Here is a 53,615-nt window from a genome sequence, read left to right on the forward strand (position 1 = left end):
ACGCTGTCTGCTTCGGCAGGCATCAACGCCTCGGCCATGGACTTCACCATGGATCGCAACAGATCCGGATCCCCGGCCTCGATCTGCCTCGCCAGCCACGCGCCAGGGTCCACACTGTCGTTCACGGCCATCGCTTTCTTCTCCTTCGATCTTGATGTCGCAATCACGAAGGATCACGCGATGGCCGTCCTCATTTCACGACGCCACGCCTCTACCAGCGGAAACTCTCACACCACACCCGTGGACGCAACCTTGATCGTGGTCCCCAAGACGCCGAAAGGGCCGACCCGATCAATCGGATCAGCCCTCTGAGCTGCGTCGGGACGACAGGATTTGAACCTGCGACCACTTGACCCCCAGGACGTGGGGTAGGCGTTCTTGCAGCTCAACGGCGTTCAGGTAGCTATGAATGACGTTTGGTGACGTGCGGGTTGTTCGGCTGCGCGCATAGCGTGTGGTCCCCATGTGGTCCCCAGGGCCAGGCCCCAGGAAATGCGGACCATGAGGGAGCCGCAGCCCGGCTTGACGGCCCGCGGCTAGCGCAGATGCCGGGCGAAGAACCCGGCCGCGTCCTCCCCTGCGAACTGCGGGACGCCGGTGTGCCCGCCCATGTTGGCGTGCAGCGTTTTCTCTTTGGAGCCGAAGGCGTCGAACAGGTCCAGGGCCGCCTGTCGGTCGTTCCCTTCGTCATCCCACTGCAGCAGGACATGCAGCGGAATGGTGACCTGTCGGGCCTCCTCGAACATGGTGCGAGGCACGAAACTCCCGGCGAAGAAGCCGGCGGCCACGATGCGCGGCTCGACCGCCGCAAGCCGGATGCCGATGGAGATCACTCCCCCCGAATACCCGACCGGGCCGCCGATCTCGGGCAGCGACAGGAGGGCGTCCAGGGCGGCCTGCGATTCCGGGACCGCCTTGTCGACGAGCGGGAGGATGAGGGCGTCGATGATCTCGTCGCTGACCGGCTCGCCGGCCTCCATAGTCCGGCGCAGGTCGGCGCGGGCCTGCTCGGCGGCGGCCCAACGGGGCCGGTCACCGCTCCCGGGTAGCTCGATGGTGGCCGCAGCGAAGCCCTCCGCCGCAGAGTGCCGGGCCCGCGCCACTAGCCGGGGGTACATCTTGTGCAGTCCGAGCGGGGGGTGGCCGAGCAGGATCAGCGGGACCGGTGCGGATGCGGATACGGGCGTCCACAGGATGCCGGGGATCTCGCCGAGGGTGAATTGGCGTTCGAGGACGCCGTCATCGAGGCGCTGTTCAGAAGTGAATCGCATGGTCGTGCCTTTCGGGAGTGCTCTTGAACGGCGCTCCCGGACGACCTATCGCCCGACCGCGACCCCAGAGGGGAGCACCCATGTCGATACTGCGTTCACGGGTACCACCTCCTCGTTCTCTCGCACGGCCACCGGAAAGTTAGCAGCGGTCGCCATGGTCCGCCAACAGGTTTTTTGAGCGGGCATGGTTCCGCAGCTAAGCGCGGTGAGCAGACGGGGGAGCTCATCACGGGGCGTCCCAAGTCGGATGCGTGCGCTCGGGTGGTCGCGCTTCCGGAGGTGATCATCGGTGATCTCGCCTGGCACCTTCAACGATTCAGCGAGCAGGCACCTGATGGTCTGGTGTTCGTGGGGGGGGAAGGGTGCCCAACTTCGGCGCAGCAACTTCACGAAAGTCTGGGCGAAGGCACCGGCCAAGACAGGACTCCCGAAGATCCATATCCATGACCTTCGACACACAGGTAACACGCTCGCGGCGGCGACTGGCGCGACCCTTAAGGAGCTGATGACCCGCATGGGTCACTCCAGCACGAAAGCGGCCACCGTCTATCTGCACGCCGCCAAGGACAGAGATCGTGCCATCGCTGACGCCATGGATGAGATCGTCAAGCAGGGACTCGGCGCGAAGGACGACGACGATGATCCGCCACTCGTTGGAACAAAGATCAACTGATCTGGCACGAATCTGGCACGCGAGTGAGAAACAACCCCAACAAAGATCAAAGCCCGGGTCGGGAATCATCCTCTGACCTGGGCCTTTGTGTGTGGAGCGGGTGACGGGAATCGAACCCGCGCTGTCAGCTTGGGAAGCTGATGTTCTGCCATTGAACTACACCCGCGTGAGGCCGACCGTGAACGGTGACCGCGTCCCTACTGTAGCGGAAACTCGGCGTGTTCCTGCAGTCCCGGAGCCAATGATCCGCGGGTGCCCGTGCGCGGATCCACTCCGGAGGCCGGTCGGGGGTGCGTGGCGGAACACGTCGTGGCGTGTGCGTCGGGGCCCACTAGCCTTGCACCGTGCTGCTTTCCGATCGTGACATCCGTACAGAGATCGAATCGGGACGGGTCAAGCTGGACCCCTACGACCCCGAGATGATCCAGCCGTCCAGTGTCGACGTGCGCCTGGACCGCTACTTCCGGGTCTTCGAGAACCACCGCTACCCGCACATCGATCCGGCTACGGAGCAGCCCGACCTCACGCGTGAGGTCGAGCCCCACGACGACGAGCCGTTCATCCTCCACCCCGGCGAGTTCGTCCTGGCGAGCACGTACGAAGTGATCAGCCTGCCCGACGACATCGCGTCACGGCTCGAGGGCAAGTCGAGCCTCGGCCGGCTGGGCCTGCTGACCCACTCGACGGCGGGCTTCATCGATCCCGGCTTCGATGGCCACGTCACGCTCGAGCTGTCCAACGTCGCCACCCTTCCGATCAAACTGTGGCCCGGCATGAAGATCGGTCAGCTCTGCATGTTCCGGCTCAGCTCGCCCGCCGAGTTCCCCTACGGCTCCGACCGGTACGGCTCCCGCTACCAGGGACAGCGTGGCCCGACGCCGAGCCGCTCGTACCTCAACTTCCACCGCACCCGGATTTGAGCACGCCCGCCGGCCGGAGCGTGTCAACGGGGTACGAGGGGGCAACCACAAGGAGACGAGCGGGTTACAAGTAGGTGTGCGATACCTTAAGTTCGCATTTCCACTGGTAGGCCGTACTCTTCTCTGCGGACCATTCCCGCACTTCTGGAGAAACGACGTGCGACTGCGTCTCACGCCCCGTGAGGACAGCTACTACGAGTTGTTCGCAGACTCCGCGAACAACCTCGTCACCGCGTCCCGTCTGCTGGTCGAGATCATCAGCGACGACTCGGACAGGGAGTCCCTGGCCGAGAAGATGCGCGCCTGCGAGCACGCGGGCGACGAGCGCACTCACGCGATCATGAATCGGCTGAATGAGAGTTTCATCACGCCGTTCGACCGTGAGGACATTTATCGCCTCGCATCGAACCTCGACGACGTGATGGACTTCATGGAGGCGGCCGCCGACCTGATCGTGCTTTATCAGATCGACCACCTGCCGAAGGAGGTCGTCCGCCAGGTCGAGGTCCTCGAGAGGGCCGCCGAGCTGACGGCGGACGCCATGCCGAGGCTCCGTTCGATGCAGCACCTCAACGAGTACTGGATCGAGATCAACCGCCTGGAGAACCAGGCCGACCAGATCTATCGCCGGTTGCTCGCGAAGCTGTTCAGCGGGGAGTTCGACACCCTCACCGTCATGAAGATGCGTGAGGTGATCGAGCAGCTGGAGGCTGCCGCCGACGCCTTCGAGCACGTGGCGAACACGATCGAGTCGATCGCGGTCAAGGAAAGCTAAGTGGATCTCGCCATTGTCATCGGCGTCATCGTCATCGCGTTGGCGTTCGACTACACCAACGGCTTCCACGATGCCGCCAACGCGATCGCGACCTCGGTCTCGACGCGGGCGCTGACACCTCGTACGGCGCTGCTCATGGCCGCGGTCATGAACTTCATCGGCGCCCATCTCGGGTTGTCGGTGGCTCAGACGGTCGGCAGCGGGATCATCGACGCGCCTCAGGGGCGGCACGGCCTGGTCGTCGTGGGCGGTGCGCTGGTCGGCGCCATCGTCTGGAACCTGATCACGTGGTACTTCGGGCTGCCCTCCTCCAGCAGCCACGCCCTGATCGGCGGGCTGGTGGGCTCCGCGTTGGCCGCGAGCGTGTCGGTGCACTGGAAGGGCGTGCTCGACAAGGTCGTCATCCCGATGGTCCTGTCCCCGGTGGTCGGCTTCCTCCTCGGCGGGATCATCATGATCGCCATCCTGTGGATCTTCCGCAGGTCGAATCCGCACAAGACCAGCCGCGGGTTCCGGTACGCCCAGACGGTCTCGGCGGCGGCGATGGCCCTCGGGCACGGCCTGCAGGACGCGCAGAAGACCATGGGCGTGATCTTCCTCGCCCTGGTCGTCGGAGGATACGTCTCGCCGACGACCGGCATCCCCGAATGGGTCATCACCGCGTCGGCGGCGGCGATCTCGCTGGGCACCTACGCCGGAGGCTGGCGCATCATGCGCACTCTCGGCCGCCGCATCATCCACCTGGACCCGCCGCGGGGCTTCGCGGCCGAGTCCGCCGCGGCGACCGTCCTCTACACCGCGGCGATCGCGTACGGCGCGCCGATCTCGACCACGCACACGATCACCACGGCGATCATGGGGGTGGGAGCCACCCGGCGCCTGTCGGCGGTGCGGTGGGGCGTCGCCGGAAGCATCGTCACCGCGTGGGTCCTCACGATTCCGGCGGCCGCCCTGGTCGCCGCGATCTCCTACTTCATCCTCAACCTGATCATCGGGTAGTCACCGGCTGTACATCACGTCGGTCTTCCACCTGCCGAACCCCAGCGACTCGTACAGCCTGACCGCCGCGCGGTTCTCCTCGTCCACGTAGAGCATCACCTGGGGCAGGCCCAGCGAGCGCAGATGAGCGAGGCCCGCGAGCGTCAGTGCGCGGCCCAGGCCCGTCCCCTGCTCCGCGGGGTCCACCCCCACCACGTACACCTCGCCGACGGGCTCGCCGTCCTCGCCGTCGCGGTGGACCTTCGTCCAGTGGAAGCCGGCCGGCGTGCCGTCCGGCCGTACGGCGAGGAAGAACCCCGCGGGGTCGAACCAGGGCTCCCGCTCCCTCTGTTCGATGTCGTCGACCGTCCACGCGCCCTGCTCGGGGTGCGTGGCGAAGGCGAGCGCGTTGAGCGCCACCCAGGCGTGCTCGTCCTTGCCCGTCTCGAACGTGCGCAGCCGTACGCCTGACGGCATGACCGGGTCGGGTGTCGGCGTGTCCAGCGGCCGGCGCATCTGCCACAACGACCGGCTGCGGTTCAGACCCGCCGACGCGGCCAAGCGGGCCGCGGCGGGGTGGTCGCCGTGCGCCCACAGCCGGACCCGGCCGCCACTCTCCTCGAGCACCGCGTCGAGCAGACGCCGTCCCAGGCCGCGGCCGCGGAACGCCGGGTGGACGACCAGTTCGCCGCTCGGCCCGTCGTCCGGGTGCTCGGGGTCGGCCGGGTCCAGGTGTGCGAAGCCGGCGAGGTCCGCACCCTCATGGACCAGTACGGCTCTCGCCCCCGGCGCGCCCCCGTTGCGCAGGTGCAACGTCGCCTGCTCGTTGAGCGGGCGGACGCCGTCCGTCTCCGCCGCCGCCTCCGCGAGGGACAGCACGGCCGCAACCGTCTCTTCATCAAGTCGTTCCATGACATCCACGCGCACGCTCATGCCTTGAACGTTAAGTGACCTCTGTGACCTCGGCACGCGCGGGTTCTGGCAAAGTTCGCCATCTCGGGGCCCCATGAATCGTTACCTTCGGGCCATTTGATGCTTAGATCACGCCTTTACTGTCGGGGCCATGACCCCTGCATCTCTCACGCGTCTGGCCCTCGTAGGAGCCGCCTCGGTGAGCCTCATCGGGCTCGCCGTCGGTCCGGCCAGCGCGACCTCATCCCACCACCCGTCGGGCCATCAGTCGCACCAGCAGCCGTCGCACCATCACCCCGAGCCCAAGACGGTTCCCGTGCGGCTGCTGTCCATCAACGACTTCCACGGCAACCTTGAGGCCCCGACGGGGTCGAGCGGACGCATCACCGACGAGACCGGAACCCAGGTCGACGCGGGCGGCGCCGCCTACCTCGCCACGCACCTCAAGCAGATGCGCAACAAGAACAGCGTGGTGGTCGCCGCGGGCGACCTGATCGGCGCCTCGCCGCTGATCTCCGCCGCCTATCACGACGAGCCGACGGTCGCCCTGCTGGACAAGCTCGGCCTCGCGACCTCGGCGGTGGGCAACCACGAGTTCGACGAGGGCATCGACGAGCTCAACCGCATCATGAAGGGCGGCTGCCACCCGGTCGACGGCTGCTCGCCCGCGGGCACGTGGAAGGGCTCCTCCTTCGACTACCTCGCGGCGAACGTCCTCAAGGAGAAGAACGACGACTACGCGCTCGCGCCGTACTACGTCAAGAAGATCAACGGCGTGAAGGTCGGCTTCATCGGGCTCGTCACCCAGACGACCCCGACCATCGTGACGGCGGCCGGCATCAAGGGCCTGAAGTTCACCGAGGAGGTCGCCGCGGCCAACAAGGTGTCGAGGCTTCTCGCCCGTCAGGGCGTGAAGGCCCAGGTCGTCCTCATGCACGAGGGTGACCAGGTCGCTCCCAACCAGAGCCCGGACGCCTGCCCCAACACCCCCGGAGCCGGCACCCGGATCGCCCAGGGACTCGACGCGCAGGTCGACCTGGTCATCAGCGGCCACTCGCACCAGGCCTACATCTGCAAGACCAAGGACCCGGCCGGGCGTGACCGCTACTTCACCCAGGGCTCGTCCTTCGGCCGCGTCATCACCCAGATCGACTTCCAGGTCGACAAGAAGACCGACGACATCGTGCGTTCGTCCGTCGTCGCGGACAACCACGTGGTGACCCGCACGGTCACGCCGGACCCCGAGATCACCGCTTTCGTGCAGACCTGGAAGGACCGGGTCTCGGTCGTCGCCAACAAGCCGATCGGCTCCATCACCGCCGACATCGGCCGCGGCTCGACCAACGGCGGGGAGTCCGCGCTCGGCGACCTCATCGCCGACGCCCAGCTCGAGGCGACGAAGGAAGGCGGCAACGCCGAGATCGCGCTGATGAACCCGGGCGGCGTGCGCGCCGACCTGACCTTCGCCCAGAGCGGGTCCGAGGGCAACGGCGTCGTGACGTACGGCGAGGCCTTCACGGTGCAGCCGTTCAACAACCTCATGCAGGCCGTCACGCTCACCGGCGCCCAGCTGGACGCGCTGCTCGAGCAGCAGTGGACCGCCGCGGCGACCCGGGTGCTGCAGCCGTCGGCCACGCTGACCTACACCGCCGACCTGACGCAGGCGTTCGGCTCCCGCGTCTCCGGCATCAAGGTCAACGGCGTGCCCGTGACCGACACCCAGCAGATCCGGGTGGCGGCGAACAACTTCCTGGTCGGCGGGGGTGACGGCTTCTCGGTCTTCACCCAGGGCACCGACCTGTGGAGCGGCCCGCTGGACATCGACGCGCTGGTCACCTACATGGGCGCCCACTCGCCGATCGCTCCTCCGGTGACCAACCGCCTCACCGTCATCCAGTGACGCCCGCGACGGGCCGGCCCCCGAGATCGGGGGCGGGTCCGTAGCGGACCCGACACATGAAACAGGCCCGCCCCGGACTCCCCGGGGCGGGCCCGCCCGTCTCCGTCCCCCGACGCCGTCAGGGCGCGGTACGGCTACCGCCTGGCGGGCTCGGAGTCCTCGACCTGCTCGCCGCCGCGGTCGGGAACGAACCGGTAGCCGACGTTGCGGACGGTGCCGATGAGGGACTCGTGCTCCGCGCCGAGCTTCGCCCTCAGCCGCCGGACGTGGACGTCGACGGTGCGGGTGCCCCCGAAGTAGTCGTAACCCCAGACCTCCTGGAGCAACTGGGCCCGGGTGAAGACCCGGCCGGGGTGCTGCGCGAGGTACTTCAGCAGCTCGAACTCCTTGAACGTCAGGTCGAGCGCGCGGCCGCGCAGCCGCGCCGTGTAGGTCGCCTCGTCGATCGACAGCTCGCCGCTGCGGATCTCGTCGGGCACCTCCTCGGCCGAGGCGAGCGACCGCCGGCCGACGGCCATGCGGAGCCGGGCCTCGACCTCTGCGGGGCCGGCCGTGTCGAGGAGCACGTCGTCGAGCCCCCACTCGGCCGTCATCGCGGCCAGGCCGCCCTCCGTGACGATCACCATGAGCGGGCAGTCGATCCCGGTGGTCCGCAGCAGCCGGCACAGGCTCTTGGCCTGGACCAGCTCGCGGCGCGCGTCGACCAGGACCGCGTCGGCGGGTGCGGTGTCGATCAGCGCGGACGCCTCCGCGGGCGCCACCCGCACCGAGTGGAGGAGCAGCCCGAGCGCCGGGAGAACCTCCGCGGAGGGCTCCAAAGCATTGGTCAGCAGGAGCAGGTTGCTCACTTTCCGCCTCCTCGCCACCTCGATCGGCTTGTCCGCTGCTTCGGATGAAACCTGCGCCAGCCGTACAAACACGGAAGGACCCGGGGGCCACGCTGCCCAGGTCCATAATCCGTAGGCTAGCTCACAGCACATTGAGGTCCAATGTGGGTCCATTGTGTGAACACCATGTCACGTGGTTTACCACCGTAACCTGGTGCTCACATTCGGTGGTCACCCGCGTGGCGGAAGGGGGCTGGGAAGCCGATGGCGACCGGGACGGTCCGCTACTGGGCGGCGGCCAAGGCGGCGGCCGGAGTCGCGGAGGAGCCGTTCGACGCGGAGACTCTGCAGGATCTGCTCGCCGCGATCGGAGGCAGGCCGGAACTGGAACGGGTGTTGCGGCGCTCGTCCTTCTTGATCGACGGTCATCCGGCCGGCACCCGCGATCCGAGCGTCGTGCTCCTCCCTGAAGGGGCGGTTGTCGAGGTTTTACCGCCTTTTGCCGGGGGATGAGGCGCTAGTCTCGACGGCAGCCGAGCCCTCCGAGGAGCCGAATGCGCAAGCTGGTCGTCACCCTGATCGTGCTTGCCGTCCTACTGGCCATCGCGGACAGGGTCGCGGTCGCCGGGGTGCAGCGTGAGATCGCCAAGCAGGTGGCGGCGAAGTACGACCTCACGACCCCTCCCACGGTGGAGATCAAGGGCATCCCCTTCCTCACTCAGGCGCTCCTCGGGCGGTACGACGAGATCGCCGTCGCGATCGGCCCGATGACCGTCGAGGACGTCAAGCTGTCGAAGATCGACGCCACTCTGACCGGCGTGACCGCTCCCCTGGGCGACCTCATCCAGGACCCCTCGAAGACCGACATCCGGGCCGAGAACGTGACCGGCGCCGTGGTGATCCCCTGGGAGACCATCGCCGACCGGGCACCGAACGGCATCAAGATCGACGGTGCGGGGGACGCGGTGCGGGTGTCCGGCACCATCAAGGCGCTGGGACGATCCGTGCCGGTCACGGCCGACATGAAGATCGCCGTCGTGTCCGGGGCGGTGCGGCTGACCCCGGTCGGCGTGAAGGTCGCGGGCGGCCTGTCCGTCCCGAACCCGGAGAGGTTCATCAGCTTCACCGTCCCTGTCAAGGATCTGCCACTCGGCCTTAAAATCACAGGCGTGAAGACGACCCCCGTGGGGCTCGCGGTCGAGGGCTCCGCCTCCGATGTCCCCCTCCGGTGACCTGGAACACACTCCTGAACCCGACGGCCCGGCCGTACGTGATGAGGGTGTGAGTCCAGCCGGAACCGCCGCCGACGAGCTCATGCGCGCGCTGGTGGAAGATCACGGCGGGCCGCTGTACGGCTACGTGCTGCGCCTGACCGGAGATCCGGGCAGAGCGGAGGACGTCGTGCAGGAGACGCTGCTGCGAGCCTGGCGCCATCCGTCCGTGCTCGGAGCGCGGCCCGTGCGCGCGTGGCTGTTCACCGTCGCCCGCAACCTGGTCGTCGACCAGCACCGGGCCCGCCAGGCCCGGCCGCAGGAGACGGGCGACGAGGCCCTGGCCGTGGTACCCGCGGACGACGAGCTGGACAAGGCCGTCGAGTCGTGGGCGGTGGCGGAGGCGCTGGCCTCGCTCAGACCGGAGCACCGCGAGGTGCTCCTGGAGACGTACTACCGGGGGAGATCGGTGAAGGAGGCGTCAGCGGTCCTCGGCATACCGGCGGGCACGGTCAAGTCGAGGACCTACTATGCGCTCCGCGCGCTGAAGCTCGCCCTGGAGGAACGGGGGCTTGCGCCATGACCTGCGACGACGACGTGCGTATGTCGCTCGGGGTCTACATCCTGGGCGCGTTGGACGACGACGAGGTCGCCGAGGTGGAGGCCCATCTCGACGGATGTCCCGAATGCCGGGCCGAGCTGGCGGAGCTGTCCGGGCTGCCGCCCGTGCTGGCGCTCGTCTCTGAGGACGACATCCGGCACGCCGCCGCGCCGCCGCGGGCCGTGCTCGACCGGCTCGTCGCCACCTCTGTCCGGCGCAGCCGCTGGTCGCGGGCACTGCTGGCCCTGGCCGCCTCCATCGTGGTCGCGGCGCTCGGCGGTACGGCCTGGCTGGCGGTCGACCGCGGCGCCGGGGACACGGTGTCGACGGCGTCCTCGGGCGAGGTCGCCGCGGCGAGACCGAGCACGCCGACCGCCGCCGCGGCGAGCGGCGCCGGCGACGTGGCCGCCCCGAAGATCGCTTCCGACGCTCCGCAGGTGGAGGCCTCCAGGGCGACGGTGAGGCGGGAGGTCACGCAGGGTGACATCCGGCTCGGCGTCCGGCTCACGACCGAGACCGGTGGCACGAAGGTCGTCGCCTGGGTCCGCGGCGTCCCCGGAGGCATCGTGTGCCGGCTGTGGGCGATCGGCAGGGACGGCACCAGGTCGCCTGCCGGGAGCTGGGAGGTGCCCCCCGGGGGCTACCGCCCCGGCCAGTGGTACGACGGCGTGACGGAGCTCCCGATGGGGCAGATCGCTCGCTTCGAGCTGTCCACCTCCGACGGGGGGCTCGTGAAACTCGACGTGTGACCTGTCACCCGCGGAAACCGTTGTGACGGGCGTTCGTTCTCGGGTAGGCATGACGGGAATGAATCCGCGGGGAAGGCGGGTTGCACAGCAGGATGGCCGGAATCGTGGTCCTGGGCGCGACGCTCGTCGTCGGCGCGATCATCGGGTTCCTGATGAGGCGCCGCGACGGGAAGGTGCGTGCCGTGAAGCAGGCGGACTCCGGGGCCCGCCCGGTGGTGACGAGCGACGATCTCGGCTCGCCGCTGGGCGAGCGCGCCACCCTCGTGCAGTTCTCCACCGCCTTCTGCCAGCCCTGCCGGGCGACCAGGCGCGTTCTCCACGATGTCGCGGAGATGGTGCCCGGGGTCCGGCACGTCGAGATCGACGCCGAGTCACGGCTCGATCTCGTCAGGCGGTTCGACGTGATGCGGACGCCGACGGTCCTGGTCGTCGACGACTCGGGCAACGTCGTGAAGCGGGCCTCCGGCCTGCCCAGGAAGGCCGACGTCATCGCGGCCCTCGGCGCTGCGGTCGACGGCGCGTCTCATGACTCGTCTCATCAATCGGACAGTGTGTGACAGATGGCGAGACGACAGGTACTGTCGTGGTCATGACTCCCACGACAGAGCTGCTCACGAAGCGGCGCGCGGTGGACTTCTGCCGCGTGGCCACATCGCTCTGTCGCATGGCCTGAGGGTGATTCCCGCGGCTTTCGCCGCATTCCGTGAATCGTTCAGGAGCATCCCACGATGCAAATCGACCCTCGAGGCCCCCGGTTCGGTGCGGCCGTCACGACCCTGGTACTCGCGATCACCCTGGTGACGCGCAGCCCCTGGCTGCTGGCACTGCAGGCGATCGTGTTCGCGTTCGGCGCCTTCGACGCCTCGCCGTACGGGCTCCTTTACCGGAGGCTGGTGCGGCCGCGGCTGGGACCGCCGGGCGAACTGGAGGACGCCGCGCCGCCGCGCTTCGCGCAGGGCGTCGGACTGGGGTTCGCGATCGTGGGGTTGATCGGGTTCGCGGCAGGAATCACACCGCTGGCTCTGGGTGCGACAGCAGCGGCACTGCTGGCCGCCTTTCTCAACGCAGCCTTCGGCCTCTGCCTGGGCTGCGAGATGTACCTGATCATCCGCCGTCTACAACCTGGGAGAACACAATGAGCCGCTCCGCCGTCCTGGTGGATGCCGACTGGGTCGAGGCCAACCTCGACACGCCCGGTGTCGTGCTCGTCGAGGTCGACGAGGACACCAGCGCCTACGCCAAGGGCCACATCCGCGGTGCCGTGAAGATCGACTGGCGTCAGGACCTGCAGGACCCGGTCCGCCGCGACTTCGTCGACAAGGCGGGCTTCGAGGCGCTGCTCTCGGCCCGTGGCATCGCCAACGACGACACCGTCGTCCTCTACGGTGGCAACAACAACTGGTTCGCCGCCTACGCCTACTGGTACTTCAAGCTCTACGGCCACGAGAACGTCAAGCTGCTCGACGGTGGCCGCAAGAAGTGGGAGCTCGACTCCCGCGAGCTGGTCGAGGACGTGGCTCCCCGTTCCGCCACCACCTACACCGCCTCGGAGCAGGACCTGTCGATCCGCGCCTTCCGTGACGACGTCGTCGCCGCGATCGGCAAGCAGAACCTGGTCGACGTCCGCTCGCCCGACGAGTTCACCGGCAAGCTGCTCGCCCCGGCCCACCTTCCGCAGGAGCAGGCGCAGCGCGCGGGCCACGTGCCCACCGCCCGCAACATCCCGTGGTCGAAGGCGGCCAACGACGACGGCACCTTCCGCTCCGACGACGAGCTGAAGGACCTCTACGCGGGTGAGGGCGTCGACTTCGGCAAGGACACCATCGCCTACTGCCGCATCGGCGAGCGCTCGGCGCACTCGTGGTTCGTGCTGCACGAGATCCTCGACCAGGCGAACGTGAAGAACTACGACGGTTCGTGGACCGAGTACGGCTCGCTCGTGGGCGTGCCGATCGAGTTGGGGGAGGCCCGCTGATGTCCGTACAAGCTCAAGGGTGCGCAGCTCCGGAGCAGACCGTCGCCCTGCCGGCAGGCATCGACCTGTCCACCCAGGCAGTGATCCAGGGCGTCGTCTCCGGCGCCGGCACCGCCTACGCGCGGCTGCTCGACCACTCCGGCGAGTTCACCGGTGAGGTCGTCGTCTCCGACGAGGGCATCTTCCGTTTCTTCGCGGCCCCCGGCCAGTGGACCGTCCGCATCATCGCGGGCGGCGGCGTCACGAAGGACGTCTCGGTCGAGGCCAAGATCGGCGAGGTCTCCCAGCTCGCCGTCGCCGTCTGACCTTCGCGTCACCGCAGGGCCGGCACTCTTCTCGAGTGCCGGCCTTTCGCATTCTCGGCGGCGCCACTCCCGTGACGGTCTTCCGCTGCGGCAGGATGCTCAGCGTCGATCGAACCCGATAGCATGCGGCAGATGTCCGGAACGTCCGCGCCCCCTGTCCCGGCCCAGGCTGCCGTTGCCCCCAAGGCGACCTGGACGATGTCGCCGTACGCGCTCCCGCTGCACACGCTGCGGATCGCCGCGAACTGCGCCCTGCCGCTGATCATCTGGTTCTCCGCGGGGCGGCTCGTGCGGTGGGCGTTGCTGCTGCTGGCGGCGACCCTCTCGCACGGGTCGTGGTACCAGGCCCGCCTGGTCGTCGTCCTGTTCCTCTTCACGATCGTGGTGATGATCTCTCTCGCCACCACGGTGGGCATGTTGTACGTGATCCGGGGCGCGCTGATGGAGACCCGGGCGCGCAGGACGGGTGACGAGGCCAAGGAAGGCCTGTTCGGAGCACTCAACCGGACAGCCCTGGTCTTCTCGGGCATCTACATGACCTGGAGCTTCGTCGACCAGGACATCAGAGACTTCTTGAACATCGACCTGTTCCGCCAGCCCGACGGGATCCTCGTCGACGTCATGGCCGGCCGGGAGAGCACGGTGATGGGAGGCCTGATCAGCCTCGACTTCAAGGTCTCGCTCGCCACCGCCCTGGTGGCCTATCTGGTCAAGACCTTCTTCGGTCGCCGGCACGAGGCGGGCCAGGGCCGGTTCTCGGGGATCATGGCGACCTTCGGCGAGATCGCGTTCGTCTTCTACGGTCTGAACGCCATCTGGACGCTGGGCGGCGCCCGCTCCGACTGGATCGGCGCGCGGGCGGTCGTCGCCGGCGGGGAGAAGCTGGCGGCGGACGCGCAGAACGCGATCCCCGGATGGGAGGCGTTCTGGTCGGACATCTGGCCGAACGTGATCTCCGGGCTCGCTCTTCCCCTGGCGTGGCTGACCGTTGGAATCCTCGTCTACGGGGCGTACGCGGAGGACACCCAGACCACGATCAGGGGCACGCCTCTCGAGACGGCGGCCGCCCGGCTGCAGGACACGCACAGCCTGACCCGGCGAGCCCTCTCCAAGCTGACCGCCGGCTGGACCGAGCGCTGGATCCCGCTGCTCAACTCCCTCCGGCTTACGGTGAGGGGCGGGGCGCCGCTGTTCGGACTGTTCGCGCTCTGCTACGTCGGGCTGCACATCGGGGGCGACTACCTCGCCCGGGCGGGTCAGTACCTCGTGGCCAGCGACAAGCCGTACTTCTGGTTCATCACCGACGTCCCGGTCTTCTTCGTCTCCGAGTTGCTGGTCACCACTTTGACCATGTGCCTCGTCGCCGCGACGTTCGACCTGGCGGCCACCCGGGACCGGCTGCGCCGGTCCCGCGTCACCGGGTGAACCGGAGCACCTGGTCGTCCCTCTCCTCCGTGGTGACCGCCTCCTTCATTGAGGCGTCCCCCGACTCGCCGGGCACGTCGCGGCTGATGCTGGGCCGCAACAGGACCGCGATCTGATCGGCGACCGACGGCGGCACCACGCCCATGAGGTCGATCCGGTACGGCGTGCCGATCTTGTTCTCCGCGGTCTCGAACGGGGTGGCGTCGTTGAGGACCTGTGCCACCCAGGTGCGTCCGGCCTTGTCCGTCAGCTCCACTTCGGGGGCGTAGTGCCGGATGGCCCCTTCGGCGTCGAGGGCCGTCCGCGTGACCGTGATCTTCATCCACTGGCGTGTGGGATCCGGCTTCGCCCCTGGGCTCGGATCGGGGATCCGGGCCGCGCTCACCTGCCACGACACGTGCTGCCAGGTGGCGGCCTTGCCGAGCTGGACGGTGTGGATGTGGTCGGGCGGCCGGCCGTACTGGTAGACGCCGAAGGCGAACCAGGCGGGGAACGCGATCGCGGCGGCCACGGAGAGGAACGCGCCGGAGCCCAGCAGGACGCGTCTCCGGCCGCGTGACATCTGCTTGCGCGCGGGCGGAGGGGGAGAGGCCGGCAGGGAGGGCCGCCGGTAGTGGGCGGGCAGCTCCACACGGGTGCCGGGGACGGCGGGGAAGGGCACCGTCAGGGTGTTCTCCTCCTCCGACGGAGCAGGCCAGACCCGCAGGTCCCCGACCGGCCGGAGCGTTCCCGGGATGGGGATCGACGGAGGCTGCGGGGGCGGGCCCGTGTAGGTGATGTCCATGTCCGCGGGCTGGTCCAGAGGCGGCGCGAACCAGTCCCGGGAGTCGGGAGAGCCGGGGTCGTGCCGGTCTCCGCCCATCGGCGTCTCGCTCACGTCAGAACCTCGCTCAGGGTGCCTGTCGGATGTGTTACCGCTTCGCCGGCTCATGACGACACCAGAGGGTGGAAGGCCTCCGCGCGCGAGACCAGCCGGGCGGCCGCCGCGTCTGTGAGGCCCAGGTCGATCTCCGCCTCGGGGGTGGAGTTGTCCACGACGATCGCGGAGTCGGGCGGGATGAAGACGAAGCGGGCGCCTGGCAGGGCGGTGGGAGGCACCTCGTAGACGAGTGTCCCGGTCGACCAGAATCCCGGCTGGATCTGCTTGGCGAAGAAGGTGAGCGACTCGTCCACCTTGTCGGTGGGCCGGTAGCGGCGTCCGTCCGCGGTGAGCAGGAGGGGAGGGCCGAGCGAGTTCAGCCGCATGGGCTCGCTGCGGCTGGTCGCCCTCAGGTTCACCAGAACGAACAGGGAGTTGGTCTCGACCTTCACGGCGCTCGATCCGGGAGTGACCCGCGTGTCCACCGAGTGCGCGGCCGTCACCGTCGTCACCTTCACGGTGTAGCGGTTCGTCTCCACGAACTGTCCGATCTCACCCTTCGTGGTGAGGTAGGACCCCTTCTGCTCGTAGGACATGGAGTGGGACTGGGCCCACACCGCCGCCGCCGCCAGGGCGAGGCCCGCGACGATCGCCACGACGCGGCCGAAGACGCTCCGCCGTTCCGGCTGCCTGCGGGCCGCGGGCCGGGCGGTCCGCTGTTCCTGTTGCGTCACCGTCATCACCCACGCTCCTGCTTCACGGGCAGGGTGACCTCGGCGGCGACCTCCGGAACGAAGGTCTCGTCGTCCTCGGTGTCGCCGACCAGTTGCCAATAATGCGTCTGGTCCCGCAGCCCGAGAGGCTCGAAGACGAAGCGGCCGACGTCGACGGTGACCGATGTGGGCGCCGTGGCCGTGGGCTCGAGCTCGTACTTCATGAACACCGTCGCCGTCACGTCAGGCTGCAGGAACCGGCTCTTGATCCCGAAGTCCGACGCGTAGACGTCGGGCCCGTACTCCGTCTTGATCTCGGGTCGCACGCGCAGGACGGATCCCGCGAAGCTGAAGGGCATCGACCTGATCTTGCCGGGCTCAGGGAGGAGGCCGACGCCGACGGTTTCGTCGCCCAGGTTGGTCACCCTCGCGGTGATCAGCAGGTAGCGCTTCTGCTCGCCGAAGGTCCCCTTCTCGACGGTGTCGACCGCCCTGACGAACTGTGTGCGGAACTCGCCCTGGTCGACGACCGCGCCTCGAGCGACCTTCGGGGGCGGTTCGTCGGCCGCCTGCGCGAGGCCGCCGAAGGCGGCGGTCACGCCGATGCCCGCCACCACCACCGCTGAGGCGACCGGAACCAGGACCGGACGTCGACGGCGGCTGCCACGGGGGGATGACATCATGGCACCGGATGGTAGTACGCCCACAGTCGAACCATTAGCCGCATTCGTCCCGTCGCTGGCCGGAAATGCGTCCCGAATGCCGAGAAGCCCGTCCTGATAGGGCTTACAGCTCCTACGCTGTGACGCAGGCGGACATGGAGGGCATGTGGGCGACCCGCACCCGGAGCATGCTCAGCTTCAGGCGGACCGTATATACCTGGGCTGGCAGTACGCCCTGCTGCATTCAGACCCGGGACCCCCGCCCAAACGCCCCGCCCGGGAGGACGTCGACGAGGCGGCGGACCGGTCGCCGGTCGACGAGGAGTGGGTCCAGCGGGAGCGACTCCAGGAGGACATGCTCAACCGGCCGGTCCGGATCTTCCGCCGTTTCATGGCCGTGGTGGCGGCGGGCATCTTCGCCCTCGGGGTGACGCAGATGCTCGCGTGGTCGTTCGTGATGCTCGGGCTGGTCGCCGCCGGCGGCGTGGCCGGCATCTGCACCTACGCGATCGCCCAGGGCAACCGTGCCGTCGGCGTCCGGGTCAACGAGCGGCTCGCGCGGGAGCAGCGGGCGCAGGAGCGGCGCGAGCGCGACATCCAGGCGGCCCAGGAGCAGCACGCCGACGAGTACCGAGCCTGGGCCGACAAGAAGAGCGCGTTCGACAAGCAGCTGAGCTGGTACGCCGTGGCGGTGCCCGACGAGATCGACCGCGTCGACGTCGCCGGCGGGACGCTTCCCGGCTGGTCGGCGCTGATCACCTTGATCGGCGCGACCCGGCTCTACAGCGGCGGCCACCTCACCGTGCTCGACCTGTCCGAGGGCGCCATCGCCAAGGACCTCATCGAGCTGGCCAAGCGGGGCGGCGACGACCCCCTGGTGTGGGTCCTTCCCGTGGACCTGCCGCGGCTCGACCTGGGCGCCACGCTCAAGCCGGAGGCCTTCGCCGACGTGCTCGCCCACGTGGTGAGCGTGAGCGAGGAGACCAGCAGGGACATCGGCTTCGACAACGCCATCCTGGAACGGGTCCTCGAGGTGCTCGGGGAGAAGGCCACGATCAGCCAGGTCACCGCGGCGCTCAGGGCTCTCGCACAGGTGGGCGACCCGCGTGACGACATGAAGTACGGCCTGCTCACCGCGAGCCAGCTCGAACGCATCGGCACGCTGTTCGGCCGCGGCGTCGCCGACCGGGTGGTGATCGAGCGCGCCTGGGCGCTCGAGTCGCAGTTGCGCAAGCTGGAGACGCTGGGCACAGAGGCCGTACGGCTGCCGCCGGCACGCCTGCGCGTGGTGAGCATGGACCGCCAGGCAGGGGTGTTCGGCAACCGGGTGCTCGGCACCTACGTGGCCACCGCGCTCACGCACATCCTGCGCCAGTCGCCGGCGAGCGAGCGGCCCTGGTACCACACGATCATCGTGGCCGGGGCGGACAAGTTACGCGGCGACGTGCTCGACCGGCTCATGGACGCCTGCGAGACGTCCCGCACGGGCCTGGTGCTGACCTACCGCAGCCTCACCCCGACGGTCCGGGAACGGCTGGGCAGGGGCCACGCCGCCGTCGCGTTCATGCGCCTGGGCAACGCGGAGGACGCCAGGGTCGCGAGCGAGCACGTCGGCACCGAGCACCGCCTGGAGCTGGCCCACCTCACCGAGACGTTCAGCTCGTCCGTCCACCCCCCGAGCGGCTTCTACACCTCCACGGTCGGCGTGGGCCGTACCGGGCCGGAGGAGAAGGGGGATGGCGACCTCAGGGAGGACATCACCGAGTCGACCGAGTGGGGGCGCACCGCTCCCCAGGTCGCCGAGGGCATGCTGCAGCGCTCACGGGAGTTCCTCGTCGAGCCGCACCAGCTCCAGCAGCTGCCCACCACGTCGGTGATCGTCACGCACGCGACCGCCGAGGGGCGTCAGGTCAGGCTCGCGGACGCCAACCCGGCGATCCTCACGTTCCCCAAGACCACGCTGGGTGAGTTCCAGGAGCTCCGGCGGGTCGCGCTGCGGCAGGAGGAGCCCGAACCCGTCGAGCTCGACGAGGACGCGCCGCCGCCGAACCTCGGTCCTCCGCCGCCCCGGCTCGATTGGCGGAAGCGGCCATGACACCGTCCGGATCCGGTAAGGGCATCGTCAACAGGGATGTGGGCACGTGATCGTTGAAGGAGTCTCTCCCCTGTTCGTCGTCAAGTGAGGGGTCTCATGCATCCGTTCCCCTTGAGCGGGCCGTGGTACCGGATCCAGGCGATCGCCGCGCCGTCGCGGAGTTCGTCCGCGGAGTGGGACTTCGTCACCGTTCTCCCGGCCGTGCTGTCCGCCGCTCAGCGCGACCGCCCATTCGTCATCGGCTGGTTGTCGCGTGGTTCGGGTGCGCCGCTCGAGCTCATCACCAACGCGGGGCCGCTGACGCCGCCCCGGCCGCCCAAGCGCGCGGTCGCCAGCGACGAGGCGCCCGTAACGGGTCCCCAGCCGCTGCTGTTCCCCGGCGGCGCCCGCGGGGTCGAGATCGGGGAGGAGTGGCTCGCCGACCTGGCCGACCTGGTCTGGACGCCGTGCCCCGGCAGGCAGGCGCCCCCGCTGTACGGCAGGCGCGAACCCGAGCCCGACGAGCACAAGCGGCCGACGCTGTTCGAGTCGACGCTGGTCACGTTGATGTCGCGGCCGTTCGGCTGGGTGGTCGTGGCCGAGCCGACCGACCTCCTCGACACCGAGGTGGCGCATCTGCGCACCCAGCTGAACGTCCTGCGCCAGTACGGCGACGCGTCGGAGAGGTCCAGGTTCGACGCCGAGCGCGCGGAACGCAGGATGCAGGAACTCGACGCCTTCCGCGAGGCCGGGCTGTGGAACGTCCGCGTGCTCGCGGGGGCCGCCGGTCCCGACGAACTGCGGCAGCTCGCCCCCGTCCTGGTCGGCTCGGTCGAGATGAGCCACCACCCCTACCGGCTCCGCAGCGCCATGTCGGTACCGGCCCTGTCCGGGGCCGAGCGCGGCATCACCGAGGGCGAGTCCGTGTACGGCTTCGCCGAGGCGCTGGCCGTCAACCTGCAGGACTCCGCGGACGGGGCGGGCGCGCCGTTCGCCGCCACCGCGGGAGCCCTCGCCGCCCTCGCGGGCCTGCCGCGCCGGGAGGTCCCGGGCGTGCGCGTCGTCGACGCCGGCTACTTCGACGTGACGAGTGAGGCGGAGACTGAGGGCTCGTCCGAACTGATCGACCTCGGCGCGATCGTGGACGGCCAGGACCGGGCGGTGGGGGCGTTCCGGGTGCCCCTGGCCACGCTGAACCGCCACGCCTTCATCACCGGCGCCACCGGCTCGGGCAAGTCGCAGACCGTCAGGCACCTGCTGGAGGAGCTCACCAAGGCCGGGATCCCGTGGCTGGCCATCGAGCCGGCCAAGTCGGAGTACGCCGCGATGGCGGGCCGGGTCGAGAACCTGGCGCCGCTGACCGTCATCAACCCGTCCGCGCCGGACAACGTGCCCTTCAGCGTGAACCCGCTGGCTCCCGAGCCCGGGTATCCGGTGCAGGCGCACATCGACATGGTCCGCGCGCTCTTCATGGCGGCCTTCGACGCCGAGGAGCCGTTCCCGCAGATCATGTCCCTGGCCCTCCAGCGGGTGTACGAGGCGAACGGCTGGGACGTCGTCACCGGCGGCGGGATCCCCGGCGCGGCGGTGCAGCCGGCCGTGCCGACGCTCGAGCAGTTGCAGCAGCACGCCCTGGAGGTCATCCAGGAGATCGGTTACGGCAACGAGGTGCAGGCCGACGTCGAGGGGTTCATCAGCCTCCGGCTGCGGAGCCTGCGGGTGGGCAGCGCCGGCCGCTTCTTCGAGGGGGGCCACCCGGCCGACATCGGCGGCCTGCTCCAGCGCAACGTGGTGCTCGCCATCGAGGACGTGGCCAACGACGAGGACAAGGCGTTCCTGATGGGCACGCTGATCATCCGCATCGTCGAGCACCTGCGGATGCGCGCCAGGCAGGACCCGCGGGGCGAGGACGGCCCGCCCGGCCTCCGGCACGTCATCGTGATCGAGGAGGCCCACCGCCTGCTCAGGGACCGCGGCTCGCAGCGGGCCTCCACCCACGCGGTCGAACTGCTGGCCGGCATGCTCGCCGAGATCAGGGCGTACGGCGAGGGCATCATCGTCGCCGAGCAGATCCCCACGAAGCTGGTCTCCGACGTGGTGAAGAACACCGCGCTGAAGGTCGTCCACCGTCTGCCGGCCGAGGACGACCGCCGGCTCGTCGGCGCGGCGATGAACCTGAGCGAGGACCAGTCCCGGCAGGTCGTCTCGCTCCAGCCGGGGTACGCGGCGGTCTTCGCCGACGGGATGGACCGTCCGCTGCGCATCCAGGTGCCGCTGGGGGAGGACCGCGAGCGGGCCATGCTGAGCCCGGTGCCGCCCATCTGCGGCCGCCGATCGGCCGCCTGCGGCCGCGAGTGCCGTACGGGCAAGGCCTGCACGCTGGTGGAGCTGCGCGAGGCCGACCTCCTCGCCGTGGCGCCGGAGTGGGCGTGGCTGCGGATCTGGACCGACACCGTGATCCTCTCCTTCGTGACCAACCGCTCGCTGCCGGGTGTGCCACGCGTGCTCGCCGACATCTGGGGCGAGCTGCCGGTCAAGCGCAGGGAGTGCCTGCTCGCCACCCTCACCGAGCGCGGTGTCGCCCGCAGGTCGTGGTCGTTGCGTACCTGGTTCGACCCCACACTGCTCACCGAGAAGGCCGCCGATGTCGCCGCTGGGCTGCTCGACCCGGAGGAGAGGGAGCAGCCGATGCAGGCCGGGGAGCGGCCGGGGGCGGCCTGGGTCATCCCGCAGGTCCGCTGGCTGCACGAGGTCGACAGGCTGTTCCCCTTCGGCCATCCCGCACCCGACCTGCGCAGCGCCGCTCCGGCGATGGAGTACGCCCTGTTTGGCACCGATCCCGTCGGCCGGCCGTACGCGCATCAGGGGGTGAACGGGTCCGCGCCGGTGGGCGAGGGCGGCGTCGCGGTGGGGGTCAGGACCGAGCTGCTGGGACACCGGGCCAAGGCTCTGCGTCATCACCCCCTGTCGATGGAGGTGGACCGCAACCGCGCCCTCGCGTGGCGGGTCATCCTCGGCGACGACGAGCACGAGGGCATCCAGCGGGACGTGGGGACGGTCGCCATCGGCGTTGAGCCGAAGGACCGGGTCAAACACGTCGCCCAGACGATGGGCGCCGGGTGGCTGGAGACCGTCCTGTCCTGGCCCCGCCGGTTCGTCCTCCCCTTCGACGGAGACACCCCTCCGGAGCTGTCCTTCCTCGGGGCGTGATCATGCACAGGTTCGGGGAAATCCTCATTCACCTGCATCTTCGCAGTCCGTGATCATGCACAGGTTCGCCGATGGCACCTCCCGCCTGCGTCTGCACGGTTCGTGATCATGCAGTCCCGTACGGCCCCGAGCCGCGAGGCGGCCGGTGGTGGAGCGCGGATAGGATCTCGGGCATGAGTCAGCTTCCGTTGCGGGCGCAGCTCGCCAGTGCCTTGGGCCGCACGGCCGCGACGCTGTCCAGAGCCACCGGACGCGGCGACGGGTCCGTCATCGGCGGCAGGGTCGGGCTCATGCTGGAGCCCGACCTGTTGCGCAAGCTCGCGTCGGACCGCAAGCTCGCCCTCGTCAGCGCCACCAACGGCAAGACCACGACGACACGTCTGATCGCCTCGGCGCTCATGGAGCTGGGCGAGGTCGCCACCAACGCCTTCGGCGCGAACATGCCCGCCGGGCACGTGTCGGCGCTGTCAGGGGCGAAGCACGCGCCGTTCGCCGTCCTCGAGGTCGACGAGAAATACCTCCCCGAGGTGCTGGACACGACCAACGCCGGCATCGTCACCCTCATGAACCTCAGCCGCGACCAGATGGACCGCGCGGCCGAGATCTGGCTGCTCGCCCAGAAGTGGCGTCGCGCGTTCGCGGGCAAGCCCGCGCACGTGATCGCCAACTGCGACGACCCCCTGGTCACCTGGGGTGCGTCCACGGCGGCCCGGGTGACCTGGGTGTCGGGCGGGCAGCGCTGGCGTGAGGACTCGTGGTGCTGCCCCGAGTGCGGCGGCCCGCTCGACCGCGGCGGTTCCCGGGAGATGGGGCAGCAGGGGTCGGTCCACTGGGCCTGCCGCGAGTGCACCTTCCACCGGCCCGAGCCCGACTGGATCCTCGACGGCGAGGACGTGATCGACCCGCACGGCCGGCGCTGGCGGCTCGATCTGCAGCTTCCCGGCGAGGCCAACCGGTCCAACGCCGCGATCGCGCTCGCCACGGTGGACGCGTTCGGCCTCGACCCGGCGCGGGCGATCCCGAGACTGCGGACGGTCGCGTCGGTCGCGGGCCGTTACACGACGGTGGAGCGCGACGGGCGTGCGATGCGGCTGCTGCTGGCCAAGAACCCGGCGGGCTGGCTGGAGGCCTTCGAGGTCTCCGACCCGAGGCTTCCGATCATCCTGTCCATCAACGCCCAGGGGCCGGACGGACGGGACACCTCGTGGCTGTGGGACGTCGACTACCGCATCCTCCGGGGGCGGCCCGTCTTCGTGACCGGCGAACGGCGTCTCGACCTGGCCCTGCGTCTCGACGTCGCCGGCATCCCGTTCCAGCTCTGCGACTCGTTCGACCAGGCGGTGGCCACGCTGCCGCTGGGCAGGATCGACGTGATCGCCAACTACACCGCGTTCCAGCAGATCCGGACGGAGTTCGGCCGTGCAGTCTGAATTGACAATCGTCTGGATCTATCCGGACCTGCTCAGCACCTACGGCGACCAGGGCAACGTGCTGGTCCTGGAGCAGCGGGCCCGTGCCCGGGGCGTGCCGGCGCGGATCCACTACGTCCGGTCGTCCGACCCGGTGCCCCAGCAGGGCGACATCTACCTCATCGGCGGTGGCGAGGACCGCCCGCAGATCCTCGGGGCCGAGCGGTTGCGCAAGGACGGCGGGCTCCAGATGGCGGTTGCCCGCGGTGCCGCGCTGCTGGCGGTGTGCGCGGGCTACCAGATCATGGGCTCGGTGTTCGGCGGCGAGGAGGGGCAGCCCGTGCCCGGACTCGAACTGCTCGACATCAGCTCCAGCCGGGGTGAGCGGCGCGCGGTCGGCGAGCTTGCCGCTGAGGTGGATCCGGCGCTGCGGCTGCCCACGCTGACGGGGTTCGAGAACCACATGGGCGTCACCCGGCTTGGTCCGGGGGTGCGGGCCCTGTCGCGGACGATCGTCGGCACGGGCAACGGCGACGGCACCGAGGGATGCGTCGCCGGGAAGATCGTCGGTACGTACCTGCACGGCCCGGCGCTCGCCCGCAATCCCGCGCTGGCCGACCTGCTGCTCTCGTGGGCGATCGGGCCGCTGCCCCCGATGAACGACGACTGGTATCAGCGGCTGCGCGACGAGCGGCTCGCGGCCGTCCTGGGCGAAGACGCCTCCAACCCGCCCGAGGGTTCCCGCCGGTAGGCGCGGCGGGGCCGGCGGGTGATCAGCCCGTACGGCTCCCGCCGGCTAGTACACCAGGGCCTGGACGCCCTCGGCGAGCACCTCTTCGACGAAGGTGGAGGCTCCCGCGATGCGGACACCGTCGATGATGTCGTCGACGGTGATCTCGCGGCGTGCGGCGCACTGGGTGCAGAGGGTCACGCGTCCACCCGCGAGCACGGCGTCGAGCAGGTCCGCCAGCGGGGCGGCCTCCGGGAGGACGAACTCCTTCGCACGACCGGGCAGCGCGAACCACGCGGATTCGCCGGTGAGCCACAGGGATACCGGAACGCCGCTGGCCAGCGCGGCCGCCGCGACGGTGAACGCCTGGTTGCACCGCTCCGGTGCGTCCGCACCGGCCGTCACCTTGATCACCAGTGATCGTGCCATGGTGGCAGCCTAGTCGGCGGCCGATGCTCGCGCGTCGGCGCATACCGGATAAGTCAGCACAAGTCCTGTGAAGGCCGTCGCCCCGGCGATCCGGACCGCGTCCGGGCATCTAAGCTCGTGTTCCATGGACGCACATCCCGACCTCGAACCGATCGCCTTCCTCCTGGGCCGTTGGGAGGGGGCCGGCGTGATCGGCTACCCCACCATGGAGAGCGCCAATTTCGGCCAGGAGGTGGAGTTCGGGCACAACGGCAAGCCGTTCCTGACCTACCGGAGCCGCTCCTGGCTGCTGGACGCCGAGGGCGCCAAGGTCCGCCCGCTCGCCACGGAGACCGGATTCTGGCGGATCCAGCCCGAGCGCCAGCTCGAGGTCTGTCTCGCCCACCCCACGGGCATCGTGGAGATCTATGTGGGGGAGGTCGTCTTCCACAAGATCGAGCTGCGGACCGACGTCGTCGCCCGTGCGGCGAGCGCCAAGGAGTACACGGCGGGCCACCGGCTTTACGGCCTGGTCAACGGCAATCTGATGTACGCCTACGACATGGCGGCCGTGGGTCAGCCGCTGCAGTCGCACGCCTCCGCTGAGCTCAAGAAGGTCGCGGACTTCGAGCCGGAGGACTGAACAGGCGGCCGGTGGAGAATGCCGGCCAGGCAGGTTTTGCTTCTCCAGAAAAGAAAAGAACCCCGGGCGGCCTCCGCCTCATGGTGAGGCGGGCCGGCTGGACCAATGGCCGAGAAGTGCTCCTCGGCCGCCGGCAGCCCGGGGTTCCGGTGTCTGTTGAGGATTTCGCCGGGACGTCAAAGACATCCAGACGGAAGGTCCGAATGGACGACGTCCTAGCGGACAGCCACCTCGCTAGTCCAATAATGATCAACCATTGCTCGGACCACCTCCCTTCTGCGTGCTTGTACGTTATGCGAGCGCCGGAGACGGGGGCAAGCGATTATGCGGGGGGCCGAAATCCCGGCGAGACGCACGTATCGGTGACGCCTCGTAGACTCGGTTCATGGCTGAGACCTGGCATGAGGAGCTGCGTGCACGCGGCTACCGGATCACTCCTCAGCGCCAGCTGGTGCTGGAGGCGATCACCGAGCTCGGGCATGCCACGCCCGAGGACATATGCTCGCGCGTCCAGGAGACCGCCCGTGGAGTGAACATCTCCACCGTCTATCGCACCGTGGAGTTGCTCGAGGAGCTGGGGCTCGTCTCCCACACCCATCTCGGGCATGGGGCGCCCACCTATCACCTCGCCTCGGAGGCGGATCACGTCCATCTGGTCTGCCGCTCCTGCAGCAAGGTGACGGAGGTCGCTCCGGACCTGGTCAACGGCTTGGTGGACGTTCTCGACGACCGGCTGGGCTTCGCCACCGACGTCCGTCACCTCACCGTCTTCGGCCGGTGCGGAGACTGCCGCTGATCCGCGGATCCGCCCGGACCGGGTCCGTACGGGACCGAATAGCCTTGAGGTATGCGGAGCCCATTGCTTGACACACCGGGAGCGGTCGCGGCCGTGGCGCCGGACGAGACGATCGCAGCGCACTACGGGGAGCCCTACGCCGAGCAACGTGCGCTCGCGGCCGGCCAGGCGCTGGTCGACCGGAGCAACAGGGAGATCGTCCGGGTCTCCGGGCCCGACCGGCTGACCTGGCTGAACGACCTGAGCTCCCAGCGGCTCGACACCCTTGCGCCGGGCACGCCCACCGAGACGCTGTTCCTCGATCTGCAGGGCCGCGTCCAGCACCACCTCACGCTCGTGGACGACGGCGACGCGGTGTGGGCGCACGTGGAGCCGGGCACCTCGGCCGAACTGGTCGGGTTCCTGGAGAAGATGCGGTTCATGTTGCGGGTCGAGGTGGCCGACATGACCTCCGACTACGCCGTGGTCACCGTCGCCGCACCCGGGGCAGTTCCCGCGGTCGCCCCGCCCGAGGGCGCTGTCGCCATCGGCGGCGACTTCCTGGTGCCGCGGGGCACGCTGGCCGACGTCCCGGCCGCGCTGGGCCTGAGGCTCGCCGGCATCTGGGCGTACGAGGCGCTCCGCATCGAGGCGCACCAGCCGAGACTCGGCTTCGAGACCGACCACAAGGCGATCCCGCATGAGGTCGGCTGGATCGAGCAGGCCGTCCATCTCAACAAGGGCTGCTACCGCGGGCAGGAGACCGTCGCGCGGGTCCACAACCTGGGCCATCCGCCGCGGCGCCTGGTGTTCCTGCACCTCGACGGCAGCGTGGACACGTTGCCCGCCCACGGCTCACCGGTCACGCTCGGCGCCGGAACCGCCGCCGAGACGGATCCGGAGACTGCGGAGCCGGGCCAGATCGGCTTCGTCGGCTCTTCCGCGCGCCATCACGAACTCGGCCCGATCGCCCTCGCGCTCGTCAAGCGGACCGTCCCCGTCGACGTCGAACTGCTCGCGGGCGGCGTCGCGGCGACGCAGGAGGTCATCGTGCCGCCGGACGCCGGTCGCAACGTGAAGATCGACCCGGCCCTCCGCCGACGGCTTCGCTGACCTGCTGAGAGCGACCGGCCGACCGGGCCCGAAGGGGCACTGTTCAGAGCCCGGGGACGTCAAGCACGAGCGTGATGGGGCCGTCATTGGTCAGGGAGACCTGCATGTCGGCCCCGAACACGCCCGTCTCGACGCGTGCTCCCTGCGCCCTCAGTTCGGCGACGACGGCGTCCACCAGCGGCTCGGCGACGGGACCGGGGGCCGCCGACTGCCAGGTGGGGCGGCGTCCCTTGCGTGCGTCGCCGTACAGCGTGAACTGGCTGATCACGAGCAGCGGGGCGCCGACGTCCGAGCAGGACTTCTCGCCGTGGAGGATCCGCAGTCCCCACAGCTTGCCGGCCAGCCGGGCCGCCTCGGCCGGCCCGTCGGAGTGGGTGACGCCCACGAGGACGAGGAGGCCGGGCTCGTCGATCGCTCCGACCACCTTGCCGTCCACCGTGACCGACGCTGAGCTGACTCGTTGGACCACCGCACGCATGGCCCCGCATTCTGCCACGTGCGGGCGCTTCGTAGACTGCCCGCTATGTCCGATCTGATCGTCGAAGTGGTTCGTTCAGGGTTTGTCGAGTCCGTTCACCGGGTCCGGGTGTACGCGGTGGACGCCCACGGCGCACCCGTCATGGTTCACGGTGACACGTCAAGCCTGGTGTCCCCCCGTTCGTCGATGAAGCCGCTGCAGGCGCTCGCCATGGTCCGGGCCGGCCTGCCCGTGGAGAACGAACTGCTCGCGCTCGCCTGCGGCAGTCACGGCGGGGAGCGGTTCCACATCGACGGGGCACGGAAGATCCTCGCCGGAGCGGGGCTGGACGAGTCCGCCCTACGCTGTCCGGAGGACCTGCCTCTGGACACCGAGGCACTCCACCAGGTCCTGCGCGAACAGGGCGGGCCGAGCAGGATCCTGATGAACTGCTCGGGCAAGCACGCGGCCATGCTCGCCACCTGTGTGGCGAACGCGTGGCCCGTCGACGGCTACCTGCACCCCGGCCATCCCCTGCAGCGGGCGATCAGGTCCACGGTCGAGGAGCTCACCGGGGAGCGCGTCGCGGCCACCGGCGTCGACGGGTGCGGCGCCCCGCTGTTCTTCGTCTCCATGACCGGCATCGTGCGGGCCTTCCGCCGCTTCACCCTGGCGGACGCCGGCAGCCCCGAACGCCGTGTCGCCGACGCGATGCGCGCGTACCCCGAGTGGACCAGCGGTACGACGCGGCCCGAGGCGGCGCTCATGCGGGCGATCCCCGGCCTGATGGTCAAGGCGGGCGCGGAGGCGTTCGACGCCTTCGCCTTCGCGGACGGCCGCGCCGGCGCGGTGAAGGTCGACGACGGCGGCACACGGGCGCGTGTACCCGTCACGGTCGCCGCCCTGCGTGCTCTCGGCCTCGACGCCCCCGAGCTGACCGAGCTCGCCACCGTTCCGGTCAACGGCGGGGGAGAGCGTGTCGGCGAGATCCGGGTCCGGCCGGCCTCCGCGTGACATCCCTTCAGAACGGTTCATCTTGTCCACCGAGGCTCACTGATTAGGCTTGCTGGACATGGGACGTACGCGCCTGTATCGGAACGGGAAGCTCGAGGCTGAGGGCTTTCCCGTCGCCGATGTGTCGGAGCACCTGAAGGACCCGTCCGCCGTGGTGTGGTTCGACATGTGCGAGCCGAACGAGGAGGACCTGCGGGCGATCACCGAGGAACTGGGCATCCACGAGCTCGCGGTCGAGGATGCCCTGCAGCACAAGCAGCGCCCGAAGCTGGACGTCTACGACAGCCACAAGTTCCTCAACGTCTACGCCGTGGGGTTCGACTCCGTCTCGGGCCGGCTGGACGTCGCCGAGGCGTCGGCGTTCATCACGCCCAACGCCCTGGTGACCGTCCGGAGCTCTCCCGGGTTCGAGATCGAGGAGGTCATCAGGCGGTGGGACGAGGCGCCGGGACTCACCGAGCACGGCATCGCCTTCCTCCTGTACGGCCTGCTCGACTATGCGGTGGACACCCACTTCGACACGGTCGAGGCGATCGACGAGCAGATCGAGGTCCTGGAGGAGGGCGTCTTCGGGGAACGGGCGATCACCCAGCGCGACCAGCGCCGGACGTTCGAGATCCGCAAGAGCCTGGTGACCCTGCGCCGCGTCGTCATGCCGATGCGCGAGGTCGTCAACACCCTCATCCGCAGGACCGACGAGGTGGGCGACGGGGCGATGGCCCCGTACTTCCAGGATGTGTACGACCAGGTGCTGCGGGCCACCGAGTGGACGGAATCCCTACGGGACCTGCTGAGCAACATCCGTGAGGCGCACCTCACGATGCAGAGCAACAAGATGAATCTGATCATGAAGCGGGTGACGAGCTGGGCGGCCATCATCGCCGTGCCCACGCTGATCACCGGCTTCTACGGGCAGAACGTCCCCTTCCCCGGGTTCGAGCACTCCTGGGGATTCTGGGTGTCCACTGCCGCCATCGTGCTCGTGTCGGCCGTGCTGTACCGGTCGTTCCGCAAGCGTGACTGGCTCTGACCTGTCACTCCTCCACGGCGATCCTGAGCCGCCGGAAGCCCTTGCCCTTGTTCTCGATCTTGGCGACCCGCATCCTGCCGATCTGCTTGGTCGAGGCCACGTGGGTGCCGCCGTCCGCCTGGCAGTCGAGACCGACGATGTCGACGATGCGGACCTCCTGCACGGACTCGGGCACCAGGTTCGTCGCGGTGCGGATGATGTCCGGGATGGCGAAGGCCTCCGCGCGGGGCAGCACCCTGACGTCGATGCGCCGGTCGGCCGTCACCTCGGCGTTGCAGGCCGCCTCGACGGCCTCCTTGAAGCCGGGCGGCACCTCGGTGAGGTTGAAGTCCATCCGGGCGACGAGCGGCTCCATGTTGCCGCCGGTGACCAGCGCGCCGAAGTCACGGAACACGACCCCGCAGAGCACGTGCAGAGCGGAGTGCGTGCGCATCAGCGCCGAACGCCTCTCATCGGCGACGGCGGCTCTGACCACGGTGCCGGGAACGGGAAGCGGCTCGCCCTCGGCGGGGATCAGGTAGAGGTCGTCGCCCTTGCGCACGCCCGCGATGCGCGTCTCCACTCCCTGCCAGAGGAGGGTGCCCTCGTCGGCGGGCTGGCCGCCGCCTCCCGGATAGAACGCCGAACGGTCGAGCACGATCCCGTCGGGGGAGGAGGCGAGGACGACCGCCTCCCAGTCGCGCAGGTTCTGGTCGGCGAGTTCGAGGCGTTCGGTGCGCCCGAGAGCATCGGTTCCCATGCTCGGCAGCCTAGAGCCAACCTCGGCCGCCTCGCCCGCCGAGGCCTACCAGAGGACTGCGGAGGCTTGTCAGGCTTACCAGGGGCCGTAGGGACCCTGGTTGCCGCCGCCCCTGCGGTGGTCGTTCACCGCGGGCTTCACGTCGGCCAGGTAGATGCCCGCCGCGATGACGGCCGCGATCGTGAAGATGCTCAGCGGATTCAGGTACCTCACCACGGCGGCGAAGGTGAACAGCGTCGCGAACCCCAAGATGATCAGCCACAGCGGCTTGGTCTGCTTGCCCGCGGCGGGGAAGGCGGCCTTGGGGATGCGGATCGCGTGGATCAGCGCCCATGCGGAGAGGATCAAGGCCCCGACGCTGAGCAGCCAGAAGATCAGATCCAGCACGCCGTTAACAGGCCCGAACATGGACTCTCCCAGACGGTCAATCGGTGGCGGACGCTCCCACACTAATGCGCCGGGGCGTTCTGTGTCGCGAGCGAGAGAGCCGTATCACCCCGGGACGGCATTCACCCCGGGACGGCGAACGGCCCGCCCCCGGGCTCGGGGGGCGGGCCGGGCGACGCGTCGCATCGCGGTGCCGTCGTCAGGAGTGCGAGCGCTTGGCGCCGGACTTCCTGGCGGTTCCCGTGGTGGTCCGCTTGGCGGCGCCGTGGGCGGCCGTCCCGTTGGCGGAGGTCCCGTTGGTGCTCGCGGACTCGGCGACCTCGGCGAGCTCGTGGGCGGCCTCACCGCTCACCTTGCTCACGATCTTGCGGCCGCGGAGGGCGAACTCCTCGTAGAGCTCGGTGACCCGGGCGGCGGCGGTGTCGGCGTACGCCTTGGCCTTCTCGGGGAAGTCCTTGGCGACGGCCTCGGCCCTGTCCTGCACGGTGGTGGCGTACTCCCGCGCCCTGACGGGAAGGTCCTTGGCGGTCTCCCGCAGGTCGCCCTGGCGTGACTGGAACCTCTGCAGCTGCTCGGGCAGCTCGCGGAGCTTCTCCACCGCGTAGTCCCCGGCGCCGGTCAGCGCGTAGAACGGCTTGGACTCGGTGATCTTCTTGACCTCGGTGGCGAGGGTCATGGACTATCCTTCCTTCTCCGGCGTGATGCCGTTACGTGGGGGAACCGGGTCGTCCCCGAGATCATCGGCCGATTGCGGCGGCCGATCGGAATCAGCGGCCCGGTTCTCCTTGTGGAACGATTCGTAGATATCGATGAGCACCTGGCGCTGCCGCCCGGTGAGTGTGACGTCGGCCCGGATCGCCGCGAGCACGTCGCTGTGGGGCTCACGGTCCTCGATGAGGCCGGCCTGCACGTACAGCGCCTGGGCCGAGATGTGCAGCCCCTTGGCGATCTGGTTCAAGATCTCCGCGCTCGGCTTGCGCAGTCCTCTTTCGACCTGGCTCAGGTAGGGGTTCGACACCCCTGCCTGGGCGGCGAGCTGACGGAGAGAGATCTTCGCCTGCTGCCGCTGCTGGCGGATGTACTCGCCGAGCGAGCCGACCTTGGGCAGTTCCATGCCCCAAGTCTGCATCAGGGTGCTTGCAATTGCAAACTACTCGATAAACACCAGCTAGCACCCAACGGTCAGTTGGGAATCAGCCAAAGCAGCGGGGCGGACGCGGTCAGCAGAACGGAGCCGAAAAGGATCAGGTACCGGGTGTGGGCCGGCAGCTCCACCGCCGGATTGACGAGGCGGTTGACGCGGGCCATCACGTTCGACGCCGCGGAGGCGCCCAGGGCCCCCTGCGGAGTGGGCAGCGGCGAGGCGGAGCCGAACCGGAGCAGGGCCGTCGCCAGCGGCTTGGGATAGCAGTTGCGCAGGGCGCGGTCGTCGGCCGCCATCTCGATCAGCAGGCTCACCGACGCGTAGGCGTCGCGGACCACGGCCGACCACGGCAGGGCCCTGCGGAGCGCGGCGAACGGCAGCAGCACCAGGTCGTGCCGCTCCCGCACGTGGGCGGCCTCGTGGGCGAGCACCGCGTCGAGCTCGTCGGGCGACAGCAGACTCAGCGTCCCGTCGCTGATCACGACGTGCGACTTCTTCAGCCCCGGCAGGCAGTAGGCGGCGGCGCCGGGGAAGTCCACCACGCGGACTCCGGGCACGGCGGGCTCGTCCCTGGCGATCAGCGAGAGCAGCACGCGGTGCCGGTGCCGGGCCCGGAGCGTCTGGGTTCCGGCGGCGAGCAGGACGACCACCAGGACGGCCAGCAGCGCGAGCCCCGCGGCGAGGGAGCCGAGCCGTACCACGTCATGCGGTTCGGCGACGCCGTACTCCAGCGTGATGAGCAGGGCGGCGAGACCGTGGACGACACCCCGCCTGTACGGCTCGAGTGCGTAGGCGAGCAGGGCGCCGGTGGAGGCGAGTCCCCAGGTCACCCCGAGTGACTGCCACAGGAGGATGGCCGTGCGAGGGGCGCGCCACGTCCAGCGCGCCGCCGTCAGCCGCCACGCCGCCAGGGCGCAGATCGTGGCCAGGGCCGCTAAGACCGCCGCCGCGATCACTCCTCCTCCAGCTCCGTGAGGGCTTTTCGCAGGATCTCCGCCTCGGTGCCGGAGACGGCCTGCGCGAAGCGCGTCAGCGCCGCGTCACGGTCACCGGTCATGTCCAGGGCCTCGAGCATGAGCTCGGCGACGTAGGCGTCGCGGCTCGCGGCAGGCTGGTAGCGCCAGGCGCGGCCGTCCCTGGTACGGGTGAGGAATCCCTTGCGAGAGAGCCGATCGAGTACGGTCATCACAGTGGTGGGCGCGAGATCGCGATCCTCGATCATGCGCCCGACCTCGCGGGCGGTCAGCGGGGCGTTCTCCGCCCAGAGGATGTCCATGATGCTGCGTTCAAGCTCGCCGAGACCCTTCACGACGTTCAGCCTACCTGGGGTAGTACTACGTCCCGTAGAGAGGTGAGACAGATGAAGCTCGTTCTGGTCGAGGGCGACATCACCGAGCAGCGTGTGGACGCGATCGTCAACGCGGCCAACTCCTCGTTGATGGGGGGCGGCGGGGTCGACGGCGCGATCCACAGGCGCGGCGGTCCCGAGATCCTGGAGGAGTGCCGGGCGCTGCGCGCCTCGCGGTACGGGCGTGGACTTCCCGTGGGCGCGGCGGTGGCCACCACGGCCGGCCGGCTTCCGGCCCGGTGGGTGATCCACACCGTCGGGCCCGTGTACTCGCGGAGCGAGGACCGGTCCCATCTGCTGGCCTCCTGCTATCGGGAGTCGCTGCACGTGGCGGACTCGCTGGGCGCCTCGACCGTGGCCTTCCCCGCCGTCTCGACCGGAATCTACCGATGGCCGATGGCGGACGCCGCCCGCATCGCCCTCGCGGCGGTACGGCAGGCCGGGGCCGTCGTCACTGAGGTCCGTTTCGTGCTGTTCAGTCCCGCAGCTTATGCGGAGTTCGAGCAGGCCTTGGCGGACATGGGGTAAGCGTTCGGCCAAGTCTCGACTTCGGGTGCCGGAACAGTCAGAGCCACTTGATCAGGTAGATCTCATCGCGTTCCTCACCGGGGGCGAGCCGGATCGAGCGCGCGACCCGGCCGACCTCGTGGTAGCCCACGCTCGCGTAGAAGCCGTCCACACCAGTGCCGCCCCGGCAGGTGAGCTGGAGCGCCTCCAGCCCGAGCTCTCTCGCGGCGTCGTCCGCCGCGAGCATCAGGGCCCTGCCGTAGCCCAGGCCCTGGTACTTGGGGTGGACCATGACCCGCACCACCCACCGCCAGTGCGCCCGCAGCCCGGACCCGTTGTCCGCCAGGATGAGCCAGCAGGCCACGCGGTCCTCGTCGTCGAAGCCGACCAGCACGTGGTCGGAGGTCCGGCCGAACGCCTTCTCGGCCGTCGGCCTGATGTCGTCCGGTGTCACGGGAGGGACGAATCCGACGGCGCCGCCCGCGTTGGTGACCTCGGTCCAGCAGTCGAGGAGCTCCTCGAACAGTTCGCCGGTCATCTCGGGGGCAAGGACGAAACGCATGAATCGGACGTTATCAATCGATGGTGAACGGCGAACTACGGGCCGACGGCGGACCAGGGCAGCGTGAGCTCGCCCAGCCGCCACCGCGCGGGACCCCCGGCCGGGGGCCCCGAGACGATCGGCCAGTCGCCCGTCAGCGCCTCGGCCGTCCTGATCCAGCGCTGGCGGTGACCGTACGAGCCGTAGGGGGCGCAGGCGGCCCAGGCGCGGTCCCAGTCGGTCAGGAACGCGTGGACGCGCTCACCGGGCACGTTGCGGTGGATGAGCGTCTTGGGGAGCCGCTCCGCGAGGTCGGAGGGACGCTCGAAGCCGGTGAAGCGGGCCGCGAACGTCAGCGTCCGCGGACCCTCCGCCCCGAGTGCCGCCCACACCGCGCGATGGCCCACCTCGGAGCAGGTTCCCTCGACGATCACTCCGGCGGGGTCGATCCTCGACCGCATCAGGTCCCAGTGCCGCCAGGCCTCGGCCTCGCCGTACTGCCGGAGCACGTTGAACGCCCGCACGACCAGCGGGGACCGCGAGACCGGCAGTTCGAAGCCGCCTCTCCTGAACGACAACCCCTCCTGCTCGTACGGCTTGGCCGCGGCGACCCGCGCGGGGTCGATCTCCACGCCGACGACCTCGACGGCCGGGTGCACCCGCCGGAGCCGGGTGAACAGCTCGTAGGTCGTGATGTGCGAGGCGCCGTAGCCGAGATCCACCACCAGCGGCCGCACGTCGGCCGAGGACCTGAGCAGCGGGCCGTAGACGGCGGAGATCCACCGATCGGACCGCCGCAGCCGGTTGTGGCCCGTGGTCCCGCGGGTGACCTCCCCGACCGGCCGCAGGGAGGGGCGCGCCGTCACGCGCCCTGCGGGACGCGGTACACCTTGTGCTGCGCCGCCTGCGCGCGCGGCCGGACGACCAGCCGGTCGATGTTCACATGGGAGGGCCGCGTGACGGCGAAGGCGATCACGTCGGCGATGTCGTCGGCGGTCAGCGGGTTCGGTACGCCCTCGTAGATCTTGGCGGCCTTCGCCGCGTCGCCGCGGAAGCGGGTCAGCGAGAACTCCTCGGTCTGCACCATCCCCGGCGCCACCTCGATGATCCGCACCGGCTCGCCGACGAGCTCCAGGCGGAGCGTCTCGGTCATCGACGACTGGGCGTGCTTGGCCGCGCAGTAGCCGCCGCCACCCTCGTAGGAGACGAGCCCGGCCACCGACGTGAGCATCAGCAGGACGCCGTCGCCCGACTCGATCAGCTTGGGCAGGAGGGCCTGCGTCATCCGCAGTGAGCCGAGCACGTTCACGTCGTACATGCGCTGCCAGTCGTCCAGCAGGCCGCCGGCGACCGGTTCCAGGCCGAAGGCGCCGCCCGCGTTGTTGACCAGCACGTCGCAACGGTCCAGTGACGACGCGAAGGCGGCCACTGACTCGTCGGAGGTCACGTCGAGTGTGGCGGGCCGGATCGACGGGACCTCGGCGGCCAGTTTGTCGAGACGCTCACGCCGCCGTGCCGCGGCGACGACGTCGAACCCCTCGGCCGCGAGGCGGCGGGCCGTCGCCTCGCCGATGCCGCTGCTCGCCCCGGTCACCACTGCGGTCTTCGTCATGGTTCCTCCGCGCCCCTGAGAAAATCCGTCAAGGGCCGACATTCTTTCAGGGTCGCGTCCCGGAGCCGGTCGCCGAGGGGCCAGGGAATCTCGCTGAGATCCTTTCGGTTATAACGATCTCGGAGGTGGTTCGGGTGGCGCTCAGACGGCGTCGGGTCAACCGGGTGGCGACGATCAGTGTTCACACGTCTCCGCTCGACCAGCCGGGCACCGGCGACGCGGGCGGCATGAACGTCTACATCGTCGAGGTCGCGAAACGCCTGGCCGAGCTCGGCATCGAGGTGGAGATCTTCACCCGCCAGACCGCCCGCGACCTGCCTCCCGTGGCGGAGCTCGCCCCCGGCGTCATGGTGCGTCACGTCACGGCCGGGCCGTACGAGGAGCTGGACCGCGCCGACCTCCCCGGTCAGCTCTGCGGCTTCCTGTCCGGCGTGCTGCGCACCGAGGCGATGTACGACCCTGGCCGCTATGACGTCATCCACTCCCACTATTGGCTGTCCGGCCAGGTCGGATGGCTGGCCAAGGAGCGCTGGGGCGTGCCGCTCGTGCACACCATGCACACCATGGCGAAGGTCAAGAACGCGCTGCTCGCGGCCGGAGACAGGCCGGAACCGGCCATCCGGGTGCTCGGCGAGGAGCAGGTCGTGGAGGTGGCCGACCGCCTCGTCGCCAACACCGCCGCGGAGGCCCGGGAGCTGATCGACCTCTACGACGCGCCCACCGACCGGGTCGCCGTGGTCAACCCCGGGGTGAACCTGAAGGTCTTCCAGCCCGCGTCCAAGGGCGCCGCCCGGCACAGGCTCGACCTGCCTCAGGACGCCCACGTGCTGCTGTTCGTCGGCCGCATCCAGCCGCTCAAGGCCCCCGACATCCTGCTCAAGGCCGCGGCGCGGATGGTCGAGCAGGATCCGACCCTGCGTTCGCGCCTGGTGGTCGCCTGCGTCGGCGGTCCCAGCGGCAACGGGCTCGCCCGTCCCGCCCTGCTGACCGATCTCGCCGCCGAGCTGGGCATCAGCGACATCGTCCGGCTCGCCCCGCCGGCCCCCCAGCACGAGCTCGCCGACTGGTACCGGGCGGCCGACATCACCGTCGTGCCCTCACACAACGAGTCGTTCGGCCTGGTCGCGCTGGAGTCGCAGGCCTGCGGCACGCCCGTCGTCGCCGCGTCCGTCGGCGGCCTGCGCACAGCCGTACGGGACGGCCTGTCCGGCCTCCTCGTCGACGGCCATGATCCGGACACCTGGGCGCGGGCCCTCGGCCGGCTGGTCGACCGCCCGGGCTGGCTGGACTTCCTGTCCGCCAACGCCGTACGGCATGCCGTGGGCTTCGGCTGGTCGGAGACGGCCGCCTGCCTCGCGGACGTGTACGCGGGCGCCATGGCCCAGCGGCAATGGGCTCCCGTCGCGGTCAACTCGTAGGCTGGGACCATGAGACCCGATCTGGAAGGCGTGGTGGCGTCCGCGCTCGAGTCCGCGGAGCTCTCCTACGAGCGGCCCAAGCCGGGCGCCTTCCTCGTCAAACTGCCGGGCCAGCACAAGCTCGCCACGCTGACCTGGCTCATCATCGGCGACCAGGCGCTCAACGTCGAGGCGTTCTTCTGCCGCCAGCCCGACGAGAACCACGCCGAGTTCTACCGGTGGCTGCTGCTCAAGAACGGCTCGATGTACGGCGTGCACTTCGCGATCGATCCGATCGGCGACGTCCACCTGGTCGGCCGCCTGCCCCTCGACTCCGTGACCGAGGAGGAGATCGACCGGGTGCTCGGCTGCGTGCTGACCTACTCGGACGAGTCGTTCGACCGGGCGCTGGAGCTGGGATTCGCGTCCTCGATCCGCCGTGAATGGGAGTGGCGGGTCAAGCGGGGCGAGTCCCTCGCGAACCTGCGCCCCTTCGCCCGGGTGATCGAGTCCTGACGGGGCCGACGTCAAGGGGACAGAAAGCAGCGCGCCGTTAGGATTGCCGGCATGGCTACTTTGGTGCTGCTGAGGCATGGCGAGAGCGAATGGAACGTCAAGGGCCTGTTCACAGGCTGGGTGGACGTCACCCTTTCGCCGACCGGTGAGGACGAGGCGCGGCGCGGCGGGCAGTTGCTGCTCGACGCGGGCATCCGGCCCGAGGTGGTGCACACATCGGTGCTCACCCGTGCGATCAAGACGGCCAACCTCGCGCTGGAGGCCGCCGGTCTGCTGTGGCTGCCGGTGCGCCGCTCGTGGCGGCTGAACGAGCGCCACTACGGTGCCCTCCAGGGCAAGGACAAGGCCCAGACCCGGGCGGAGTTCGGCGACGAGCAGTTCATGCTGTGGCGGCGTTCCTACGACGTGCCCCCGCCGCCGATCGCGGACGACGACGAGTACTCCCAGGCCGGCGACGCCCGTTACGCCGAGCTCCCCTCCGAGCTGTTGCCCAGGACCGAGTGCCTGAAGGACGTCGTCGACCGCATGCTGCCGTACTGGTACGACCAGATCGTGCCGGACCTGGCCGGGAAGACCGTGCTGGTCGTGGCGCACGGAAACTCGCTGCGCGCCCTGGTGAAGCACCTGGAGGGGATCAGCGACGAGGACATCGCGCAGCTGAACATCCCGACCGGAATCCCGCTCCGTTACGAGCTGGACGGCGACTTCCGCCCGACGGGCGCGGGGGAGTACCTCGACCCCGAGGCGGCCAAGGCCGCGATCGAAGCCGTCGCCAACCAGGGCAAGAAGTAGCTCTGTTGATGGCGCTCGCTTCGCTCGCGCGGGCTCGGGGCGCTCTTTTTGGCGATGCCTTCCCTCGTCGTTCGGGGTCGCTCGTTCCTCACTCCCCGCTCACTCCTCAGTCCAGACACCGCCGCGCCCCTCGCGTGACGGTTGCCCACCGCAGGTCAGCCTTGGTTTCCTCGCGACGTCCATAGCGAGCAAGGACGCGGGGACCATGTCGACGCATGAGCAACATGGAACGCGAGGGGCGCGGCCGGGAGCTGGACTGAGGAACGCCCGCAGCGAGGTACGAGCGAGGACGTGACGAGGGTTGCGTTCATGGCGCGCCTCCGGCACGACCCAGCGGCCTCGAGGCGCCCCGAGCACGCGCGAGCGCCAATAGACACGCGAAAGCCCCGGCCCCCCGAGGACCGGGGCTTTCGAGCCCATGTGGGAAGGGTCAGCCGGCGGTCTCGTCGTCCGTGCGCGATCCGGTGACGAGGTAGACCACGTCACGGGCGACCCGGACGGCGTGGTCGGCGTAGCGCTCGTAGTAGCGGCCGGCCAGCGTCACGTCGATCGCGGCCTCGACGCCGTGGTCCCAGTCGTCGGAGAGCAGGACGCGGAACAGCCGCCGGTGCAGGCGGTCCATCGCGTCGTCGTCCTCTTCGAGCTCCTTGGCGAGCTCGATGTCGCGGGAAGCGATGCAGCTGCCGGTCTTGGTGATCAGGTTCTCGGCGATCGCGCCCATCTCCACGATGGTGTCGCGGAGTTCGGCGGGGATCGCGGAGACGGGGTGGCGCATCCGTGCGATCTTGGCGATGTGCTCGGCGAGGTCGCCCATGCGCTCCAGGTCGGATGCCATCCGCAGGGCCGTCACCACGGTTCGCAGGTCGACGGCGACAGGCTGCTGCAACGCCATCAACTCGTAAATGGAGGACTCGATCTCGTTGTAGATCCGGTCGACCTCGTTGTCCTGAGAGATCACACTCTCCGCGAGTTGCAGGTCGGCGTCGAGAAGTGCAGTGGTGCCCCGGGACATGGCCGACCTGACCAGCCGGGTCATCTCCACCAGCCGGTCCGTCAGGGATTCCAGCTCTTCGTGATAGGCGTCGCGCATGCGGCCACGCTACGCGGGATTTCGTGAACGAATCCCTGCCGTCAAATGAACATTCCTGGAAACACCATGGTCATGGGCTATCTCACTGGTCAGATAACGGGAAACGCCGCCTAGCATTCAAGCGTGAACGAGTTGCTGGCGAGCTTGGCTGCGATGGGCGGTTTCGTCCTCGGCTCCTTCGTCATGCTGGCCATTCGTCGCCAGACCGACAAGGACGAGGATCCCGAGCCCGTCGACGACATGTTGTCCCCGGGTGTGGCGTCCGTCCTGGCCGTCCTCCCCTCCTCCGCAGTGGTCCTGGACCGGGACGACCGTGTCCTGCGGGCCAGTTCCGCGGCCCGGGCCTTCGGGCTGGTCCGCGGTGACTCCCTCATGGCCGCCGAGTTGCTTGCCCTGGCCAGGAAGGTCCGCAGGGACGGCGAGATCCGCGAGAGCGAGATCGAGACGGCCGGCCGCAAGTTCGGCCAGGAGTCGACCACCTTCGCCGTGCGGGTCGCGCCGCTGGGCTCTACCGGGCAGGTGCTCGTGCTCGCCGAGGACCAGACCGAGCGCCGCATGGTCGAGGCGGTCCGCAGAGACTTCGTCGCCAACGTCAGCCACGAGCTCAAGACGCCGGTCGGCGCTCTCAGCCTGCTGGCCGAGACGATCCAGGACGCGGCCGACGATCCCGAGGCCGTCACGCGGTTCGCCGGCCGCATGCAGCACGAGGCGGCCCGGCTCACCTACCTGGTGCAGGACCTGATCACGCTGTCCCGGATCCAGGGCGGGGAACCCGTCCCCACTCCGGGGCCCGTGCCCATCGACGCGGCCGTGCACGAGGCCATCGACCGGTGCAACACCAAGGCGTCCGCGAAGGACATCACCCTGGTGGCCGGAGGGGCCGAGGGCCTGCAGATCTGGGGTGACGACGAGCTCCTCGTCACCGCGCTGCGCAATCTCATCGACAACGCCGTGGCGTACAGCCCGGAGCACACCCGGGTCGTGGTGAGCGCCAGGCCGGCCGGGCGGTCCGTCGAGGTGAGCGTCAGCGATCAGGGCATCGGGATTCCCGAGAGTGCCCAGGAGCGCATTTTCGAAAGATTCTTCCGGGTCGACGCCGCCCGGTCCCGAGCGACCGGTGGCACGGGGCTCGGGCTCGCCATCGTGAAGCACGTCGCCGTCGCCCATGGCGGCGAGGTGACTGTCTGGAGCAAGGAAGGCTCCGGTTCGACCTTCACGCTTCGCCTGCCCGCATTCGGCGGGACGGCGATCGCCGCACCACGCACTACCAGCCCCCTGGAGGTCACGAAGTGACTCGGGTACTCGTCGTCGAGGACGAGGAGTCGTTCTCCGACGCCTTGTCCTACATGCTGCGCAAGGAAGGTTTCGAGGTCGCGGTCGCGGCCACCGGTCCCGAGGCGCTGGACACCTTTGACCGCAACGGGGCCGACATCGTTTTACTCGACCTCATGCTTCCGGGCCTGCCCGGCACGGAGGTGTGCCGTTCGCTGCGGCAGCGCTCCAAGGTCCCGGTCATCATGCTGACCGCGAAGGACAGCGAGATCGACAAGGTCGTGGGGCTCGAGCTGGGCGCCGACGACTACGTGACCAAGCCCTTCTCGTCGCGGGAGCTGGTGGCGCGCATCAGGGCCGTCCTGCGCCGTCAGGGCGACGTGGAGGAGCTGGAGTCCGCGATCCTCGCCGCGGGGCCGGTGCGGATGGACGTGGACCGGCACATCGTGGCCGTCCGCGGCGAGCACGTGCAGCTTCCGCTGAAGGAGTTCGAGCTGCTCGAGGTGCTGCTGCGCAACGCCGGCAGGGTGTTGACCCGCGGCCAGTTGATCGACCGCGTCTGGGGTGCCGACTATGTGGGCGACACCAAGACGCTCGACGTCCATGTGAAGCGCCTGCGGGCCAAGGTCGAGTCCGACCCGTCGAACCCGCGTTGCATCCTCACCGTGCGGGGCCTGGGCTACAAGTTCGACCCCACCGAGGAATGATCGGCTGAAAGGTTCGAGGCCCTGTCCGGTACGGCATGCCGTACCGGACAGGGCCTCAGACGTTCGCGGAGCCCTGTGTCACGTCTGCGGGGTCTCCGTGGAGTCCGGGGCCGGCGTCTCGGTGGCCGTCGCCGAGGGGCTGACCGTGGGAGTCGGCGTAGGCGAGGGAGCGGGCGGCAGCGTGGCGTACTCACGGCTGCGGGCGATGACGGGCACCCACATGGTGACGTCGCCCGCGTTGGTGAACTGGAACGTCAGCCGCACGTTCTCGCCGCCCAGCAGGGGCTGCTTGAGGCCGTCGACGGTGGCCTGCGGCACCTTGGCGAGCTGGTCGGTGGCCAGCGGCACCGGGGCCGGCAGCTTGACGGAGGTGACCTCCTGGCCGTCGGATACGACTCCGGTGAGGGTGTCGGGGGTGGTCGCGCGGTTCACGATGCTGAGGTAGAGCGCTGCCGAACCTCCGGCGGCGATCTGTCCACCCGAGTCGGGCCCGAGGATGAACGCCTGGCTGATCATGACGCCGTTCTGGCCGTAGCTCCTGGTCGCGCCGTCGTCCTGGATGAGGACGCCGGCCTCGGTGGGTGCGTAGGCCTTGTTGGTGTTGGCGTCGAACCCGGCGCCACACGCGGCCAGGGCAGGGATTGAGGCGAGGAACGCGGCAACGGCGATCGCCCTGCGATGGCTGGTGCTGGTCACGGTTCGAGTTCTCCTTGGTGCGCACGTATATGGGCGGGAATCAGCCTATCTGTGCACTCCGGCGGTCCTCACTCGGTACCCCGTCCCGGGGTCGGCTGCGACGCAGGTCATCCTGTATGTCGGGAATGCCATTCACAGAGTCGACCGGTTGTCAAGTCCCAAAACGGGGCTTTGACCTGCAGTTATGTTCATTTCACTGTTCCGGGAGCCTGTAATCGCGTGGTACTCTTAAGTACAGCGGAAGGGGTACTCGTCACATGACTTTCCAGGTCGGCGACACTGTCGTCTACCCCCACCATGGGGCTGCTCGGATCGAGGCAATCACGACCCGAACCATCAAGGGTGAGGAAAAGACCTACTTGGTGTTGAAGGTCGACAAGGGCGACCTCACCGTCCAAGTGCCAGCTGAAAATGCCGAACTCGTCGGTGTACGCGACGTCGTCGGTCAAGAAGGGCTCGAGCGGGTTTTCGACGTGCTGCGTATGCCGCACACCGAGGAGCCCACCAACTGGTCCCGCCGCTACAAGGCCAACCTCGAGAAGCTGGCGTCCGGCGACGTCAACAAGGTGGCCGAGGTCGTCCGCGACCTGTGGCGACGCGACAAGGAGCGCGGCCTTTCCGCGGGCGAGAAGCGAATGCTCGCCAAGGCTCGGCAGATTCTGGTCAGCGAGCTCGCGCTGGCGGAGAAGACCAATGAGGACAAGGCCGAGGCTTTGCTCGACGAGGTGCTGAACTCCTGAATACGACATCGCCAAGGGTGGGCGTCGGTACCGATGTCCACCCTTTTGCGTTTGGTAGGGAGCTTCATCTGGCGGGGCTCCACTGGCCAGGAGAGACCGGGCTCGCCGGACATTCGGATGGGGACGCCGCCGCACACGCCTGTTGTGACGCCCTTCTCTCGGCGGCAGGCCTGGGCGACATCGGCGGGCTCTTCGGGACGTCGGACCCTCGGTGGGCCGGCGCGTCGGGTGTCGCGCTCCTCGAGGAGACGGCGCGTCAGGTCCGGGCCGCGGGCTTCGAAATCGGCAACGTCGCGGTTCAGATCATCGGAAACCGCCCCAAGCTGGCGCCTCGCCGTACGGAGGCTGAGAAGGCGCTGGAGGCCGCTGTAGGGGCTCCTGTGAGCGTCAGTGCGACCACCACGGACGGACTCGGCCTCACCGGCCGGGGAGAGGGTGTCGCGGCGATCGCCAACGCGATCGTTTTCCCGCTGGACAGACCCGCCTAATCGGACATGCCAACCGGAACGGGGCCGGCTGCGTCTCATTAGTATGCGGGCGGCGACTCAAACCAGGCGCGGTACGGGTCGCCGTCCTCTTTTCTCTTCTATGGGCGCATATTTCGCCGGGGCAGGGTAGCTCATCTCCTGAGAGTGAATGGGGGCAACCCCCCAACAGGAGGTCGATATGACAATCGAGTCCATCCTTGGCGCCATCATCATCGGTGCGGTCATCGGGGCCCTGGGCCGTCTGTTCCTGCCGGGCAGGCAGCCGATCGGCATGATTCTCACCATCGTCGTCGGTATCGTGGCGGCGCTGATCGGCACGTTCATCGCCCAGCACTTGGGCGTGGCCACCACCCGGGGAATCGACTGGATCGAACTGATCATGCAGGTGGTGCTGGCGGTTGTCGGTGTCGGCCTCGTCGCCGGCATCCGTGGCCGAACACGCGTGTAGGTCCGCCGCGGGCTGTATTCACCGCGCACGACATTCAAAACGTGACAGGCCCCTCCCGGAGACTCCGGGAGGGGCCTGTCACGTGTCGTGCCTCAGTCTGATTCCTCATCGGGCGGCAGCGGGGTGCTCCGCATCCGTCCGGACGGAGGTGCGAGCGGGACGGTGTTCTCCCCGCTGCCGGGCTCAGTGCCGTACGGCTGTCGCCGCGGCGCCGAGTTCTCCTCCGGGTCGGCGAGATCGGCGGTATGGGCGGGGTCGGGATCGTCCGTCAGCCGGAGCAACGGCTGCGTGTCCACCTCGGCCGCCTCGACCTCGGCCACGTCGGCCTCGGTGAGATCGGCCGGCTCGACGGGTGCGAGGTCGTCACGCCCCGGGTCCGCCACAGGCTCGCTCTGCCCGCTTGAGAGTGCCGCCGCCTCCCACGTGACCGGAGAGGACGCGTCGCGCGCATCTTCGCCGAATGCCGCCGCCGCAGGCTCCGGCGCGGATTCCCCGGCGGCCGGGGTCGCCGGGGCGGGAGGCTCGTCGGCCGCGGGAGCGCCGGGTTGCGGAAGGCGGGGGTGGACGAGCACGTCACCTGTGGTGGGACGGACGAAGTCTCCCCAGGTGATGGGCCGGTTCGGCCGATTGCGCCGGGGAGAGGCCGGCCGTACGGGCTCGGGCGGCGAGGAGGGCTCGGTGACCTCCCGCGTCTCGGGCGGCGAGGAGGGCTCGGTCACCTCCGGCGTCTCGGGCGCGGCCGTGGGATGGACCACGGGCAGGGCCTCGGGCAGGGCCTCGGGCTCCTGCGCCGCTTCTGGGCCCCCGTGAGCGTCACCGGTGACGCCGGCGCCGTCGGAGGGCGGAGGGACCGGGAGCGGCGGAGCCTGCTCGGGCGACGTCGCGATCGCGGGGACGACCGCATAGGGCGCGGTCGGCTCCTCGGCCTCGCCTCGGTCTCGCGGAGCGCGCGCCTCGGTGAAGGGCACGATGTCGCTCTCTTCGACGAGGCCGTCCAGGGCGGTACGGGACGCCCGCGCGTGCTTCAGAAGGAGGAGGAGCATCCAGAGCCCCACGGCGAGCAGCGCCCACGGCAACAGCGCGACGACGATCGCGGCCCTGCCCGAGTCGAAGGTCGTGTCGGTGGCCGTCGCCACGGTCGCCGCCGCGGCCGCCGCGAACAGGGCGAGCAGGACGAGGGCGGCCTGCGCCCGGACGAGGAAGCGCCCCCCGCGCAGCAGCGGCACGCTGACCAGCGAGAGCACCAGAAGGGCGTCGAAGGCCGTCGGGTAAAGGTAGGCGAGTCTGGGTTCCGCCCGACCGATGACGGCGAGAGTACGGAGATCGTCGAAGGAGAGCGCGCAGGCCGCTCCCGCGAGCACCGCCACGATGAGGCCGGCGAGGGCGATCACCAGACGGCGGAGCACGAGCGGGATTCCTGCGGAGGTCGATGTGGACGGGCGGGAGGTGGTGCCTGCCGCTCCGGGGGGATTCGCGTCCATGGCGTTCCGAGCCTACAGAATCATGCCGACCGTTTGACCGGCCCTGTGAGGGTGGATGTCTCCTGAAATGCGGCGTCATGTCCGAGGCTGACAGACGTCGGATCCGCCCCTCGCGGCTTAGCCGTACCGGCCGGGGGCGCGCGTCCCCGGAGGGGTGCGGAGGGCGTCCGGGGTGATCGTCGGAGGGAGCCAGGGGAAGGTAAATCTGTTCCAACGGAGTTATCGCCGCTTATAGCGTGACTTATGAGTCTGAAGTGTCAGTCGCAGATGACGGAAAGGCGACTCGTGGACCGCTCACGGGCACACAAGTAGCTCTGTGCTGTGGCATTAGGCGTTAGCCTTGCCTTCGTGAGCCTGAACCTCTACGACACCATCACGCGTACGGTCCGTGAATTCGTACCGGTCGAGCCCGGCCGGGTCTCGATGTACCTGTGTGGTGCGACCGTTCAGGCTCCGCCGCACATCGGGCACATCAGGTCCGGCGTCAACTTCGACGTGCTCCGCAGGTGGCTGACGCGGCAGGGATACGACGTGATCTTCTGCCGCAACGTGACGGATCTCGACGACAAGATCATCAAGGTCGCCGCCGCCGAGGACGTGCCGTGGTTCGTCGTCGCCGAGCGGAACCAGCGGGCATTCACCTGGGCGTACGACCAGCTCGGCTGCCTTCCGCCGACCGTCGAGCCGCGCGCGATGGGCCACGTCCCCGAAATGATCGAACTGATGCGGCGGCTGATCGACAAGGGGCACGCCTACGCGGCCGGCGGGGACGTCTACTTCGACGTCATGTCCTACGCCGACCGGTACGGCAAACTCTCCAACCAGAAGCTGGAGAACATGCGGGCGGCGGGCGACACCGACACCGACTCGCTCAAGCACGACGCCCGCGACTTCGCCCTGTGGAAGGGCGCCAAGCCGGGTGAGCCGACCTGGCCGACCCCATGGGGCCGCGGCCGTCCCGGCTGGCACCTGGAGTGCTCGGCGATGGCCACCAAGTACCTCGGCGGCACCTTCGACATCCACGGCGGCGGCGTCGATCTGATCTTCCCACACCACGAGAACGAGATCGCCCAGTCGCAGGCGGCCGGCGACGGGTTCGCCCGGTACTGGCTGCACAACGGCCTGCTGACGCTGGGCGGCGAGAAGATGAGCAAGTCGCTCGGCAACTCGCTGCTGATCCCCGAGATGCTGCGTAAGGTGCGCCCGGTCGAGCTGCGGTACTACCTGGTCGCGGCCCACTACCGCTCGCCGATCGACTACTCGGAAGAGGCGCTTCAGGAGGCGGCGGCCGGATACCGGCGCATCGAGGGCTTCGTCACCCGGGCGGCCGAGGTGATCCACGACGTCGACGCCGCGGCGCCGCTGCCCCAGGCCTTCGTGGACGCCATGGACGACGACCTCAACGTCTCCCAGGCGCTCGCCGTGATCCACGAGGTGGTGCGCGAGGGCAACGTCGCCCTGGCACACGGCAACAAGGAGCAGGTCGCCCGGCTGCTGGCCGAGACGCAGAACATGCTCGACGTGCTGGGGCTCGACCCGAGGTCCGAGCAGTGGCGTACGACCGGCGACGACGGCCTCCGCGAAGTCGTCGACGCCCTGGTGGCCGTCGCGCTCGAGCAACGCCAGGCGGCGCGGGCGCGCAAGGACTACGCCGCCGCGGACGCGATCCGTGACCAGCTCGCCGCCGCGGGGATCGTCGTCGAGGACACCCCCGCGGGTCCGCGATGGGAACTGGCCCGCTGAGAGGGGCCGGTACCCTAGAGACCATGGCTGGCAAGGCTTCAGGGAAGCCCTCGAAAAAGCAGGGTGCCACCAGGGGCACAGGCGGCAAGGGCCGGAGCTCCCTGGAGGGCCGGGGCGCGACGCCTCCTGCGCACATGAGGCATTGGTACAAGGACAAGGCGCGGGCCGAGCGGCTCGAGCGCGAGGCCGCCGGACGTCCTGGCCGGCCCGCTCGCGCCGCGGCCAAGGCCCGTCGTGAGGACGCGCCCGAGGTCATCGGCGGGCGCAACCCCGTGCTTGAGGCGTTGCGTGCCGGTGTGCCCGCCAACGCGCTCTACGTGGCGCAGCGGCTCGAGAACGACGACCGGGTGCGCGAGTCGATCAAGATCGCGGCCGATCGCGGAATCGCGCTGCTCGAGGTCTCCCGTGACAAGCTCGACCGACTGACCGACGGCGGAGTCCATCAGGGTCTGGGTCTACAGATCCCCGCCTACGACTACGCCCATCCGGAAGAGCTCGTCGAGAGGGCGCGCGACGCGGCGGAGGTGCCGCTGATCGTCGCTCTGGACGGAGTCACCGACCCGCGCAATCTCGGGGCGATCGCGCGTTCGGCGACCGCGTTCGGCGCCCACGGACTCCTGATCCCGTCGCGCCGCTCCGCCGGCGTCACCGCCGGGGCGTGGAAGACCTCGGCGGGTACCCTCGCCAACCTGAGGGTCGCGCGGGCGGCGAACTTGACCCAGACCCTCCAGGCGTACCGGGAGGAAGGCCTGTTCGTCGTCGGGCTGGACGGCACCGCCACCCTGGACATCGCCCAGGTAGAACTGGTGACCGAACCGCTCGTCGTGGTCGTGGGCTCGGAGGGCAAGGGCCTGTCGCGTCTGGTCCGCGAGTCGTGCGATCAGGTGGCGCGGATCCCCATGTTCGCGGCCGCGGAGTCCCTCAACGCCGGAGTGGCCGCGGGCATCGCCCTCTACGAGGTCGCGCAGCACCGCAGGCGATGATTTCGCGGTGACGGTACAGGCCGTCGCCCACTAGACTCGTGCCGATACGCCGCCTTAGCTCAATCGGCAGAGCATCTGTCTTGTAAACAGAAGGTCTGGGGTTCGATTCCCCAAGGCGGCTCCCATGTCAAAGGCCCCTTGCGATGATCGCAGGGGGCCTTTTCGATCTCCGTACAGCGGCTTTGTACAGCAACGTCCTCAGTCGCCGCGTCGAGGCTGAGCGGGCCGCATGGCAATCGCCGATCTAAACCGTGCCTGGCAAAGGGCAGATCGGTGTACGGCCCGGCATGACCGGCGTGTGCCCGACGAGGAGATGATCGCCCGGCTACCCATGGGATCCGGGGCCACGTTGTGACGATCCGTCTTCCCTGTCCATCTTCATCTGAACCGGATGCCGTCGAGTACCCACCTTCCGGAGGGCCGGTTCGTCGCCGACATCGGCGGAGCGGACGGCGACGTTCTGATCCAGTTGCTCACCGCCGCGCCGGAACGCCGCGGCATCGCGCGTCTCAGGAATCGGTCATCGAAGCGATGCCGCGGTAGATGACGAGGAGTCGGCGGCAGCCGTCGTGGTCGCGATCAGGTGACAAAGCGTGAGCGGGTCGTCATCAACCACCGATCGGAACGGGGGCGGACCCCGGAGCTCTGCGGTCATCGCTGGACTGCTCGGAAGGCGCAGCCGGGATGGCGTTGTCGATGAGCACGGCGGCGATGGCGGCGGCGGTGGGGAAGGAATCGTGGTTGAGGACTCGGGTGCGGGCGGCGGCGCCGTCGATGAGCAGCGCTAGTTGTTCGCCGAGTTGTTCGGGATTGCGGGCGCCGGCTTCGCGGGCGGTTTCGGTGAGTCGCGCGGCGATGGCGGTCTTGTAGTCGCGTGCGTACTGGGAGGCGGGGTGCTCGGGGTCGTGGAGTTCCACGGCCGCCGCGATGTAGGGGCAGAGGGGCGTGGACGCGGGCATGGCGAAGGCGGCGAGAAGTCGTTCTCGCGGCGAGAGGTCGGCGCGGTCGAACACTCCTGGCATGACGTCGGGATCGAACCGGCGCAGGTATTCGGCGACCAGTTCGTCCTTGCTGGCGAAATGCTGGTAGGCCGTCCGCTTGGACACCTGGGCCGCGGCGCAGACCTCGTTCATGCCGGTGCGGTTGATGCCTTGATCGCGGAAGAGCTGCTGTGAGGCGCTGACGATGCGCTCGCGTGCGCCACGGCCGCGGCGCTGGCCCCGAGGGCCCTTCTCGAACTCCGTCATGTCCCTAGCATAGGCCGTTCGGTACCGACCGGTGTACATAGCTTGCGGGGGCGCCGACCGTCAGATACGTTACGTAAACAGATCGGTGTACTTAATCGACCCGCTAACTCAACGGAGTGATCATGGGAAAGCTCGATGGCAAGGTGGCGGTGATCACTGGTGGATCCGCCGGGATGGCGCTGGCCGGTGCCAAACTGTTCGTCGAGGAAGGCGCTTACGTCTTCATTCAGGCCCGGCGGCAGGAAGCACTCGACGACGCCGTCAAGCTGATCGGTCGCAACGTCACCGCCGTCCAGGGCGACGCGTCCGAGCTCGACGATCTGGACCGCCTGTTCGACACCGTCAAACGGGAAAAGGGCTCGATCGACGTGCTGTGGGCGAGTGCCGGGATGGGCGAGGCTGCCGTTCTCGGCGAGATCACCGAGGAGCAGTTCGATCGCGCGTTCTCGCTCAACGCGCGCGGCACGCTGTTCACCGTGCAGAAGGCGCTGCCGCTGATCAACGACCACGGCTCGATCTTCATGACCGGATCGAACGCCTCACTCGGTGCCTTCCCCGGCTGGAGCCTCTACGCGGGAAGCAAAGCCGTCCAGCAGGCCTGGGCCCGCGTCTGGCTCAACGAACTGCGCGACCGCAAGATCCGCGTCAACGTCCTGACCCCTGGCCAGGTCGCCACCGCCAAACAGGAAGAACTGTTCGACGAGGAAACCAAGGTCGCATTCGAGTCGCTCATCCCGCGCGGAAAGATGGGCAGCCCCGAGGAAATCGCCACCATCGCCCTGTTCCTCGCCTCCGACGACTCCCGATACGTCAACGGACTGGAACTGGTCGCCGACGGCGGCGTCACCGCCATCTGACTCACACGCGAGACCTTGGGAACAGGAAGAGGACAGTCTCATGAGCACCATCACCTTCATTGGCACCGGCAACATGGCCCGTACGATCGGCACGCTCGCGGTGGCGGGCGGCAACACGGTCGAGGTCATGGGCCGCGATCAGTCCAAGGCCGATGCCCTGGCCAAGGTTCTGGGCGGCGGTACGACGACGGGTAGGTGGGGTGCCGTCCCGGCCGGGGACATCGTCATCACTTGCCTGTTGTACGGAGCTGTCGTGCCGGTGGTCGCCGCGTACGGGGATGCCCTCGCAGGCAAGACGATCGTCGACATCAGCAACCCGTTCAACGCTACGTTCGACGGGCTGGCCCACAGTGAGCAGACCTCGGTCGCGCAGGAGGTCGCCAAGGTGGCGCCGGCCGGCGCGAGCGTGGTGAAGGCATTCAACACCATCTTCCGTGGCGTCCTGGAGAACGGGCGGCCCAACGTGTTCTTCGCCGGCGACGACGCGCAGGCCAAGGCGAGATTTGCGACGTTCGTCGAGAGCCTCGGGTTGCGCCCTCTGGACGTCGGCGGTTTGAAGATGGCGCACTGGCTGGAAGGTATGGGTGTGGTCACGATGGGCCTTGCCGGTAACGGGCTCGGCCATTGGGACTTCGCTCTCGGCGTCAACGAGTTCCAGGGCTGAACTCACGACAGATCACCGAAATCCGCTGATGGCCGGACACCAATGTCGGTGAGTGATCCCTACCGAGGAGACGCTCGCAAGTGGTCAGGGGGGCGGAGGACGGCTCAGCTCGAAGGTCCGACGAGGATGGTTGCAGCTCAGTACGTGGTACAGCGGCTCTCACTCGGGACCGTCCGTTCACTTCGGATTATGCGCGAGATGAGCCTGCTGAAGGGGAGCCAGTACGTTGCGATGCTCCTGGACTCATCGCGACTTCCTCTGGGCGTTCATGCAGGTGAGGGCGTCCCCGTTCGACTCAGCCCGACTTAGATCGACTCACCGGATTTGCTTCGCATCGAAGGGGTCGTGGGCTCGCGGAGGAGTGCTGTACAGCAACCCGTACAGCAACGTCGACTTACACGATCAGCCGCCGCCAGCTCGCATCTACCAATTGACCAGGAGGGCGCGTCCCTGACGAGGTAGCTGCCTTTCCTTGTAAACAGAAGGTCTGGGGTTCGATTCGCCAACGCGGCTCCACATAAAAAGGCCCCTGATCAGGCATTTTGCCGTCAGGGGCCTTGTGTTTGTCCGGTCAAACTGCGGATCTTGCTAACAGGAGATCTGATGGCCTTGGAAGAGCATCCCGGCACGTAGACCTACGGCCCTGAGGCCGAAGCCGCCGCCAAGTACCTTCGAGGACTGGTCCGGACGGTGGCGTTGCCAGAGCTGTGATCGTTGATCGCCCACCCCTGTCGAGTCCGGGCTGTGAAGGTCCCCGGCGGGCCCGATCATCTGCCGTTTCAGGCAACAGATGGCCGTCGAGTATCGAGGAAGTTGACACCGCGTCTCCATCAGTTCCTCGAACACATCGATCCTGCCCGTGTGATCATGTCGGCCTCACCGGCCGCGATCGGCAGCAGCCAGAGAATGCGGACGCCCTCTTCCATGTATTCGAATTCGGGACCGAGCGAATAGGGGAGGGACACGAACAGGAAGCTGAGCTGCGAATTCGGTAGCCAGAGGCGGCCGATGTCGAGAACACGGCCCTCGTGGAGGCTATAGCGGGGGTCGGCGCGGAGGGGTGGATGTTGCTGGTGATCGCGACGTTGCTCAGCCGTGGGTGGGGCCGAGGTCGTGGATCGTCTGGGCGAGTGCTCGGATCAGGTCGGTTTCGGCCTCGGTCTGCCATATCAGGGCGTAGGTCAGGCGTGGCATGTCCGGCATGGGTAGCCACTGTAGGTGCGCCATCGCCCAATATCGGGTGACGTGGGCGGGGAAGTTGTGGACGATCTCGCCGGTGCTGACCAGGTTGATCAGCTCGTCGGGGTTGGTGATGGGTTCGATCCGTTCGATGGTCTGGCCACGCGGGGTGTGGAAGGGGAGGTAGCTGTTCTCCCAGTAGTCCGGCATGTGGGGGGCGGTGGCGTGTGGGAAACCGCCGAGCGCTTCCAGGGGTACGGAGGACCGGCCGGCCAACTCGTGTTCGGCGGTGACGGCGAGGACTCGTGGGTCGGTGAACAGGATCGGGCCCACGGTGAGATCGGGTTCTTCCACGGGTAGCCAGGCGATCAGTACGTCAATGTCGCCGTCGCGGAGCCCGGCGAACGGGTCGATGAAGGGGGCGCGGCGCAACTGCAGTTCCCATTGCGGGTGCCGGTCGCGGAATGTCCGCCAGTAGGGATGCAGGTCGTGGACGTTGAAGGGCAGCATGCCCACCCGCAGTCGCGCGTTGATGCCGCGCGATGCCATCCGGGCGCGTTCGAGGCTTTCGTGTAGGCCCGCGTAAACCGGGAGCAGGTCGTCGCGCAACTGTCGGCCGACCGGGGTCAGGCGGACCTGGCGGCGGTTGGAGCGGTCGAACAACGGGGTCCCGATGCGGCGTTCCTGGTGGCTGATCGCCTGGCTGACCCGCGCCTGGGACACGTGGAGCCGGGCGGCCGTTCGGCCGAAGTGCAGCTCCTCGGCCAGGGTCAGAAAGATCTCGATGTCCCTAAGTTCCATGTTGTCCCTAGTTGCGTTATAAGCGCCAAGTTATCGGATCGCTCGGAATCTCACGTTGATGCTGGCAGGCCGCCACTCCACAGTGGGAGACGTCCAAGACCGCAAGTGGTGGCCCCGTCGAAGGAGTTGGCCGTGAGCGACGCGCTCGACACGACGGCGATGTATGCGATGCATGACGCGCTGCGCCGGGAAGCCGAGCACCTGGCCAGAGTCACCACCCTGGTCGGCGCCGACCCGGGTGCCGTCCTGCGCACAGCCGCCGGCTGGGAGCTGTTCAAGACCTCCCTGCACATCCACCACACCGCCGAGGACGACGTGCTGTGGCCCATGCTGCGCCAGATCCTGGCCGACCGGCCAGCCGACCTGACGCTGCTGGAGGCGATGGAGGCAGAACACGCCGCCATCGACCAGGTCATCGAGGCGATCGATGAGGTACTGGCCGCGTCCGAGGACGGGTTGGACCGGCTCGGGGATCTCACCGATTCCCTGGTCACCGGCCTCACCGGACACCTCAGGCACGAGGAGGACCAGGCGCTTCCGCTGATTCAGGCGACCGTCACCCAGGAGCAGTGGAATCGCTTCGGGCGGATCCACGCCCAGCGGATCGGTCCCGCCGT

The 53,615-nt window shown here is 69.0% G+C and carries 60 protein-coding genes, 2 tRNA genes and 1 pseudogene (1 of these 63 running past the window's edge); 39 read left to right on the forward strand and 24 right to left on the reverse strand.

The genetic code is table 11. The features are described 5' to 3' along the window. A pseudogene (locus Pka01_RS41755) lies at positions 1-131 on the reverse strand (IS256 family transposase); the annotation flags it as partial. Positions 132-536: 405 nt separating this feature from the next. Further along, positions 537-1,271, reverse strand: coding sequence for a dienelactone hydrolase family protein (locus tag Pka01_RS33700; protein WP_203887019.1), 735 nt, complete (start codon positions 1,269-1,271; stop codon positions 537-539). Positions 1,272-1,560: 289 nt separating this feature from the next. On the opposite strand from Pka01_RS33700, the gene Pka01_RS33705 reads away from it, so the two are divergent. Continuing rightward, complete coding sequence (locus Pka01_RS33705; protein ID WP_239115789.1) at positions 1,561-1,944, forward strand: tyrosine-type recombinase/integrase; 384 nt, start codon at positions 1,561-1,563, stop codon at positions 1,942-1,944. A 92-nt stretch (positions 1,945-2,036) separates the two neighbouring features. Here Pka01_RS33705 and Pka01_RS33710 read toward each other — a convergent pair. After that, positions 2,037-2,110 (reverse strand) — tRNA-Gly (locus Pka01_RS33710). 178 nt (positions 2,111-2,288) lie between these two features. On the opposite strand from Pka01_RS33710, the gene dcd reads away from it, so the two are divergent. From dcd to Pka01_RS33725, 3 genes are all read left to right on the forward strand, one after another. Then, positions 2,289-2,864, forward strand: a complete 576-nt coding sequence (gene dcd / locus Pka01_RS33715) for a dCTP deaminase (RefSeq protein ID WP_203887020.1) — start codon at positions 2,289-2,291, stop codon at positions 2,862-2,864. A 157-nt stretch (positions 2,865-3,021) separates the two neighbouring features. Then, positions 3,022-3,639, forward strand: a complete 618-nt coding sequence (locus Pka01_RS33720) for a DUF47 domain-containing protein (RefSeq protein ID WP_203887021.1) — start codon at positions 3,022-3,024, stop codon at positions 3,637-3,639. After that, positions 3,640-4,638, forward strand: coding sequence for an inorganic phosphate transporter (locus Pka01_RS33725; RefSeq protein WP_203887022.1), 999 nt, complete (start codon positions 3,640-3,642; stop codon positions 4,636-4,638). Here Pka01_RS33725 and mshD read toward each other — a convergent pair whose 3' ends face one another. Further along, positions 4,639-5,550, reverse strand: a complete 912-nt coding sequence (gene mshD, locus Pka01_RS33730) for a mycothiol synthase (protein WP_203887023.1) — start codon at positions 5,548-5,550, stop codon at positions 4,639-4,641. 130 nt (positions 5,551-5,680) lie between these two features. On the opposite strand from mshD, the gene Pka01_RS33735 reads away from it, so the two are divergent. Continuing rightward, positions 5,681-7,429, forward strand: a complete 1,749-nt coding sequence (locus Pka01_RS33735) for a bifunctional metallophosphatase/5'-nucleotidase (RefSeq protein ID WP_203887024.1) — start codon at positions 5,681-5,683, stop codon at positions 7,427-7,429. 134 nt (positions 7,430-7,563) lie between these two features. Here the strand turns inward: Pka01_RS33735 and Pka01_RS33740 are convergent, their stop codons facing one another. Next, positions 7,564-8,277, reverse strand: coding sequence for a winged helix-turn-helix transcriptional regulator (locus tag Pka01_RS33740; RefSeq protein WP_203887025.1), 714 nt, complete (start codon positions 8,275-8,277; stop codon positions 7,564-7,566). Between the two features lie 243 nt (positions 8,278-8,520). Here Pka01_RS33740 and Pka01_RS33745 point away from each other — a divergent pair, with 243 nt between their 5' ends. From Pka01_RS33745 to Pka01_RS33785, 10 genes are all read left to right on the forward strand, one after another. After that, on the forward strand, positions 8,521-8,769 hold the full coding sequence (locus Pka01_RS33745; protein WP_203887026.1) for a MoaD/ThiS family protein: 249 nt from the start codon (positions 8,521-8,523) through the stop codon (positions 8,767-8,769). Positions 8,770-8,810: 41 nt separating this feature from the next. Further along, positions 8,811-9,488: an LmeA family phospholipid-binding protein gene (locus Pka01_RS33750; RefSeq protein ID WP_203887027.1), complete on the forward strand. Its 678-nt coding sequence runs from the start codon at positions 8,811-8,813 to the stop codon at positions 9,486-9,488. 49 nt (positions 9,489-9,537) lie between these two features. Next, on the forward strand, positions 9,538-10,050 hold the full coding sequence (locus Pka01_RS33755; protein WP_275414523.1) for a sigma-70 family RNA polymerase sigma factor: 513 nt from the start codon (positions 9,538-9,540) through the stop codon (positions 10,048-10,050). After that, the gene (locus tag Pka01_RS33760) at positions 10,047-10,817 is read left to right on the forward strand and encodes an anti-sigma factor family protein (RefSeq protein WP_239115791.1); all 771 of its coding nucleotides are present in this window, start codon (positions 10,047-10,049) and stop codon (positions 10,815-10,817) included. The genes Pka01_RS33755 and Pka01_RS33760 overlap by 4 nt, the downstream gene beginning before the upstream one ends. Before the next feature lie 92 nt (positions 10,818-10,909). Then, positions 10,910-11,374: a thioredoxin family protein gene (locus Pka01_RS33765; protein WP_203887029.1), complete on the forward strand. Its 465-nt coding sequence runs from the start codon at positions 10,910-10,912 to the stop codon at positions 11,372-11,374. Positions 11,375-11,406: 32 nt separating this feature from the next. Continuing rightward, on the forward strand, positions 11,407-11,490 hold the full coding sequence (locus tag Pka01_RS41675; RefSeq protein WP_372446775.1) for a putative leader peptide: 84 nt from the start codon (positions 11,407-11,409) through the stop codon (positions 11,488-11,490). A 55-nt stretch (positions 11,491-11,545) separates the two neighbouring features. Beyond that, positions 11,546-11,956: a DUF4395 domain-containing protein gene (locus Pka01_RS33770; protein ID WP_203887030.1), complete on the forward strand. Its 411-nt coding sequence runs from the start codon at positions 11,546-11,548 to the stop codon at positions 11,954-11,956. Further along, positions 11,953-12,792 carry a sulfurtransferase gene (locus Pka01_RS33775; RefSeq protein WP_203887031.1) on the forward strand — a complete coding sequence of 280 codons (840 nt, stop codon included), beginning with the start codon at positions 11,953-11,955 and terminating at the stop codon, positions 12,790-12,792. Before Pka01_RS33770 ends, Pka01_RS33775 begins: the two co-directional genes overlap by 4 nt. Continuing rightward, on the forward strand, positions 12,792-13,097 hold the full coding sequence (locus tag Pka01_RS33780; RefSeq protein WP_203887032.1) for a DUF1416 domain-containing protein: 306 nt from the start codon (positions 12,792-12,794) through the stop codon (positions 13,095-13,097). Before Pka01_RS33775 ends, Pka01_RS33780 begins: the two co-directional genes overlap by 1 nt. Before the next feature lie 132 nt (positions 13,098-13,229). Then, positions 13,230-14,522 carry a hypothetical protein gene (locus tag Pka01_RS33785; protein ID WP_203887033.1) on the forward strand — a complete coding sequence of 431 codons (1,293 nt, stop codon included), beginning with the start codon at positions 13,230-13,232 and terminating at the stop codon, positions 14,520-14,522. Here Pka01_RS33785 and Pka01_RS33790 read toward each other — a convergent pair. From Pka01_RS33790 to Pka01_RS33800, 3 genes are read right to left on the reverse strand one after another with little or no spacing between them, the layout of a single operon-like run. After that, a complete protein-coding gene (locus Pka01_RS33790) occupies positions 14,512-15,399 on the reverse strand; it encodes a hypothetical protein (protein WP_203887034.1) in 888 nt (295 codons plus the stop codon). The genes Pka01_RS33785 and Pka01_RS33790 overlap by 11 nt on opposite strands. A gap of 50 nt (positions 15,400-15,449) precedes the next feature. Beyond that, positions 15,450-16,121: a DUF4352 domain-containing protein gene (locus Pka01_RS33795; RefSeq protein ID WP_203887035.1), complete on the reverse strand. Its 672-nt coding sequence runs from the start codon at positions 16,119-16,121 to the stop codon at positions 15,450-15,452. After that, the gene (locus Pka01_RS33800; RefSeq protein WP_203887036.1) at positions 16,121-16,777 is read right to left on the reverse strand and encodes a hypothetical protein; all 657 of its coding nucleotides are present in this window, start codon (positions 16,775-16,777) and stop codon (positions 16,121-16,123) included. The genes Pka01_RS33795 and Pka01_RS33800 overlap by 1 nt, the downstream gene beginning before the upstream one ends. 145 nt (positions 16,778-16,922) lie before the next feature. Between Pka01_RS33800 and Pka01_RS33805 the strand changes: the two genes are divergently transcribed. The 4 genes from Pka01_RS33805 (at position 16,923) to Pka01_RS33820 (ending at position 24,200) form a co-directional block, all read left to right on the forward strand. Then, the gene (locus Pka01_RS33805) at positions 16,923-18,851 is read left to right on the forward strand and encodes a hypothetical protein (protein ID WP_203887037.1); all 1,929 of its coding nucleotides are present in this window, start codon (positions 16,923-16,925) and stop codon (positions 18,849-18,851) included. A 96-nt stretch (positions 18,852-18,947) separates the two neighbouring features. Further along, positions 18,948-22,040 (forward strand): ATP-binding protein, encoded by a 3,093-nt coding sequence (locus tag Pka01_RS33810; protein WP_203887038.1) that lies wholly within the window; start codon positions 18,948-18,950, stop codon positions 22,038-22,040. Positions 22,041-22,213: 173 nt separating this feature from the next. Beyond that, complete coding sequence (locus tag Pka01_RS33815; protein WP_203887039.1) at positions 22,214-23,470, forward strand: Mur ligase family protein; 1,257 nt, start codon at positions 22,214-22,216, stop codon at positions 23,468-23,470. Next, positions 23,460-24,200, forward strand: coding sequence for a type 1 glutamine amidotransferase (locus Pka01_RS33820; RefSeq protein WP_203887040.1), 741 nt, complete (start codon positions 23,460-23,462; stop codon positions 24,198-24,200). The genes Pka01_RS33815 and Pka01_RS33820 overlap by 11 nt, the downstream gene beginning before the upstream one ends. A 45-nt stretch (positions 24,201-24,245) precedes the next feature. On the opposite strand, the gene Pka01_RS33825 is transcribed toward Pka01_RS33820, so the two are convergent. Then, entirely contained in the window at positions 24,246-24,608 is a 363-nt protein-coding gene (locus Pka01_RS33825) for a DsrE family protein (protein WP_203887041.1), read from the reverse strand. Positions 24,609-24,732: 124 nt separating this feature from the next. On the opposite strand from Pka01_RS33825, the gene Pka01_RS33830 reads away from it, so the two are divergent. The 3 genes from Pka01_RS33830 (at position 24,733) to ygfZ (ending at position 27,118) form a co-directional block, all read left to right on the forward strand. Further along, positions 24,733-25,230 carry a heme-binding beta-barrel domain-containing protein gene (locus Pka01_RS33830; RefSeq protein ID WP_203887042.1) on the forward strand — a complete coding sequence of 166 codons (498 nt, stop codon included), beginning with the start codon at positions 24,733-24,735 and terminating at the stop codon, positions 25,228-25,230. A 385-nt stretch (positions 25,231-25,615) separates the two neighbouring features. Beyond that, positions 25,616-26,026 (forward strand): Fur family transcriptional regulator, encoded by a 411-nt coding sequence (locus tag Pka01_RS33835; RefSeq protein ID WP_203887043.1) that lies wholly within the window; start codon positions 25,616-25,618, stop codon positions 26,024-26,026. A 51-nt stretch (positions 26,027-26,077) separates the two neighbouring features. Next, complete coding sequence (ygfZ, locus tag Pka01_RS33840) at positions 26,078-27,118, forward strand: CAF17-like 4Fe-4S cluster assembly/insertion protein YgfZ (RefSeq protein WP_203887044.1); 1,041 nt, start codon at positions 26,078-26,080, stop codon at positions 27,116-27,118. Between the two features lie 43 nt (positions 27,119-27,161). On the opposite strand, the gene dtd is transcribed toward ygfZ, so the two are convergent. After that, positions 27,162-27,596, reverse strand: coding sequence for a D-aminoacyl-tRNA deacylase (gene dtd, locus Pka01_RS33845; RefSeq protein WP_203887045.1), 435 nt, complete (start codon positions 27,594-27,596; stop codon positions 27,162-27,164). A gap of 45 nt (positions 27,597-27,641) precedes the next feature. Between dtd and Pka01_RS33850 the strand changes: the two genes are divergently transcribed. Next, positions 27,642-28,589 (forward strand): asparaginase, encoded by a 948-nt coding sequence (locus Pka01_RS33850; RefSeq protein WP_203887046.1) that lies wholly within the window; start codon positions 27,642-27,644, stop codon positions 28,587-28,589. Between the two features lie 58 nt (positions 28,590-28,647). Next, positions 28,648-29,619, forward strand: a complete 972-nt coding sequence (locus Pka01_RS33855) for a magnesium transporter CorA family protein (protein ID WP_203887047.1) — start codon at positions 28,648-28,650, stop codon at positions 29,617-29,619. A 4-nt stretch (positions 29,620-29,623) separates the two neighbouring features. Here Pka01_RS33855 and Pka01_RS33860 read toward each other — a convergent pair whose 3' ends face one another. From Pka01_RS33860 to Pka01_RS33885, 6 genes are all read right to left on the reverse strand, one after another. Beyond that, on the reverse strand, positions 29,624-30,358 hold the full coding sequence (locus Pka01_RS33860; RefSeq protein WP_203887048.1) for an alanyl-tRNA editing protein: 735 nt from the start codon (positions 30,356-30,358) through the stop codon (positions 29,624-29,626). A gap of 75 nt (positions 30,359-30,433) precedes the next feature. Further along, positions 30,434-30,766, reverse strand: a complete 333-nt coding sequence (locus tag Pka01_RS33865) for a DUF2516 family protein (RefSeq protein WP_203887049.1) — start codon at positions 30,764-30,766, stop codon at positions 30,434-30,436. Positions 30,767-30,944: 178 nt separating this feature from the next. After that, the gene (locus tag Pka01_RS33870) at positions 30,945-31,421 is read right to left on the reverse strand and encodes a hypothetical protein (RefSeq protein WP_203887050.1); all 477 of its coding nucleotides are present in this window, start codon (positions 31,419-31,421) and stop codon (positions 30,945-30,947) included. A 3-nt stretch (positions 31,422-31,424) separates the two neighbouring features. Next, the gene (locus Pka01_RS33875; protein ID WP_203887051.1) at positions 31,425-31,859 is read right to left on the reverse strand and encodes a helix-turn-helix domain-containing protein; all 435 of its coding nucleotides are present in this window, start codon (positions 31,857-31,859) and stop codon (positions 31,425-31,427) included. A gap of 68 nt (positions 31,860-31,927) precedes the next feature. Then, positions 31,928-32,845 carry a M56 family metallopeptidase gene (locus tag Pka01_RS33880; RefSeq protein WP_203887052.1) on the reverse strand — a complete coding sequence of 306 codons (918 nt, stop codon included), beginning with the start codon at positions 32,843-32,845 and terminating at the stop codon, positions 31,928-31,930. Continuing rightward, complete coding sequence (locus Pka01_RS33885) at positions 32,842-33,198, reverse strand: BlaI/MecI/CopY family transcriptional regulator (protein WP_203887053.1); 357 nt, start codon at positions 33,196-33,198, stop codon at positions 32,842-32,844. The genes Pka01_RS33880 and Pka01_RS33885 overlap by 4 nt, the downstream gene beginning before the upstream one ends. A gap of 51 nt (positions 33,199-33,249) precedes the next feature. Here Pka01_RS33885 and Pka01_RS33890 point away from each other — a divergent pair, with 51 nt between their 5' ends. After that, positions 33,250-33,765 (forward strand): O-acetyl-ADP-ribose deacetylase, encoded by a 516-nt coding sequence (locus Pka01_RS33890; protein ID WP_203887054.1) that lies wholly within the window; start codon positions 33,250-33,252, stop codon positions 33,763-33,765. A 37-nt stretch (positions 33,766-33,802) separates the two neighbouring features. Here Pka01_RS33890 and Pka01_RS33895 read toward each other — a convergent pair whose 3' ends face one another. From Pka01_RS33895 to Pka01_RS33905, 3 genes are read right to left on the reverse strand one after another with little or no spacing between them, the layout of a single operon-like run. Beyond that, positions 33,803-34,306, reverse strand: a complete 504-nt coding sequence (locus tag Pka01_RS33895; protein ID WP_203887055.1) for a GNAT family N-acetyltransferase — start codon at positions 34,304-34,306, stop codon at positions 33,803-33,805. Positions 34,307-34,341: 35 nt separating this feature from the next. Further along, positions 34,342-35,151, reverse strand: a complete 810-nt coding sequence (locus Pka01_RS33900; RefSeq protein WP_203887056.1) for a class I SAM-dependent methyltransferase — start codon at positions 35,149-35,151, stop codon at positions 34,342-34,344. Beyond that, entirely contained in the window at positions 35,148-35,897 is a 750-nt protein-coding gene (locus tag Pka01_RS33905; protein ID WP_203887057.1) for an SDR family NAD(P)-dependent oxidoreductase, read from the reverse strand. Before Pka01_RS33905 ends, Pka01_RS33900 begins: the two co-directional genes overlap by 4 nt. A gap of 134 nt (positions 35,898-36,031) precedes the next feature. Here Pka01_RS33905 and mshA point away from each other — a divergent pair, with 134 nt between their 5' ends. The 3 genes from mshA to Pka01_RS33920 are packed head-to-tail and all read left to right on the forward strand — an operon-like array spanning position 36,032 to position 38,602. Continuing rightward, positions 36,032-37,315, forward strand: a complete 1,284-nt coding sequence (mshA, locus tag Pka01_RS33910) for a D-inositol-3-phosphate glycosyltransferase (protein WP_203887058.1) — start codon at positions 36,032-36,034, stop codon at positions 37,313-37,315. Positions 37,316-37,324: 9 nt separating this feature from the next. Next, the gene (locus Pka01_RS33915; RefSeq protein ID WP_203887059.1) at positions 37,325-37,810 is read left to right on the forward strand and encodes a type III secretion system chaperone family protein; all 486 of its coding nucleotides are present in this window, start codon (positions 37,325-37,327) and stop codon (positions 37,808-37,810) included. Between the two features lie 51 nt (positions 37,811-37,861). Beyond that, positions 37,862-38,602 (forward strand): phosphoglyceromutase, encoded by a 741-nt coding sequence (locus tag Pka01_RS33920; RefSeq protein ID WP_203887060.1) that lies wholly within the window; start codon positions 37,862-37,864, stop codon positions 38,600-38,602. A gap of 430 nt (positions 38,603-39,032) precedes the next feature. Here Pka01_RS33920 and phoU read toward each other — a convergent pair whose 3' ends face one another. Continuing rightward, on the reverse strand, positions 39,033-39,692 hold the full coding sequence (gene phoU / locus Pka01_RS33925; RefSeq protein ID WP_203887061.1) for a phosphate signaling complex protein PhoU: 660 nt from the start codon (positions 39,690-39,692) through the stop codon (positions 39,033-39,035). 183 nt (positions 39,693-39,875) lie between these two features. Here phoU and Pka01_RS33930 point away from each other — a divergent pair, with 183 nt between their 5' ends. Both Pka01_RS33930 and Pka01_RS33935 read left to right on the forward strand, forming a co-directional pair. After that, on the forward strand, positions 39,876-40,985 hold the full coding sequence (locus tag Pka01_RS33930; protein WP_239115813.1) for a sensor histidine kinase: 1,110 nt from the start codon (positions 39,876-39,878) through the stop codon (positions 40,983-40,985). Continuing rightward, positions 40,982-41,671: a response regulator gene (locus Pka01_RS33935; RefSeq protein ID WP_203887062.1), complete on the forward strand. Its 690-nt coding sequence runs from the start codon at positions 40,982-40,984 to the stop codon at positions 41,669-41,671. The genes Pka01_RS33930 and Pka01_RS33935 overlap by 4 nt, the downstream gene beginning before the upstream one ends. A 78-nt stretch (positions 41,672-41,749) precedes the next feature. Here Pka01_RS33935 and Pka01_RS33940 read toward each other — a convergent pair whose 3' ends face one another. After that, positions 41,750-42,367 (reverse strand): copper chaperone PCu(A)C domain-containing protein, encoded by a 618-nt coding sequence (locus Pka01_RS33940; RefSeq protein ID WP_239115794.1) that lies wholly within the window; start codon positions 42,365-42,367, stop codon positions 41,750-41,752. Positions 42,368-42,624: 257 nt separating this feature from the next. On the opposite strand from Pka01_RS33940, the gene Pka01_RS33945 reads away from it, so the two are divergent. The 3 genes from Pka01_RS33945 (at position 42,625) to Pka01_RS33955 (ending at position 44,043) form a co-directional block, all read left to right on the forward strand. Continuing rightward, positions 42,625-43,107 (forward strand): CarD family transcriptional regulator, encoded by a 483-nt coding sequence (locus tag Pka01_RS33945; RefSeq protein ID WP_030510364.1) that lies wholly within the window; start codon positions 42,625-42,627, stop codon positions 43,105-43,107. A 17-nt stretch (positions 43,108-43,124) separates the two neighbouring features. After that, positions 43,125-43,595 carry a 2-C-methyl-D-erythritol 2,4-cyclodiphosphate synthase gene (gene ispF, locus Pka01_RS33950; RefSeq protein WP_203887063.1) on the forward strand — a complete coding sequence of 157 codons (471 nt, stop codon included), beginning with the start codon at positions 43,125-43,127 and terminating at the stop codon, positions 43,593-43,595. A gap of 178 nt (positions 43,596-43,773) precedes the next feature. Further along, positions 43,774-44,043, forward strand: a complete 270-nt coding sequence (locus tag Pka01_RS33955) for a GlsB/YeaQ/YmgE family stress response membrane protein (RefSeq protein WP_203887064.1) — start codon at positions 43,774-43,776, stop codon at positions 44,041-44,043. A 92-nt stretch (positions 44,044-44,135) separates the two neighbouring features. Here Pka01_RS33955 and Pka01_RS33960 read toward each other — a convergent pair whose 3' ends face one another. Further along, positions 44,136-45,524 carry a hypothetical protein gene (locus tag Pka01_RS33960; protein WP_203887065.1) on the reverse strand — a complete coding sequence of 463 codons (1,389 nt, stop codon included), beginning with the start codon at positions 45,522-45,524 and terminating at the stop codon, positions 44,136-44,138. Positions 45,525-45,872: 348 nt separating this feature from the next. On the opposite strand from Pka01_RS33960, the gene cysS reads away from it, so the two are divergent. The 3 genes from cysS to Pka01_RS33975 all read left to right on the forward strand — a co-directional run bounded on the left by cysS (position 45,873) and on the right by Pka01_RS33975 (position 48,371). Then, positions 45,873-47,267: a cysteine--tRNA ligase gene (gene cysS, locus Pka01_RS33965; protein WP_203887066.1), complete on the forward strand. Its 1,395-nt coding sequence runs from the start codon at positions 45,873-45,875 to the stop codon at positions 47,265-47,267. A 23-nt stretch (positions 47,268-47,290) separates the two neighbouring features. Next, positions 47,291-48,250: a 23S rRNA (guanosine(2251)-2'-O)-methyltransferase RlmB gene (rlmB, locus tag Pka01_RS33970; RefSeq protein WP_203887067.1), complete on the forward strand. Its 960-nt coding sequence runs from the start codon at positions 47,291-47,293 to the stop codon at positions 48,248-48,250. A 48-nt stretch (positions 48,251-48,298) separates the two neighbouring features. Next, positions 48,299-48,371, forward strand: a tRNA-Thr gene (locus tag Pka01_RS33975). A 487-nt stretch (positions 48,372-48,858) separates the two neighbouring features. On the opposite strand, the gene Pka01_RS33980 is transcribed toward Pka01_RS33975, so the two are convergent. Beyond that, on the reverse strand, positions 48,859-49,497 hold the full coding sequence (locus tag Pka01_RS33980; protein WP_203887068.1) for a TetR/AcrR family transcriptional regulator: 639 nt from the start codon (positions 49,495-49,497) through the stop codon (positions 48,859-48,861). A gap of 122 nt (positions 49,498-49,619) precedes the next feature. Here Pka01_RS33980 and Pka01_RS33985 point away from each other — a divergent pair, with 122 nt between their 5' ends. Together Pka01_RS33985 and Pka01_RS33990 are read left to right on the forward strand one after the other, a co-directional pair. Continuing rightward, positions 49,620-50,354: an SDR family NAD(P)-dependent oxidoreductase gene (locus Pka01_RS33985; protein ID WP_275414524.1), complete on the forward strand. Its 735-nt coding sequence runs from the start codon at positions 49,620-49,622 to the stop codon at positions 50,352-50,354. 40 nt (positions 50,355-50,394) lie between these two features. Continuing rightward, the gene (locus Pka01_RS33990) at positions 50,395-51,018 is read left to right on the forward strand and encodes an NADPH-dependent F420 reductase (RefSeq protein ID WP_203887069.1); all 624 of its coding nucleotides are present in this window, start codon (positions 50,395-50,397) and stop codon (positions 51,016-51,018) included. A gap of 1,089 nt (positions 51,019-52,107) precedes the next feature. Here Pka01_RS33990 and Pka01_RS33995 read toward each other — a convergent pair. Next, positions 52,108-52,998, reverse strand: a complete 891-nt coding sequence (locus tag Pka01_RS33995; RefSeq protein ID WP_203887070.1) for a LysR family transcriptional regulator — start codon at positions 52,996-52,998, stop codon at positions 52,108-52,110. 132 nt (positions 52,999-53,130) lie between these two features. On the opposite strand from Pka01_RS33995, the gene Pka01_RS34000 reads away from it, so the two are divergent. Then, on the forward strand, positions 53,131-53,615 hold the 5' portion of the coding sequence (locus tag Pka01_RS34000) for a hemerythrin domain-containing protein (RefSeq protein WP_203887071.1). It continues 178 nt past the right edge of the window; the window shows 485 of its 663 coding nt (coding positions 1-485); it begins with the start codon at positions 53,131-53,133; its stop codon lies beyond the right edge, outside the window.

Source organism: Planotetraspora kaengkrachanensis (assembly GCF_016862895.1).
GTDB lineage: Bacteria > Actinomycetota > Actinomycetes > Streptosporangiales > Streptosporangiaceae > Planotetraspora > Planotetraspora kaengkrachanensis.

Bases quoted from the DNA above. Each gene is read 5' to 3' on its own strand.
- Pka01_RS33815 (WP_203887039.1), top strand. From the start codon at position 22,214: ATGAGTCAGCTTCCGTTGCGGGCGCAGCTCGCCAGTGCCTTGGGCCGC.
- Pka01_RS33890 (WP_203887054.1), top strand. From the start codon at position 33,250: ATGAAGCTCGTTCTGGTCGAGGGCGACATCACCGAGCAGCGTGTGGAC.
- Pka01_RS33735 (WP_203887024.1), top strand. From the start codon at position 5,681: ATGACCCCTGCATCTCTCACGCGTCTGGCCCTCGTAGGAGCCGCCTCG.
- Pka01_RS33795 (WP_203887035.1), bottom strand. From the start codon at position 16,121: ATGACGGTGACGCAACAGGAACAGCGGACCGCCCGGCCCGCGGCCCGC.
- Pka01_RS33765 (WP_203887029.1), top strand. From the start codon at position 10,910: ATGGCCGGAATCGTGGTCCTGGGCGCGACGCTCGTCGTCGGCGCGATC.
- Pka01_RS33930 (WP_239115813.1), top strand. From the start codon at position 39,876: ATGCTGGCCATTCGTCGCCAGACCGACAAGGACGAGGATCCCGAGCCC.
- Pka01_RS33865 (WP_203887049.1), bottom strand. From the start codon at position 30,766: ATGTTCGGGCCTGTTAACGGCGTGCTGGATCTGATCTTCTGGCTGCTC.
- Pka01_RS33920 (WP_203887060.1), top strand. From the start codon at position 37,862: ATGGCTACTTTGGTGCTGCTGAGGCATGGCGAGAGCGAATGGAACGTC.
- Pka01_RS33855 (WP_203887047.1), top strand. From the start codon at position 28,648: ATGGGACGTACGCGCCTGTATCGGAACGGGAAGCTCGAGGCTGAGGGC.
- Pka01_RS33980 (WP_203887068.1), bottom strand. From the start codon at position 49,497: ATGACGGAGTTCGAGAAGGGCCCTCGGGGCCAGCGCCGCGGCCGTGGC.
- ygfZ (WP_203887044.1), top strand. From the start codon at position 26,078: ATGCGGAGCCCATTGCTTGACACACCGGGAGCGGTCGCGGCCGTGGCG.
- Pka01_RS41675 (WP_372446775.1), top strand. From the start codon at position 11,407: ATGACTCCCACGACAGAGCTGCTCACGAAGCGGCGCGCGGTGGACTTC.
- Pka01_RS33945 (WP_030510364.1), top strand. From the start codon at position 42,625: ATGACTTTCCAGGTCGGCGACACTGTCGTCTACCCCCACCATGGGGCT.
- phoU (WP_203887061.1), bottom strand. From the start codon at position 39,692: ATGCGCGACGCCTATCACGAAGAGCTGGAATCCCTGACGGACCGGCTG.
- dtd (WP_203887045.1), bottom strand. From the start codon at position 27,596: ATGCGTGCGGTGGTCCAACGAGTCAGCTCAGCGTCGGTCACGGTGGAC.
- Pka01_RS33760 (WP_239115791.1), top strand. From the start codon at position 10,047: ATGACCTGCGACGACGACGTGCGTATGTCGCTCGGGGTCTACATCCTG.
- Pka01_RS33745 (WP_203887026.1), top strand. From the start codon at position 8,521: ATGGCGACCGGGACGGTCCGCTACTGGGCGGCGGCCAAGGCGGCGGCC.
- Pka01_RS33770 (WP_203887030.1), top strand. From the start codon at position 11,546: ATGCAAATCGACCCTCGAGGCCCCCGGTTCGGTGCGGCCGTCACGACC.
- Pka01_RS33785 (WP_203887033.1), top strand. From the start codon at position 13,230: ATGTCCGGAACGTCCGCGCCCCCTGTCCCGGCCCAGGCTGCCGTTGCC.
- Pka01_RS33830 (WP_203887042.1), top strand. From the start codon at position 24,733: ATGGACGCACATCCCGACCTCGAACCGATCGCCTTCCTCCTGGGCCGT.
- Pka01_RS33995 (WP_203887070.1), bottom strand. From the start codon at position 52,998: ATGGAACTTAGGGACATCGAGATCTTTCTGACCCTGGCCGAGGAGCTG.
- Pka01_RS33850 (WP_203887046.1), top strand. From the start codon at position 27,642: ATGTCCGATCTGATCGTCGAAGTGGTTCGTTCAGGGTTTGTCGAGTCC.
- Pka01_RS33875 (WP_203887051.1), bottom strand. From the start codon at position 31,859: ATGGAACTGCCCAAGGTCGGCTCGCTCGGCGAGTACATCCGCCAGCAG.
- Pka01_RS33825 (WP_203887041.1), bottom strand. From the start codon at position 24,608: ATGGCACGATCACTGGTGATCAAGGTGACGGCCGGTGCGGACGCACCG.
- Pka01_RS33915 (WP_203887059.1), top strand. From the start codon at position 37,325: ATGAGACCCGATCTGGAAGGCGTGGTGGCGTCCGCGCTCGAGTCCGCG.
- rlmB (WP_203887067.1), top strand. From the start codon at position 47,291: ATGGCTGGCAAGGCTTCAGGGAAGCCCTCGAAAAAGCAGGGTGCCACC.
- Pka01_RS33835 (WP_203887043.1), top strand. From the start codon at position 25,616: ATGGCTGAGACCTGGCATGAGGAGCTGCGTGCACGCGGCTACCGGATC.
- Pka01_RS33955 (WP_203887064.1), top strand. From the start codon at position 43,774: ATGACAATCGAGTCCATCCTTGGCGCCATCATCATCGGTGCGGTCATC.
- Pka01_RS33870 (WP_203887050.1), bottom strand. From the start codon at position 31,421: ATGACCCTCGCCACCGAGGTCAAGAAGATCACCGAGTCCAAGCCGTTC.
- Pka01_RS33990 (WP_203887069.1), top strand. From the start codon at position 50,395: ATGAGCACCATCACCTTCATTGGCACCGGCAACATGGCCCGTACGATC.
- Pka01_RS33905 (WP_203887057.1), bottom strand. From the start codon at position 35,897: ATGACGAAGACCGCAGTGGTGACCGGGGCGAGCAGCGGCATCGGCGAG.
- Pka01_RS33960 (WP_203887065.1), bottom strand. From the start codon at position 45,524: ATGGACGCGAATCCCCCCGGAGCGGCAGGCACCACCTCCCGCCCGTCC.
- Pka01_RS33810 (WP_203887038.1), top strand. From the start codon at position 18,948: ATGCATCCGTTCCCCTTGAGCGGGCCGTGGTACCGGATCCAGGCGATC.
- Pka01_RS33750 (WP_203887027.1), top strand. From the start codon at position 8,811: ATGCGCAAGCTGGTCGTCACCCTGATCGTGCTTGCCGTCCTACTGGCC.
- mshD (WP_203887023.1), bottom strand. From the start codon at position 5,550: ATGAGCGTGCGCGTGGATGTCATGGAACGACTTGATGAAGAGACGGTT.
- Pka01_RS33775 (WP_203887031.1), top strand. From the start codon at position 11,953: ATGAGCCGCTCCGCCGTCCTGGTGGATGCCGACTGGGTCGAGGCCAAC.
- Pka01_RS33780 (WP_203887032.1), top strand. From the start codon at position 12,792: ATGTCCGTACAAGCTCAAGGGTGCGCAGCTCCGGAGCAGACCGTCGCC.
- Pka01_RS33860 (WP_203887048.1), bottom strand. From the start codon at position 30,358: ATGGGAACCGATGCTCTCGGGCGCACCGAACGCCTCGAACTCGCCGAC.
- Pka01_RS33895 (WP_203887055.1), bottom strand. From the start codon at position 34,306: ATGCGTTTCGTCCTTGCCCCCGAGATGACCGGCGAACTGTTCGAGGAG.
- Pka01_RS33800 (WP_203887036.1), bottom strand. From the start codon at position 16,777: ATGATGTCATCCCCCCGTGGCAGCCGCCGTCGACGTCCGGTCCTGGTT.
- Pka01_RS33700 (WP_203887019.1), bottom strand. From the start codon at position 1,271: ATGCGATTCACTTCTGAACAGCGCCTCGATGACGGCGTCCTCGAACGC.
- Pka01_RS33985 (WP_275414524.1), top strand. From the start codon at position 49,620: ATGGGAAAGCTCGATGGCAAGGTGGCGGTGATCACTGGTGGATCCGCC.